Origin of the sequence: Enterobacter cloacae complex sp. ESBL7 (assembly GCF_041679625.1) — a bacterium.
Taxonomy (GTDB): Bacteria; Pseudomonadota; Gammaproteobacteria; order Enterobacterales; family Enterobacteriaceae; genus Enterobacter; species Enterobacter asburiae_B.
The window spans coordinates 1-55476 of the sequence record NZ_JBGORN010000011.1; the positions used below are offsets into that span (position 1 = coordinate 1).

The 55476-nt window shown below is 54.2% G+C and carries 62 protein-coding genes and 4 pseudogenes (1 of these 66 only partly in view); 39 read left to right on the forward strand and 27 right to left on the reverse strand.

The features are described 5' to 3' along the window. The 9 genes and pseudogenes from ACERY3_RS21875 to ACERY3_RS21915 all read right to left on the reverse strand — a co-directional run. Positions 1 to 331: DUF2913 family protein (locus ACERY3_RS21875; RefSeq protein WP_373226492.1), on the reverse strand; the 331-nt coding region annotated here is incomplete at its 3' end. A 98-nt stretch (positions 332 to 429) separates the two neighbouring features. Further along, a pseudogene (locus tag ACERY3_RS21880) lies at positions 430 to 763 on the reverse strand (glycine zipper family protein). Positions 764 to 925: 162 nt separating this feature from the next. Beyond that, positions 926 to 2428 carry an L-asparagine permease gene (gene ansP / locus ACERY3_RS21885; protein WP_373226494.1) on the reverse strand — a complete coding sequence of 501 codons (1503 nt, stop codon included), beginning with the start codon at positions 2426 to 2428 and terminating at the stop codon, positions 926 to 928. A 398-nt stretch (positions 2429 to 2826) separates the two neighbouring features. Beyond that, the gene (locus tag ACERY3_RS21890) at positions 2827 to 3132 is read right to left on the reverse strand and encodes a BON domain-containing protein (protein ID WP_373226556.1); all 306 of its coding nucleotides are present in this window, start codon (positions 3130 to 3132) and stop codon (positions 2827 to 2829) included. A gap of 89 nt (positions 3133 to 3221) precedes the next feature. Further along, positions 3222 to 3560: a DUF1283 family protein gene (locus ACERY3_RS21895; protein WP_373226495.1), complete on the reverse strand. Its 339-nt coding sequence runs from the start codon at positions 3558 to 3560 to the stop codon at positions 3222 to 3224. A gap of 747 nt (positions 3561 to 4307) precedes the next feature. Beyond that, positions 4308 to 4817, reverse strand: a complete 510-nt coding sequence (locus tag ACERY3_RS21900; RefSeq protein WP_373226496.1) for a DUF4232 domain-containing protein — start codon at positions 4815 to 4817, stop codon at positions 4308 to 4310. A gap of 22 nt (positions 4818 to 4839) precedes the next feature. Further along, positions 4840 to 5079, reverse strand: a complete 240-nt coding sequence (locus tag ACERY3_RS21905; RefSeq protein ID WP_373226498.1) for an ANR family transcriptional regulator — start codon at positions 5077 to 5079, stop codon at positions 4840 to 4842. A 161-nt stretch (positions 5080 to 5240) separates the two neighbouring features. Continuing rightward, on the reverse strand, positions 5241 to 5450 hold the full coding sequence (locus ACERY3_RS21910) for a hypothetical protein (protein ID WP_373226500.1): 210 nt from the start codon (positions 5448 to 5450) through the stop codon (positions 5241 to 5243). A 519-nt stretch (positions 5451 to 5969) separates the two neighbouring features. Next, entirely contained in the window at positions 5970 to 6797 is an 828-nt protein-coding gene (locus ACERY3_RS21915) for a LysR family transcriptional regulator (RefSeq protein WP_373226502.1), read from the reverse strand. A 52-nt stretch (positions 6798 to 6849) separates the two neighbouring features. Between ACERY3_RS21915 and ACERY3_RS21920 the strand changes: the two genes are divergently transcribed. Further along, positions 6850 to 7641 (forward strand): SDR family oxidoreductase, encoded by a 792-nt coding sequence (locus tag ACERY3_RS21920; RefSeq protein WP_373226503.1) that lies wholly within the window; start codon positions 6850 to 6852, stop codon positions 7639 to 7641. 274 nt (positions 7642 to 7915) lie between these two features. Here ACERY3_RS21920 and ACERY3_RS21925 read toward each other — a convergent pair whose 3' ends face one another. The 5 genes from ACERY3_RS21925 to ACERY3_RS21945 all read right to left on the reverse strand — a co-directional run bounded on the left by ACERY3_RS21925 (position 7916) and on the right by ACERY3_RS21945 (position 10661). Beyond that, positions 7916 to 8479: a DUF3296 domain-containing protein gene (locus ACERY3_RS21925; RefSeq protein WP_373226505.1), complete on the reverse strand. Its 564-nt coding sequence runs from the start codon at positions 8477 to 8479 to the stop codon at positions 7916 to 7918. Positions 8480 to 8566: 87 nt separating this feature from the next. Continuing rightward, positions 8567 to 8980 carry a putative zinc ribbon protein gene (locus ACERY3_RS21930; RefSeq protein ID WP_373226506.1) on the reverse strand — a complete coding sequence of 138 codons (414 nt, stop codon included), beginning with the start codon at positions 8978 to 8980 and terminating at the stop codon, positions 8567 to 8569. Continuing rightward, positions 8968 to 9390, reverse strand: coding sequence for a putative zinc ribbon protein (locus ACERY3_RS21935; RefSeq protein ID WP_373226508.1), 423 nt, complete (start codon positions 9388 to 9390; stop codon positions 8968 to 8970). Before ACERY3_RS21935 ends, ACERY3_RS21930 begins: the two co-directional genes overlap by 13 nt. 288 nt (positions 9391 to 9678) lie before the next feature. Next, positions 9679 to 9942 carry a helix-turn-helix transcriptional regulator gene (locus ACERY3_RS21940; protein ID WP_373226557.1) on the reverse strand — a complete coding sequence of 88 codons (264 nt, stop codon included), beginning with the start codon at positions 9940 to 9942 and terminating at the stop codon, positions 9679 to 9681. A 149-nt stretch (positions 9943 to 10091) separates the two neighbouring features. Then, positions 10092 to 10661 carry an inovirus Gp2 family protein gene (locus tag ACERY3_RS21945; RefSeq protein ID WP_373226510.1) on the reverse strand — a complete coding sequence of 190 codons (570 nt, stop codon included), beginning with the start codon at positions 10659 to 10661 and terminating at the stop codon, positions 10092 to 10094. A gap of 41 nt (positions 10662 to 10702) precedes the next feature. On the opposite strand from ACERY3_RS21945, the gene ACERY3_RS21950 reads away from it, so the two are divergent. After that, entirely contained in the window at positions 10703 to 12733 is a 2031-nt protein-coding gene (locus ACERY3_RS21950) for an ATP-binding protein (protein WP_373226511.1), read from the forward strand. A gap of 154 nt (positions 12734 to 12887) precedes the next feature. Here ACERY3_RS21950 and ACERY3_RS21955 read toward each other — a convergent pair whose 3' ends face one another. After that, the gene (locus ACERY3_RS21955) at positions 12888 to 13307 is read right to left on the reverse strand and encodes a hypothetical protein (protein ID WP_373226512.1); all 420 of its coding nucleotides are present in this window, start codon (positions 13305 to 13307) and stop codon (positions 12888 to 12890) included. 1504 nt (positions 13308 to 14811) lie between these two features. Between ACERY3_RS21955 and ACERY3_RS21960 the strand changes: the two genes are divergently transcribed. From ACERY3_RS21960 to aldB, 26 genes are all read left to right on the forward strand, one after another. Then, positions 14812 to 15789, forward strand: a complete 978-nt coding sequence (locus ACERY3_RS21960) for a hypothetical protein (protein WP_262771626.1) — start codon at positions 14812 to 14814, stop codon at positions 15787 to 15789. 347 nt (positions 15790 to 16136) lie between these two features. Beyond that, positions 16137 to 16433: a hypothetical protein gene (locus ACERY3_RS21965; RefSeq protein WP_373226513.1), complete on the forward strand. Its 297-nt coding sequence runs from the start codon at positions 16137 to 16139 to the stop codon at positions 16431 to 16433. 268 nt (positions 16434 to 16701) lie between these two features. Continuing rightward, entirely contained in the window at positions 16702 to 17388 is a 687-nt protein-coding gene (locus ACERY3_RS21970; RefSeq protein WP_212563224.1) for a YafY family protein, read from the forward strand. A 29-nt stretch (positions 17389 to 17417) separates the two neighbouring features. Beyond that, positions 17418 to 17912: a hypothetical protein gene (locus ACERY3_RS21975; protein ID WP_373226514.1), complete on the forward strand. Its 495-nt coding sequence runs from the start codon at positions 17418 to 17420 to the stop codon at positions 17910 to 17912. 45 nt (positions 17913 to 17957) lie between these two features. Further along, positions 17958 to 18266: a hypothetical protein gene (locus tag ACERY3_RS21980; protein ID WP_373226516.1), complete on the forward strand. Its 309-nt coding sequence runs from the start codon at positions 17958 to 17960 to the stop codon at positions 18264 to 18266. A 2-nt stretch (positions 18267 to 18268) separates the two neighbouring features. Next, positions 18269 to 18580 (forward strand): hypothetical protein, encoded by a 312-nt coding sequence (locus tag ACERY3_RS21985; protein ID WP_262771632.1) that lies wholly within the window; start codon positions 18269 to 18271, stop codon positions 18578 to 18580. Positions 18581 to 18625: 45 nt separating this feature from the next. Then, a complete protein-coding gene (locus ACERY3_RS21990) occupies positions 18626 to 19096 on the forward strand; it encodes a hypothetical protein (RefSeq protein ID WP_262771634.1) in 471 nt (156 codons plus the stop codon). A 46-nt stretch (positions 19097 to 19142) separates the two neighbouring features. Beyond that, positions 19143 to 19655 (forward strand): DUF4234 domain-containing protein, encoded by a 513-nt coding sequence (locus tag ACERY3_RS21995; RefSeq protein ID WP_262771636.1) that lies wholly within the window; start codon positions 19143 to 19145, stop codon positions 19653 to 19655. Between the two features lie 130 nt (positions 19656 to 19785). Next, positions 19786 to 19974: a hypothetical protein gene (locus ACERY3_RS22000; protein WP_373226517.1), complete on the forward strand. Its 189-nt coding sequence runs from the start codon at positions 19786 to 19788 to the stop codon at positions 19972 to 19974. Positions 19975 to 20029: 55 nt separating this feature from the next. After that, entirely contained in the window at positions 20030 to 20263 is a 234-nt protein-coding gene (locus ACERY3_RS22005; protein WP_195869513.1) for a DUF905 domain-containing protein, read from the forward strand. A gap of 110 nt (positions 20264 to 20373) precedes the next feature. Then, positions 20374 to 21192, forward strand: a complete 819-nt coding sequence (locus ACERY3_RS22010) for a DUF932 domain-containing protein (RefSeq protein ID WP_373226518.1) — start codon at positions 20374 to 20376, stop codon at positions 21190 to 21192. Next, positions 21192 to 21446, forward strand: a complete 255-nt coding sequence (locus ACERY3_RS22015; protein WP_373226519.1) for a hypothetical protein — start codon at positions 21192 to 21194, stop codon at positions 21444 to 21446. Before ACERY3_RS22010 ends, ACERY3_RS22015 begins: the two co-directional genes overlap by 1 nt. 16 nt (positions 21447 to 21462) lie before the next feature. Next, on the forward strand, positions 21463 to 21960 hold the full coding sequence (locus ACERY3_RS22020) for an antirestriction protein (protein WP_373226521.1): 498 nt from the start codon (positions 21463 to 21465) through the stop codon (positions 21958 to 21960). An 11-nt stretch (positions 21961 to 21971) separates the two neighbouring features. Beyond that, positions 21972 to 22451, forward strand: coding sequence for a DNA repair protein RadC (gene radC / locus ACERY3_RS22025; RefSeq protein ID WP_373226055.1), 480 nt, complete (start codon positions 21972 to 21974; stop codon positions 22449 to 22451). Between the two features lie 14 nt (positions 22452 to 22465). Beyond that, positions 22466 to 22687 (forward strand): DUF987 domain-containing protein, encoded by a 222-nt coding sequence (locus ACERY3_RS22030; protein ID WP_373226522.1) that lies wholly within the window; start codon positions 22466 to 22468, stop codon positions 22685 to 22687. 18 nt (positions 22688 to 22705) lie between these two features. After that, complete coding sequence (locus ACERY3_RS22035) at positions 22706 to 23074, forward strand: type IV toxin-antitoxin system YeeU family antitoxin (RefSeq protein ID WP_373226524.1); 369 nt, start codon at positions 22706 to 22708, stop codon at positions 23072 to 23074. Positions 23075 to 23079: 5 nt separating this feature from the next. Continuing rightward, the gene (locus ACERY3_RS22040; RefSeq protein WP_373226526.1) at positions 23080 to 23310 is read left to right on the forward strand and encodes a hypothetical protein; all 231 of its coding nucleotides are present in this window, start codon (positions 23080 to 23082) and stop codon (positions 23308 to 23310) included. Between the two features lie 60 nt (positions 23311 to 23370). Then, entirely contained in the window at positions 23371 to 23745 is a 375-nt protein-coding gene (locus ACERY3_RS22045; RefSeq protein WP_373226528.1) for a TA system toxin CbtA family protein, read from the forward strand. A gap of 95 nt (positions 23746 to 23840) precedes the next feature. Then, positions 23841 to 24218, forward strand: a complete 378-nt coding sequence (locus ACERY3_RS22050; RefSeq protein WP_373226530.1) for a TA system toxin CbtA family protein — start codon at positions 23841 to 23843, stop codon at positions 24216 to 24218. Further along, positions 24215 to 24706 (forward strand): DUF5983 family protein, encoded by a 492-nt coding sequence (locus ACERY3_RS22055; protein ID WP_373226532.1) that lies wholly within the window; start codon positions 24215 to 24217, stop codon positions 24704 to 24706. Before ACERY3_RS22050 ends, ACERY3_RS22055 begins: the two co-directional genes overlap by 4 nt. A 27-nt stretch (positions 24707 to 24733) precedes the next feature. Then, complete coding sequence (locus ACERY3_RS22060; protein WP_373226533.1) at positions 24734 to 25081, forward strand: DUF5983 family protein; 348 nt, start codon at positions 24734 to 24736, stop codon at positions 25079 to 25081. Positions 25082 to 25109: 28 nt separating this feature from the next. After that, entirely contained in the window at positions 25110 to 25313 is a 204-nt protein-coding gene (locus ACERY3_RS22065; protein ID WP_373226534.1) for a hypothetical protein, read from the forward strand. A gap of 80 nt (positions 25314 to 25393) precedes the next feature. Next, complete coding sequence (locus ACERY3_RS22070) at positions 25394 to 26236, forward strand: DUF4942 domain-containing protein (RefSeq protein ID WP_373226558.1); 843 nt, start codon at positions 25394 to 25396, stop codon at positions 26234 to 26236. Between the two features lie 224 nt (positions 26237 to 26460). Next, the gene (gene selA / locus ACERY3_RS22075; RefSeq protein ID WP_064673799.1) at positions 26461 to 27846 is read left to right on the forward strand and encodes an L-seryl-tRNA(Sec) selenium transferase; all 1386 of its coding nucleotides are present in this window, start codon (positions 26461 to 26463) and stop codon (positions 27844 to 27846) included. Next, positions 27843 to 29690 carry a selenocysteine-specific translation elongation factor gene (selB, locus tag ACERY3_RS22080; protein ID WP_373226536.1) on the forward strand — a complete coding sequence of 616 codons (1848 nt, stop codon included), beginning with the start codon at positions 27843 to 27845 and terminating at the stop codon, positions 29688 to 29690. Before selA ends, selB begins: the two co-directional genes overlap by 4 nt. Positions 29691 to 29775: 85 nt before the next feature. Then, entirely contained in the window at positions 29776 to 31314 is a 1539-nt protein-coding gene (gene aldB, locus ACERY3_RS22085; RefSeq protein WP_023309928.1) for an aldehyde dehydrogenase AldB, read from the forward strand. Here aldB and ACERY3_RS22090 read toward each other — a convergent pair. Then, a complete protein-coding gene (locus ACERY3_RS22090; protein WP_373226537.1) occupies positions 31311 to 32276 on the reverse strand; it encodes a LysR family transcriptional regulator in 966 nt (321 codons plus the stop codon). The genes aldB and ACERY3_RS22090 overlap by 4 nt on opposite strands. A gap of 117 nt (positions 32277 to 32393) precedes the next feature. Here ACERY3_RS22090 and ACERY3_RS22095 point away from each other — a divergent pair, with 117 nt between their 5' ends. Beyond that, positions 32394 to 33134, forward strand: a complete 741-nt coding sequence (locus ACERY3_RS22095) for a MipA/OmpV family protein (RefSeq protein WP_033147018.1) — start codon at positions 32394 to 32396, stop codon at positions 33132 to 33134. 289 nt (positions 33135 to 33423) lie between these two features. Further along, a pseudogene (locus ACERY3_RS22100) lies at positions 33424 to 33495 on the forward strand (type II toxin-antitoxin system HicB family antitoxin); the annotation flags it as partial. Between the two features lie 35 nt (positions 33496 to 33530). Here the strand turns inward: ACERY3_RS22100 and ACERY3_RS22105 are convergent. Both ACERY3_RS22105 and ACERY3_RS22110 read right to left on the reverse strand, forming a co-directional pair. After that, positions 33531 to 34607 carry a type I restriction endonuclease gene (locus ACERY3_RS22105; RefSeq protein WP_033147017.1) on the reverse strand — a complete coding sequence of 359 codons (1077 nt, stop codon included), beginning with the start codon at positions 34605 to 34607 and terminating at the stop codon, positions 33531 to 33533. Between the two features lie 173 nt (positions 34608 to 34780). Next, a pseudogene (locus ACERY3_RS22110) lies at positions 34781 to 34903 on the reverse strand (hypothetical protein); the annotation flags it as partial. A 57-nt stretch (positions 34904 to 34960) separates the two neighbouring features. On the opposite strand from ACERY3_RS22110, the pseudogene ACERY3_RS22115 reads away from it, so the two are divergent. Continuing rightward, positions 34961 to 35320: pseudogene (locus ACERY3_RS22115) on the forward strand (helix-turn-helix transcriptional regulator); the annotation flags it as partial. Positions 35321 to 35398: 78 nt separating this feature from the next. After that, positions 35399 to 35854: a 4Fe-4S dicluster domain-containing protein gene (locus ACERY3_RS22120; protein ID WP_058841874.1), complete on the forward strand. Its 456-nt coding sequence runs from the start codon at positions 35399 to 35401 to the stop codon at positions 35852 to 35854. Here the strand turns inward: ACERY3_RS22120 and ACERY3_RS22125 are convergent. The 4 genes from ACERY3_RS22125 to ACERY3_RS22140 all read right to left on the reverse strand — a co-directional run bounded on the left by ACERY3_RS22125 (position 35838) and on the right by ACERY3_RS22140 (position 42578). Beyond that, on the reverse strand, positions 35838 to 37556 hold the full coding sequence (locus ACERY3_RS22125; RefSeq protein ID WP_058841875.1) for a ShlB/FhaC/HecB family hemolysin secretion/activation protein: 1719 nt from the start codon (positions 37554 to 37556) through the stop codon (positions 35838 to 35840). The two genes, ACERY3_RS22120 and ACERY3_RS22125, sit on opposite strands and share 17 nt — an antisense overlap. A 119-nt stretch (positions 37557 to 37675) precedes the next feature. Then, the gene (locus ACERY3_RS22130) at positions 37676 to 38473 is read right to left on the reverse strand and encodes a collagen-like triple helix repeat-containing protein (RefSeq protein ID WP_223862643.1); all 798 of its coding nucleotides are present in this window, start codon (positions 38471 to 38473) and stop codon (positions 37676 to 37678) included. A 627-nt stretch (positions 38474 to 39100) separates the two neighbouring features. After that, the gene (gene avtA / locus ACERY3_RS22135) at positions 39101 to 40357 is read right to left on the reverse strand and encodes a valine--pyruvate transaminase (protein WP_033147014.1); all 1257 of its coding nucleotides are present in this window, start codon (positions 40355 to 40357) and stop codon (positions 39101 to 39103) included. Positions 40358 to 40547: 190 nt separating this feature from the next. Next, complete coding sequence (locus ACERY3_RS22140; RefSeq protein ID WP_058841877.1) at positions 40548 to 42578, reverse strand: alpha-amylase; 2031 nt, start codon at positions 42576 to 42578, stop codon at positions 40548 to 40550. 314 nt (positions 42579 to 42892) lie between these two features. Here ACERY3_RS22140 and ACERY3_RS22145 point away from each other — a divergent pair, with 314 nt between their 5' ends. After that, a complete protein-coding gene (locus tag ACERY3_RS22145; protein WP_032661838.1) occupies positions 42893 to 43717 on the forward strand; it encodes a protein bax in 825 nt (274 codons plus the stop codon). A 39-nt stretch (positions 43718 to 43756) separates the two neighbouring features. Here the strand turns inward: ACERY3_RS22145 and xylR are convergent, their stop codons facing one another. The 4 genes from xylR to xylF form a co-directional block, all read right to left on the reverse strand. Next, on the reverse strand, positions 43757 to 44935 hold the full coding sequence (gene xylR / locus ACERY3_RS22150; protein WP_058841878.1) for a D-xylose utilization transcriptional activator XylR: 1179 nt from the start codon (positions 44933 to 44935) through the stop codon (positions 43757 to 43759). 33 nt (positions 44936 to 44968) lie between these two features. After that, complete coding sequence (xylH, locus tag ACERY3_RS22155; protein ID WP_373226538.1) at positions 44969 to 46150, reverse strand: xylose ABC transporter permease XylH; 1182 nt, start codon at positions 46148 to 46150, stop codon at positions 44969 to 44971. Beyond that, entirely contained in the window at positions 46128 to 47669 is a 1542-nt protein-coding gene (locus ACERY3_RS22160; protein ID WP_373226539.1) for a xylose ABC transporter ATP-binding protein, read from the reverse strand. Before ACERY3_RS22160 ends, xylH begins: the two co-directional genes overlap by 23 nt. Positions 47670 to 47741: 72 nt before the next feature. Beyond that, positions 47742 to 48734 carry a D-xylose ABC transporter substrate-binding protein gene (gene xylF / locus ACERY3_RS22165; protein WP_032650791.1) on the reverse strand — a complete coding sequence of 331 codons (993 nt, stop codon included), beginning with the start codon at positions 48732 to 48734 and terminating at the stop codon, positions 47742 to 47744. 371 nt (positions 48735 to 49105) lie between these two features. On the opposite strand from xylF, the gene xylA reads away from it, so the two are divergent. The 4 genes from xylA to ACERY3_RS22185 all read left to right on the forward strand — a co-directional run bounded on the left by xylA (position 49106) and on the right by ACERY3_RS22185 (position 53518). After that, entirely contained in the window at positions 49106 to 50428 is a 1323-nt protein-coding gene (xylA, locus tag ACERY3_RS22170; RefSeq protein WP_087823749.1) for a xylose isomerase, read from the forward strand. A 72-nt stretch (positions 50429 to 50500) separates the two neighbouring features. Beyond that, a complete protein-coding gene (xylB, locus tag ACERY3_RS22175; RefSeq protein WP_058841880.1) occupies positions 50501 to 51955 on the forward strand; it encodes a xylulokinase in 1455 nt (484 codons plus the stop codon). 103 nt (positions 51956 to 52058) lie between these two features. Next, positions 52059 to 52598, forward strand: coding sequence for an isochorismatase family protein (locus ACERY3_RS22180; protein ID WP_058841881.1), 540 nt, complete (start codon positions 52059 to 52061; stop codon positions 52596 to 52598). Continuing rightward, positions 52598 to 53518 (forward strand): GlxA family transcriptional regulator, encoded by a 921-nt coding sequence (locus ACERY3_RS22185; protein WP_058841882.1) that lies wholly within the window; start codon positions 52598 to 52600, stop codon positions 53516 to 53518. Before ACERY3_RS22180 ends, ACERY3_RS22185 begins: the two co-directional genes overlap by 1 nt. Here ACERY3_RS22185 and ACERY3_RS22190 read toward each other — a convergent pair. Continuing rightward, a complete protein-coding gene (locus ACERY3_RS22190) occupies positions 53511 to 54506 on the reverse strand; it encodes an acyltransferase (RefSeq protein WP_058841883.1) in 996 nt (331 codons plus the stop codon). The two genes, ACERY3_RS22185 and ACERY3_RS22190, sit on opposite strands and share 8 nt — an antisense overlap. Positions 54507 to 54689: 183 nt before the next feature. On the opposite strand from ACERY3_RS22190, the gene ACERY3_RS22195 reads away from it, so the two are divergent. Together ACERY3_RS22195 and glyQ are read left to right on the forward strand one after the other, a co-directional pair. Beyond that, a complete protein-coding gene (locus ACERY3_RS22195; RefSeq protein ID WP_033147005.1) occupies positions 54690 to 54995 on the forward strand; it encodes a YsaB family lipoprotein in 306 nt (101 codons plus the stop codon). A 161-nt stretch (positions 54996 to 55156) separates the two neighbouring features. Then, positions 55157 to 55476: the start of a glycine--tRNA ligase subunit alpha gene (gene glyQ / locus ACERY3_RS22200; protein WP_003860141.1), read on the forward strand. The gene runs 592 nt beyond the window's last position; the window shows 320 of its 912 coding nt (coding positions 1-320); it begins with the start codon at positions 55157 to 55159; its stop codon lies off the right edge, out of view.

Consider the following 55476-nt stretch of genomic DNA (forward strand, 5'->3'; position numbering starts at 1 on the left):
CATGGGTCAGGCGAAATAAATCCGACTGCTGCGTCACCGGCTCCGTGCAGGACTGCCAGAGGTATTGCAGCCGCTGCTGTAAATCCGCAGCAGGACCTTTCATTCGCCCCAGACGCAACAGGCTGTCGATGTCGGGCGCAACAGAGCGCGGAAACCGACGTTGTTTCTGCACATCCGCCAACCAGCGGACCAGAAAAGTGTGAATGGCCAGCGGTGAACGTGCCTGGCCGTCCTGCTGAGCCAGCCGTAATCCCACCAGCGCACACCAGGCAAAATGCGCCAGGTCATCCAGTGATTCTTCGGGAGGTAATGCAGTGAGATTCTTTTTCATTCGGGGAATTATAGCGAGGTCACAGCTGGCGGAAAAGGTAGTGAATCATCGCTTCGGAGACCACAGTTGCCGGGCAGCACTGACCACCCGGATTTTCATCAGTGTGTGGCTTTACTCACAACACCACCGGTAACGGCTCCAGGCGCAGCACCTTTCAGCACACTGTGCCCAGTCACTGCGGCAACGCCCGCCCGGCTACAGCCCCCCCACAACACCACTCTTGTGGGCTGCTTTGCCTTTATCGCCTTTGTCCAGCATAGCCCCGGTGCCAGCCCCAACCACAGCTCCGCTTGCGGTGGATTTCAGACTTTTTCCCGTTGCCGCGCCGATAACGGAACCCGCGACGGCCCCTTTGCGGATTTTCTCTGATGCCATACCTGAGGCGCTGAATAATGCAGCAACAACAATAAACGTTCCGGTGCGTTGTTTCATTGCAGGGTTTCCATTGTGAGCAGTATTCCACTGATATCTCTGCACACGGGAGAGCGTCTGTGATAAGCCATTATCCGGAACGTCCCCACAAAAGGAAAGCAATATACCCGGTGTTGTCAACCCCCCGTCAACCCGGATGTTCAGCATCCGGGTTGCAGAAGGTCAGCGGGAGAAATCTTCCGTCAATGGTATCGTTTCTGACTGCACCTCATCGTTCGGATGTACCGGCGCGGTACGATGAACCTCATTCACGCGTTCACGCACACCAAACCAGCCCGCCACCAGCAATGCCGCCAGCAGTGGTATTGACGCGATGGTGTAGGTACCATCCGGGTAGTCAAACGCCATCAGCACCAGCACGCTGAACAAAAACAGCAACGTCAGCCAGGAGGTCACGGGGGCACCAGGCAGCTTAAAGCTGATATCCGCCGCCTTTCCCTCTTTGATTGCCTTGCGCAGGCGCAGCTGACACACCACAATAAAGGCCCAGGATGAAATAATGCCAATGGATGCCACGTTAAGGACTATTTCAAAAACCTGTGAAGGCACCAGATAGTTCAGGAACACGCCCACCACATAAACGGCAAGCGTTGCCAGAATACCCGCATACGGCACACGCTGTTTGCTCATTTTCGACATAAATTTCGGCGCTGACCCGCCCATCGACATCGAGCGCAGGACACGCCCGGTGGAATAGAGGCCCGAATTCAGACTGGAGAGCGCCGCCGTCAGGACCACCAGGTCCATAACACTGCCGACGTAAGGCACACCCAGCTTAGAGAAGAACGTCACAAACGGGCTCTGCCCCGCCTGATACGACGTCCATGGCAACAGCAGAACCAGCAGCACAATCGAACCGAAGTAGAACAGGCCGATTCGCCAGATAACACCATTAATGGCCTTCGGCACCGTTTTCGCCGGGTCCTCACATTCCCCGGCCGCAGTACCAATCAGCTCAATGGCGGCGAAAGCAAACACCACGCCCTGTACCAGCACCAGGGCAGGCATCAGGCCGTGCGGGAACAACCCACCGTTGTCGGTTATCAGATGAAACCCGGTGGAATGACCGTCAAGCGGTTTGCCGCTGCCCAGAAACACCGTTCCAACCACCAGAAACGCCACAATCGCCAGCACCTTGACCAGGGCGAACCAGAATTCCATTTCGGCAAACCACTTCACACCGACCAGATTCATGGTGCCGACTATTGCCAGCGCCCCCAGCGCAAACACCCACTGCGGCACGCCGCCAAACGCGCCCCAGTAGTGCATGTACAGCGCCACGGCAGTGATATCGACAATACCGGTCATTGCCCAGTTGATGAAATACATCCAGCCCGCCACAAAGGCGGCTTTTTCGCCGAGAAACTCGCGGGCATAGGACACAAAGCTGCCGCTGGTTGGCCTGTGCAGTACCAGTTCGCCCAGTGCACGCAGAATAAAAAACGAGAATATTCCGCAAACCAGGTACACCAGTGCCAGCGCCGGACCAGCCACCTGCAGACGAGCCCCGGCACCAAGGAACAATCCCGTACCAATTGCACCGCCAATGGCAATCATCTGTACCTGGCGGTTATTCATGGCTTTGTGATAGCCGTCATCATGAGCATTGAGCCAGCGGCGTTTTTCCGCATGATGTTCTGCTGCTGTTTTATTGTTTCCTGTCATTACATTACCTGTCTGTTTTTTTCTTTCTGGTGGAATATCTGAGCCTGAACGCTTTATTTCCCGCGAACGGTCAGTCAGTGGCCTTATACCGCGCCACATTGTTTTGCTGTTGTGGTGAGATGCGCGGCGGCGATTCAGAAGCGCCGCAAAATGGAAACGACGGCGAGTGAACGAGCTCGCCGGTATTGGTATCGCTTTTTAGCGGGAGGGTACCGGTTGTCAAAGAACGAACCCTGTACACCCGTCAGCATAAAAGGCTCAGTGGAGACTCTTCACGGGACGGGGAGGTCATCAACCGATGAGATCACAAATTTAACATTCAGGGGATAACCTGGAGGGGTGCATCCTGGAGCCGAAACATTCGTTCCGGCCCGCTTTACACTTAACACAAATCGCGTTTATCTGATTCGCATGTCATTCTCGACGGCCTGTACACCGCTGACTTTTTGCGTAACGGTCACAGCCTTGTGCACCGCATCCGGTGACGAGACAAACCCACTGAGCTGCACGCGACCTTTAAAGGTTTCGACGTTAATCTCCGTTGATTTAAGTGACTTTTCTGCCAGCAGTGCCGCTTTGACTTTCGTGGTGATCACCGTGTCGTCAATATAACCACCGGTACCTTCCTTTTTAGCGCCCGGTGCACAACCAGCCAGCAGTGCCGAAAAAATGACCGACAGGCAAAAAGTGTTAACAACTTTAATACGACCCACAGGGTTCTCTCCTTGTATGATAAATGGAGCAATAGTTCAGTAATCAGCAGCCTGAAGCAGCGCCTCGCATGCGGCTCCTGCTAGGGGGTGATAACGTGGCCGCTACTGCGATCCAGGCAACGGCGGGTATCCGGCTCCCAGTACGCATTCACGTTCGCACTTTTATCGCAACGGTCACGATCATCGAACGCCGCATCGGTTTTATCCCATTCTTTTTCAGCCCGTTTGTTCACTTTCTGGCGTAACGCGCGGGTATCATTCCACTGCTCTTTTTCCATAGCAGCCTGCTGACGGCTGAGTGCATTATCACCCGATTCAATCGTCAGCCTGCTGGTTTCAGCATGCACGGATGCTGTAAACATCACCACACCGGACAGCATGGCGGCCAGATAAATACGCTTACCGAATCTCATGTCCATCACCTCTTAATAATTGTCGGCCGTCATTACGGCAGTGTCGTCACCGGGTCAGATATGCCAGACAGGAACCTGTCACGCTCAAGAGCTCGGAGCAGAAAAGCATGACCACCACGAAGGGAGCCAACGACGCCCCTGCTGACGTATTGATATTCAGAACAGGAGACTGGCTAGGGCGGAAGTGGCGGCGGTACTTTCAGGGGTAACCCCTTTCGCTGTGTATAAGAGGATGAAAGTACCACCATTGAATCAGATACAGCGCAAACCACCCGTTATACGCTGTACCCGGTCTGAAAACCGGCATGGAAAACAGACACAGAAAAGTGTCGAAACGGTATCCCGAAATGTCAATGGCAGGCATCGTCAGTGCGCGGGGGGCTCACTGGAAATTATCGGTCCCGGTAATCAGCAGCATACCTCCAGGCACGGAAGCCACCCGGGACGACCTTACAGCTTACGGGATTTAGCGACATGGTGTTTACTCTGACGCTTTGCTTTAACGAATGACTTTCGCGACGACAGACTATGGTCTGCCTGACCACGACCGGATGCCACGCCTGCGTAAGTGCCACATTATCCAGAGGCTCAACGCTGGATATAATGCAGACCATTAAAAAGCATCCAGAGCAGACCAGCCCCGGCTTTAGTTTTGCAGCAAAGGCATTATTCACAACGTTCAGCCCCTTCTGCCGGTCCGAAAAAAACGCGATGATAGAAATGGCATCCGAAAAATGCATCGCACCGGTTCGCTTAGGGCGTACCAGTCAATGACTGCGAGTAATAGCCGATCTGCCCTTTCGCCGCGCACATCTGGTGGTCAAAGGGTAACGTCAGCGTTCCCCCGCGAAGTGACAACGAAACCGTCGCTGGCCGGATACAGTTACCGCCGTCAAACGCATCGCTGGATACCCAGCGCAGCAGTATCAACAGCTCGCGGTCTGCCGGTACAATAACCGGCGGCAGCACCGGCCCGGGGTTCATGCCCCGTACGGGGCGTCTCTCAACAGCCATCGGGTGATGCTCAGCATCGCTGAAGGTTAAAACCGGTTGTGGCTGCAGCATACAGGCCCGGGAGCCGGTGTTGCGTAACACAAGGGTCGTACCGCTTTGCGACATTCCGTCGTACTGACCGCCATGGTCATCGGTATGCACCGTAATATCTGACGATTCGCAGGACAGTATCGGCATGACGCTTGCACGGGCGACCGGCGTCAGCAGCACGGGCAGTGCGGTGATGAGTATCAGGGGAAAATATCGCATTCATGCGGCTCCGGCAGCGGCTTTAGCATTCAGGCTGTGACAGCGGAGCCTGGTGCCAGCGCTCACACAGGCTGGCCCGGGATTCATGCCAGTGCTGCTGGCGTGGATTGCGGGTGACATCTGCAGCCATCCTCCACCATCGGGCAGCTTCGCCATAGTTACCTTCTCGTTCCAGTCCTGCAGCGGTCTCTGCCCTGTCGGAGGCATTCTGCATGTCAGTGGCTCCGCCGCCCGGCAGACGTTCAATGGTGTGTGGTGTCATGATGATATTCTCTTCCTGGTGATCCTGATGGTGCTCGCGCCGGTTATCAGTGCGAACACGAACACGGGGGATCCTCACACCGGGTGACGATGACGTGCAAAAAAGATCGTTACAGGTTGTTCCCGACTACCAGAACAGAGTGTCGTGAAAGTGGGTCAAGATCATGAAAGCGGTGACTCATCGCCAAGACTACCGGAGAAGATGCTGGCGGCTCTGGTGTTCGGTGAAAGCAGATGCCAGACGGATAAGGAAACGCTATTGGTGCGGTTCAGTACTATTCGTTCAAACATGTCGTGTTTTTCGTCTGCGATGGTGACCACATCCACGCATCGACGTTGCTTCGGGACAGGGTCAGATGAGTCTTGCGACATTGACCCTGTCGTTGCTACGGTCTGGCAACCAAGCCCCTCAATAAAAAAGGTTATTGCCCTTGAGTAACATTCCGTTTCAGTGCCCAGGCTGCAACCACGATCTCACCGTACACAGTGGGACCAAAATCAGCGATGTTGACGACACCACCGGCACCACGAGCTCCAACTGCAGGCGCTCTATCCACAAGGATGACCTAATCCAGCAAGCCCGTGACCATGCTGCGGTTCTTGTCAGAACCCTTCTCGGGGAGCGCTACAGATAAACGCTGAATCCGGAAGCGAAGACCACTGCCTTACGGTATATCATCTCACATACGGACAACAAAAACTTCGGTGGATTACCGTGGTTTTGGCAGGTATCAGGGGATGTCTGGTCACTGTCGCCAACCCTCTGCCCTGGCATACCGTCAGCGCCTGAAATCTGACCTGCCAGATAGCCAAAAGTCCATGCATTAACATGGATCTGAAGAGAATTACGGTGCAGGACGCCATGCTGTTTGCGCCCCTGCACGGTCCTGATCAACATGGAGTTCGCATCAAATGCTGGATGAGTTGATCCACGGCGGGAAACGACAGCGACTGAACCGCATAACAAATCCCCGTTCGTCTTGATAGCGGGTACCCAGGAAGGGCTCTGGCCACGACCTGCGAATGTTCACGTGCCAGTGACTCCGGCACAATAGCAACCCCCAGTCCCTGCGTGACCAGTCTGAGCGCCAGAGAATACGTCCCGGCATTTGCAGCTGGTGAGTTTGCCGTAGCACCGTAAACCGGCAGCAGACGCTGGTGTGATGCCAGCTCAGGACACATGATCCAGCACAGACCATGAAGATCAGCTTCGGTCACCGTCGTTTTCGCTGCCAGCGGGTGGTCACCCGGGATAGCCAGGAGAAACGGCTCGGTATGCAATGGTAAGAATAGTTCATCTTCGCAACGCAACTCCTCGCAGCCAAAACGAATATCCCCCGTGCAGCCTGCCTCCAGTGTGACCAGCAAACAGAATTCCGGATCCCGGATGTGCTGCAGAAACGCGTTTATCTGACTGTCCGCAATGTCATGCTCGATACCGATGTTAAGAGGCTGTCGGTGCCTCTCCCGTCTGAAACTACGGGTTAGTGTATCCAGCTCAGCTACCATACGTCGGGCATGCGGGTAAAGGATCCTTGCATCCTGCGTCACCTCCACACCGCGAGGCTGGCGCAGAAATAACGGTGTCCCGAGATCGTCTTCAAGCATTTTAATAGTGGCTGACAAGGCGGGCTGAGTGAGGCAAAGCCGACGGGCTGCGCCAGTAATATTTCGTTCCTCAAACACAGCGATGAAAGCATGAAGTTGACGATAATCCATAATATTTAATGATATCTGTGAGAAGAAAAAACCATTTTAAAGCCTGAAATGGATGAATTACAGTCCATCCGTCGTTTTAGCTATCATTTTTAATTATGTGGAGTTCAGCATGCAATATGAAAAGAAACCCCTGATTGTTATCACCGGCGCCAGCTCCGGTATTGGCCTTGCTACTGCCAAAATGCTGTCGGCGGAAGGGCATCCCCTCCTGCTGGTCGCCCGTCGTAGTGAGCCAATGAAAGCGCTCAACCTGCCAGATACGCTCTGTAAACCAGTGGACGTTACTGACAGAACAGCATTTATTCAGGCGGTAAGGGAAGCTGAGGCGCGTTTCGGTCCGGTGGATGCACTGATTAATAATGCCGGGGTGATGTTGCTTGGCAATATGACCACACAACATCCCGAAGAATGGGAGCACATGCTCGATATCAACGTCAAAGGCGTGCTGAACGGTGTGCATGCCGTGGCGGCAGGTATGGTGGGCCGTAAACGTGGCACGATTATCAATATCAGCTCAGTGGCAGGACGTAAAACGTTTCCGAACCATGTTGCTTATGTAGGGACGAAATTTGCTGTACACGGTATTTCCGAGAACCTGCGTGAAGAACTGGCCCCACACGGCGTCAGGGTTATCACCATCGCGCCGGGTGCCGTGGAAACAGCGCTGCTGAGTCATACTACTGACGAAGAAATCAAGTCTGGTTATCAGGCATGGAAACAGGATATGGGCGGTGTTGTGCTTTCTGCTGAGGATGTGGCTAATACCATTCGCTTTGCTTACCTGCAGCCTCAAAACGTCTGTATCCGCGAAATTGTGCTGGCAGCGACCAGACAGCAGGCTTAACGGACTACGTTTCTATCCCGATGAAAACAGAGCACACCACAAACAAGTAACATCTCATTAACAAAATAACAAGGGGCAGTTGTAGAAACTGCCCTTCAGACCTAATGGACTGATGTGGCAATGAAATCAGCGGTAGCCTGATAAACCTGTGAAGTTTGCTGCGCCACCAGAAGATGGCGGTTCAAGAACAGCTAGCCAGACCCGCCATGATTACTGCCCCCAGTCGTTCATGATCCAAGGGATGTCACAGGGTCTGCTGCGAAGCTGATAGCTGCTAATGGCACGTTACACCCGATCTGGCCGTTGCTACTGGCGCTACCATTGCCTGTACCTGTGCTGTCAACTGGTTAAATGGCGTAGTGAAGGCTCCGCGAACAGCGCGGTTGATAATCATCGGCGTCATGCTGGTGATGCCATCGTGATCGACGCCGGTCACCGTTTGCCATGCTTCGGCAATAGCGACGCTGATAGCCTGCAACGCGTTTTCAATAAGTTGCGCATTACGTGCTGCTCCCAGCGTATCGAGATTCATCAGCAGCACCATTTTGCATTCTGGCGCACTGACCGACTCCCACAACCATCGCAGGATAGTGGGCGGTGAATGTCGTCGCTCCTGCTGGCGTTCCCGTGAATATTCGCCAGTGCACTGCCAGACTTCGGTGTGAAAACGCAGAATCAACGCGTGGTAATCGGTCATGGTTTCACGGTACGGCAACACCAGCGTAAAGCTGAAGGCCACCAGCCGTGGGTAATGGTCAACGGCCTGCTGCAGAAATGTACGGGCGCTGACGGCATCGGTATGGTTAACTCCGGTTGTTTTAGTAAGACAATATTTCACAAGTGATGTTCTCTTATAGGTCAATCAGGGGAGAACGCAGCCGGAGCAGCGTCATTGAATGCAGCGGTGCCGGGGTATGTGTTTGTTTCAGCCCGTGCTGCAGCAGTAATTCATCTGCCAGACCGACTCTTCGATGCTGTAAATGCCGGTTTTACACCTGGGGCAATATTTCTGACCACGGTAGTGCTCACCGCACCATGCGCAGTACCACGCCAGCGACAGCACCAGCCCATCCAGCCCACCGATAAGGCGGCGCAGTGTGTTGCGTCGGATGTTGGCTTTGACCTCCGGGTCGAGGTGGGCACAGTTCATCAGCACGTTTTCAGCCACCGTCCGCTGGTCATGTTCGAACCAGGGCTTCTCACCGTAAGTGGTCTGCACGCACAGCACACAGCCGCAGGACGCGCAGGTCCATACACAGCCGTGCGATTTCGCCGCATCGTCCGCTGTCACAAAGCGGCCTGAGGCATCGTTCGCGAGGTAGCATTTCAGCATGCGCATGCCGTGGCCTCCTGTGTGCTGGCGGCCATATCAGCTCGCTCCTGACTGTATTCACAGGTCCGGCAGGCCAGACAGTAACGCTCACCGTGGTAATCGCTGCCGCACTCCGAACAGTGCCAGTCGGCGTGGAAAACCAGTGGACGAGCTTCCGGTACATACCATTGCAGTTGCTGGACATGGCGGGTTTCTTTTAGTGCCGGGTTGACATACGGACAGTGCTGCCGCCCGTTCTCCGTCAGCGCATCTTGCCGGTGTTCAAACCACGGGCGTCCGGTCTGGTATTCAGGGTGGTACTGCAGGGCGCTGTCGCAGAGGTGGCAGGTATAGCGGTCATACGGCGCGGTCTGCGCGGTTCTGGCTCCCATGAGGCGGCCATTGCCATCGAGGGCCATAAAGGATTTTGCATACATCGTGGTATTCCTTACCGCCAGACGACACGCAGGCGTCAGCCGTCCCGGAACGGGCAGCGTGGCAGGGGCGAATGGCGGGTCAGTGAAGCGTTAACAGGTTGAATCTGTGGGGAGCGGTCTGCGTCGGGATAATCGCAGGCTTTCAGTCATTCATGGTGTTACCGGTGCGCTGACGCGAGAAGGGTCGGTAACAGTAAGCACAGGGTTTCTCGCCACAGTACCGCCGGTGGCAGTCCGGGCACGTCCAGCGAACAGGGTGGTTCTCTGGCTTTTTACGGCGTCGTTGCGTCATGCTGCTTTCTCACTCCATATCCAGGTGCCACGTGAAGCCGCAATGCGCTGCTGCATCCAGATTTCCACGTCGCTTTTGTACCAGCGGGAACTACGCCCTAATTTAATCGGTTTCGGGAATTTGCCGTCACTCATCAGCTGGTAGAACCACTTGTCAGTCATGCCGGTATACGTCGTGATGAAAGCCATATCGATAAGCGGGTCTTCTGCTGATAGCAATACAGTGGGGCTGGTGTGAGTGTTATTCGTCGTCTGTGTCATCATGGTGTTTATCTCCCTGGTATCCTCGTCATGGTTATCGGGAGGCGTCCGGTCCGGGCGTTATGTGGTGTACCGGAACTTCCTCAGAGGATAAGGTGCTGCTGTTAAAAATTACCCGGGCCGTATCGCCAGGCCTGCGGAATGGACGTTCAGCCCCGGCTGCAACCGAAGTTACGCTCACCGTCGCCGGTCACTTTGGTTTCGCGTTTGGCAAGATAGGCGGCCTGCGCCAGTGCCTGTTGAAGCTCGGTGGTATTGCCACGCGTCAGCCAGGACACAGGGCTCTTCGGGAAGCGGGCCAGAACGGCGTGAACTTCAGCATCCACCTTCAGGGCGCTGCACCAGGCCTGTTTAATCATGCCAGCGAGCGTTTCCGGGGCGTTGTAATCCCCCGGCCCACACCATGTATCGCGGTTCAGCAACAGCACCGCGTGGTAGTGCTTCTTCCCTTTGATTTCACCAAACTCCCGCGCCCAGATAAAACGCAGCGTGGTCGGCCAGACGCGTTTGCCCTCGCGACGTTGACGCGTAAAGTACGCATCAATACGGGACTTCAGGGCATCGGTAAAACGGGAGATAACCGCAGCATCGGTGGCCGCTGGCGTATCCGGCAGACGGAGGTCAACACGCAGGGCCAATACACGAGTACAGGCGTTCAGGGCACAGTTGAAGGTATCAGCGATGCGTTGTTGCCAGTAAGGGTCGTATGTGTAACTCATTGAAATGGACTCCGGTGGGTTAGTGTTCATAACCATTACCGGTGGCGTTAAAAAATACTTTTCGGGAAGCCTGCCATCACAGTGCCGGACCAGATTGCCGTGTACAACATGAAAAAATCGTCACCCTTCACGGTGCCGTTCGCTTAAATCAGGTGATAAATCAAACAGCCGTCAATGAAAATGTTCACCTTCCCGGTAAAATAGCGGGCAGTTCAACTGAGCTGTTTCAGCAAAAGGCAAAAGACATGCGACTGAAAAGTGTGGCTGTTAAAAATTTTCGCTGTTATGCACAAGAAGTCAGCGTTGAGTTTGATGACCTGACAACCTTTGTCGGACGCAATGACATTGGCAAATCGACAATCCTTGAAGCGATGGAGATCTTCTTCAACAACAGCGTGGTATCGATCGAAAAAGGCGATGCCTGTATTCACAGCGGACAGGACAATGTGGAGATCACCTGCGAGTTTATTGATCTTCCCCCTTCCCTTACGCTCGATTCTGGCGCGGAAACCACGCTTCAGGAAGAGTTTCTGCTGACGGGAACCGGCTCACTGAAAATCCGTAAGATCTTTAACTGCAGTAATAAAAAACCGACTGCCGAGATTTTCGTGATTGCAAACCATCCTGCTGCAGCGGGTTTTCATAATCTCCTGGAACTTAAGGAAAAAGAACTTCAGGCCAGGGTGAAAGAACTGGGGCTTGACGTTTCGCTTAAGGGAAATCCCGGAATGCGAAAAGCCATATGGGCCGCCTCAGCAGATCTGCAACTGACGGAAACGCAGCTTCCCGTCAGCAAAGCCAAAGAGGACACTAAACGTATCTGGGAGCAAATCGAGAGCTGGTTGCCCATGTTTGCCCTCTTCCAGAGCGACAGAAGCAGCCGGGATTCCGACGATGAAGTACAAAGCCCGATGAAAGCCGCCATTACGGCTGCACTGGCGGAAGTCCAGGACGACATTGCCAGGATCCAGTTGAGAGTACAGCAAAAGGCAGAAGAGATTGCCCGAAACACACATGAAGCGCTGAAGACCATTGAACCAGGTCTGGCAAGCGAACTAACCCCTGAATTTACGCCTCCCACGCAGGCAAAGTGGCAGGGGCTGTTCTCCGTTGGTCTCAACACGGACGGGGGGATTCCATTGAATAAACGTGGCAGCGGCGTCCGTCGTCTGGTGCTCGTGAGCTTTTTTAAGGCCGAAGCGGAACGACGCCTGAAATCCAGCAATCGTCGCAGTATCATCTACGCCATTGAAGAACCCGAAACCTCACAGCATCCTAATTACCAGCGGATACTGATTGAGTCGTTTAAATCTCTGTCTCTGGAAACCGGCTGCCAGGTCATACTGACGACGCACAGCCCCGGTTTTGCCTCAGAGCTACCCGTTGACAGCATCCGCTTTGTATCCCGTGATGCCGCTACCGGGCAGCCGACCATCCAGGCCGGTGCTGACATTTTCGGCATCGTCACTGATACACTGGGGGTAACACCAGACAACCGGGTCAGACTGCTGTTCTGTGTAGAGGGTCCGACGGATGTCGCCGCCTTTAAAGCTCTCAGCAAAGCGTTACATGCAGAAGACAACACTCTTCCTGACCTGGAGAGTGATGAACGTGTGGCGTTTATCGTACTGGGTGGGGGAACGCTCAAGCACTGGGTGAATGAAAATTATCTACGCGCCCTGAACCGCAGGGAAATTCATATCTACGATCGTGATGTTCCTGCTTATGCTGAAGCGGTGGATGCCGTCAACGCCCGGGGTAACGGATGCTGGGCAACTCAGACGCTGAAACATGAAGTCGAAAGTTATCTTCATCCCGATGCCATTCACGACGCCTTTGGGGTAATGATCGCGGTCACCGACCATCCTGTCAGCGGTAAGGCTACCCCTAAAGTGTTTGCAGAAGCCTATTCGCTGGCTCAGGGCTTTGACGGTGTGATGAAAGATAATCCTGCCAAGGCTCGTCTGGCAGAACGAGCGTTCCCTTTGATGACTGCCGCCCGGATCCACGAACGCGATCCTGAGGGTGAAGTCCTCAGTTGGATGCGCAGGATACGTGACATGATCCAGTGACGAAGGCCAGCCCGGCTCATACCGAAACGCCTCTTTGAAGGTTAGCTGGCAACGATAACCCGGAGAGGTACATTGCATCATCGTGACCCCCGGGACAAACAGCGAGCCTCCAGAAACGTTGGATGATTATCTGGCTACTGTATAGCAGTATCCGTCATCCACAGCTATTTTCATCCTTATGGATTTCCGGCTTCCGGTACAGACTCCCCTGACCGGACGCTGCACGCGCCCACAGTTCTTCATCGCTGAGCGTGGTTTCAATCAGTTCAACTGGTACACCGCAGTCATCAATAACGGCCACCCGGTAATCATCGATGGGTTCATAAGGCCCCAGGATAACCGTCTCGCCCGCAATCGCCTCAGCCAAACTACTGACCTTAAACGCCACATGCGGCACGGTTTTTAGCAATGGATGGAGCGGAGAGTCATCAGTAAAGCGATGCCACTGCACCCGAAACTTTCCCGGATTATCGGCGGTATACATTCCCGCGCTGGCACTGAACTTGCCTGCGGTATCCCCGTCCTGCACCGGCATACCAAAATGGTGAAACTCGTAACGTACGCCTGCTTTCATCGTTAACGTCTGCCTCCGTAGGGTTAAACACCCGATACATTACCCAATCTACCGATAACAATGCAGCAACGGATATTAACTTTCCAATCAGCCAACGGGCAGTTTAAATCCTCTTCTAAAATGCACTGTAACGCATCAGGAGCGACGTATTAATACTATCCGCAGATTTCCACTACCGTGATATTCAATGCGGTTATACAGGCTTACAGGAAGCCATGGAGGTATAAGGCACAACAGCGTTCAATGACTTATTAAATAGCTTGCGATTATTACCAGGATAATCACCCCACTCCCTTTCACCATAATCTGGTTATTCTGTTTACGATACACCCCTGGTAATTACCACCGGTACAGAGAATTGCCCTCCTGCAGGTGCTATCAATACTCAGGCATACGTATATCAAAAAATGCTTTCAGAGATAATCATCCACTTTAGCCTCTGTCACTGGCAGGTGTCGTAAGGATTAATATCAAGCAACCAGAGAAATACCCATAAAACCACGACAGGTTAGTTAGCTAACTGAACATTTAACGCTCATCCCCAGTATCGTTGCGATACTGCAATTCAATTAAACTCCAGAGCTACAGTTAAGAACGAAAATATTTATCTAATGGCGAGCCGTTGATAATCACCCCATCACTTATCAGGTATGGACATTCACCTTAAACATTACTGCCCTGTCGTTACGATTATTAGATTACTGGCATCAATCGCCTCCACTTTTATCCAGATAAACATTACCCAATGGCTACTCATGTAATTACCCATTGCTTAATGTCAGTTTCTCAATGAACACTGAGCATTCCAGAGTCACTACATTGATTGAATGTCTCAATGAATACCATCCAATAGCACTATCCCTTTAGTGATTACCTTCAGGTGATAATACTCCTATAACATCCCCTTCTTTAATATATTAATACCAATCCAACACATTCAGCACAGAGAAAACATTAAAGATAGCCACGCCGGACAGTGCTTATCTACAATTAACCCCTGTGTAAGTTACTCTGGAATTATCATTCTCAGTTAAGTGTGAAAACAGAATCAATAAAATCAGACGAACTCAACAGGGCGAATACTCATATCACCGTTAACCATAGAGGGCCGTATGCCTGTTTCTGAGCAATGAAATGAAAATATCAATGGGCAACCATACCTGATGCAAGAAATGTCTCCTGAAGCGAACCAGGCATCATGACGGGGATGAGAACAAGAGTGTGCAGGAGGGCAAGCGGAAGGGTAAGATAAGCCAGTTGAGATGCAATAACATATATGAAAAGCCGAGAAACACGATAACAGAAAGGATAAAAACAATAAAAACAACGACAGTAAAACCATGATAAAGCCGTGCTAAAACCAGAATCAAACCGCAATCTTACTTCACGATGACTACCAGATGTGTTTTTAAGTGACGATAAAACCATCATCATGCTACTGTATCGCTACGACAATCACTACAACAATCATTACCATGTAGTTTAGCTTATGGAGCGTTTGATAATGGCAATACATTACAATGATGGCAGGAAAACACCCGTTAAAAGTCGTGACATACGGATCTGCAATTTTTATCTTGGCTGGTTAGGAATAAACAAAAACATCAGAGCAGAAGGGGTTAACCGTCAGGAAGCAGGCAGCTGCCATCAGGCAGTTAATCATCTCATCAATGAGTACTATCCTGATAAAGAACAGCAAGAAAGGCTCCTGGCAGACATGCATACCGCCTGCGACGAGAATATCTTACCTGCAGAAAAATTTGACTGGCTTGAACACGACGAACGGGCCGCATTCTGGATGTGGGGTTATCTCTGTGAAGCGAGTGACTATCAGATTGGCATTTCTCGATCAAGAGATATAGGGGATGCTTCTTTCGGTCAGAACTGGTATCAGTTCCTTCAGCTCAGTAAATCCCCGGCAAGCCACCGGGAAAGAATGCAACTTCTCTTCAATTTTTTTGACTGGATAATTACCCCTGCTCCACCGGTTAATCGCCTCAAGAGCCAGGTAATGGACAGGCTCAAAGACCAGTGGAAAAATATTTACAGCAAACCCGTCCCGCTGAAATGGTTACCTGATGAGGAAGAGGCAGTACTATGGGCATGGAACAGTCTTAAATCGCTACAGGATGAAAAAAATAAACCCACAGGCGGGCTCTCACTGAGTCTGTCAACGCCGGGACTGAGCACCTGGTTTACGCCACTGAGTCATTCTGAGCGTAATTTAGCGCTACGTGCCGCGCTGGATTTATGGGACGATGCGCCGGATACAAAACGGCTATTTCTGCTGAATTTGAATAAGGCCTGGAACCAGCAAAAATTACGTCAGTCCCGTACTGATAAAAAAGCACTTAACACATACCTGAAGAACGAAACTAAAATTCGACTGGATTTTATGGCTGAACGCAGCGGGGTTCGTATCAGTGATATGCTGGAAACAATAATTAATGAGTATTACCGGAAAACCTGTGGCAGTGAATGAGGACTCTGCACTGAACAAAGAGTGAATGGTAATAATCACACGGCCAGAAACTGCATTCAAAAAAATTTCAGACCTATATTACTCAAGTGAGAATGGCAGCAGAAATGTTGCCGTTTTGTTATTTCACTCACGGAGGTTAATGTGTCCGATAAGAAAAAATGGGGTTCTGATGCCCTGTTACCGTCGTTATGCCTTCTCCCGGATCAACGGTCCCGCAAAATACCCGTGTGTATGCTTCTCCCGCTAAATCACTGCTCTGCTTCCTGTTCCGGTACCCGGGTCTCTCTTATACACGGTCCGCCAGCTCATGAAGGCGGCTAATTATTGCCAGTAACCAGGAGAAGGAAATGCATTGTCCGAATTGCGGTTCGCAAAACATACAGCTGCGCCATGTGGGTAAAAAGACAGGTGGGGTGACCGGGGCCATTGCCGGGGGGCTCGCTGGTTTGGAAGGAGCGACGGCAGGTGCGATGATTGGCTCCGTCGTGCCTGTGGTCGGCACGCTGGCCGGAGGACTCATTGGTTTTCTGTCAGGTGCCTGTGCTGGCGCGGTGGCGGGAGCGGTTGCCGGTGAAAAGCTGGACGGGACGATATTTGATGAATATGGCTGTACGCGCTGTGAGCATACCTTCAATGCGCCTTAACGCTCAGCGGTATCAGCCATAATTACCACCGGGCCCTGTGGTCCGGTGTTTTCTGAGCCTGTTTTCCCCTTCCTCCCCTGGAGCTATGATGACAGGGAGTGTCCGTGTGCGGCCTTTTCTTGACTGAACAATACTAACCCTTTGTTAATCCTCACCTAAAATTTTCATACTTTCTTCCTGCCAACGCTCAGGGTGGTCATAACGTGTCCACCCACTCCTGCATAATAACCCCATGAAATATCGACCTGTTTTTTCACATGGAGCGCCCATGCCACGCGCAGATGAAGAGACCCGCTATGACCGGATGGCCGTCAGACTGTCGGTCATCATCAGCCGCTTAATGACCGGAGAAACGCTGAACCTGCAGGCGCTGTCCGGGGAGTTTGGCGTTTCTGAGCGCACCCTGCGCCGCGATTTTTATCAGCGACTGGTCCACCTCGATATTATCGGGGAGAACGGTACGTACCGGCTCAGCGAAAACGCCACGCGTGATTACTCTCCGGGGGCATTGTCCTTTGCCCGCAGCACCGGCATCGCCCGCATCATTCCGTCGCAGAGCCGACAACTGATGCACCTGCTGATGAATGAAACCGGCACCTCGCCCTGTTTTATCTGGCACGACTCACCGCCATCATGGGCGCATGCTGACAGTTTCCACCGTCTGGCCGAAGCCATTCATCACCATCAGGTTGTCAGTCTGCTGGTTGGTGGTGTCCGTCACGACACCCTGGAGCCTTACCGTCTGATTTACCGGCACCAGCACTGGTATCTGGTTGCCTGCCAGGACGGAAGCCTGCGGGTATTCCGGCTGGAGGAAATCATCTCGGTCTCGCTGTCGGTACAGACCTTTCGTCGCCGGAGCGACATCTGTTCGCTTATCACCGAAGAGAGCTTTATCAGCGCACTTCCCCATTTTCGCTTTATCAGCGATGTCATTCGCACGTTTCAGGAATGACGGACTTACACCACCACAAGGAAAGCCGAATGAGAGCACTTACTGTCACCCTGTTTGCCACATTTTGTACCCTGCCGGTTGCGCATGCAGACACACCTGACGCCCTGCGCGACGCCCATTATCAGCGTTGCGTAAAGCCGGTCTTTTATGCGCAGACCCTGAACCACAAAAAGGAGGTCGAAATCTGCATCGTCACCCCGTCGGTGGCATATTCATTCGGCAGGACCGGCGCGGAACATAAGGAGATGGACATCACTGTTCCGGCTCAGGCAACGCGCTACGCGTACCAGAGCAACCAGGTTATCAGCCTGCAGGAATTTACCGTCCGCAACGGCGATACCACTTACCAGGTATCAGCCGGAAGCAACGATGAAGGCAAACCCTTTGCCGCGCTCGATGTATACCGGTGCAGTCCCGATACCGGAAAGCATCTGGCGACCATTACGCTTGACCCGGACACCGTGGTTAACGACATCAGCCACGGATTGCAGGATGAAGGCATACCCCAACAGGATGGCCTTTAACCCGTTTTATCAAACTAAAACCTCTGTTTATTCAAGGATATAGCAATGAACACTTCCCTTGCTGGCGATTCACACCGTTCGGCACGTTATTTTTCCGCGATCTGCCTGGTGTTATCGACAGTGGTACTCAGTGGCTGCGGTGATGCGAAATCCAAAGCCGAAAGCGAGTTTATCCGGGGCTGTAAATCCGGTGGTGGCACGACCGCCCTTTGCGGATGTATCTGGGACGACCTCAAAACGAAATATACCCACGGGGAACTGGAGAAAATGAACCAGCAGTACGGTTATGTTCCTCCGCGCTTCATGGACAACATGCTGAGTGGCGCTCAGCAGTGCAGAAAAAAGGAAATCTGAACATGGCTCTTGTCATTAAATATTTCGCGATTGCCTTCACCATCGCGCTTGTGGTCGTGCTGTTTAACGTGTTCGGGAGTACCGGCGAGATACGCAGTTTTGGTCAGGGAATGGGATATCTGTTCTGGATGACCCTGGGGCCCGGAGCCGGTATGACGGTCGGTGCTGCTCTTCGACAATGGCTGATGCCGGACGCGGTATACACCCGCGAAGGAATGACCGGATTACTCAAGGCCCGCCTGTTCTGGCTTGTGGGGCCACAGTGTATCGGCTGGCTGGCCGGGCTTATCGCCGTGGGTAAACAACTCATGTAACACAGCTGGCACTCAACAACAATTTGACTCAGAAGGAAAAACACCATGCGATTCATGCACGCCATCCTGCCAGCAGGATTACTGACCTTTGCCATCACGGCACACGCGGTTCCCAATATGTGGAGCAGTGGCTTCGATATGGGCGTCACCGAGTACATCATCACCAGCCCGGAAAACACCATGCTGAATCTCAACTGCACCGGCAATCCTGACGACCAGAACATCCTGCAGCATCACGTCATGCTCACCCTGCCTGACGGCAGCGGTGCCGATTCACAGGATGAGAAAACCGCCATCACCGTCGTCACGGATGACCAGCCGTTCCCGTTGCCGTCCTCTCTGGGCTGGCGTAACGGCGACAACGCCTGGCTCTCGTTCATTGATGCCATCAGAAAGGCAACGTCGTTTGAGATTTACGTCAACGACAAAAAGGTGGGGCATTTTTCCCCTTCAGCCGGAAACGTCCATAAGGTTCTGGCTGCTATGCCCGAATGCACGACACTCACCGCCGGGTAACCCATCGCCCCCTGTTTACAGCAAAATCAATCAAGGACAATACGATATGACCGACATCTCGACACTCAGCCAACGACTGGAAACACCCACCCTGCATTTTGTTCTGCTCAGCATCGTCACCTTCGGTGTCTGGCCGCTGCTCTGGCTGTACAAAAAGCAGCAGATTATCAGCGAGGCCACCGGGTATCCGGTTTGCGGCAACCTGTTTATCATCTGGCTCGCCGTCTTTTTTGGGCTCGGACGACAGTTCGGCGTGATGGCCTCACCGGACCTCGCGGGCTACGACACGGGCAGCGATGCACTGCTGGCCTTAAGCGGCATTCTGTCGCTGGCCTGCGGCGTGATGTACATCGTCTGGGCCTTTAAGGCCAGAGCCGCACTGCGACACTATGCGCTGAACACCTTCCGCTTTGACCTGAAAATGAACGCGTTCTACACCGTTATCTTCAACGTTTTCTACATCACGTACTGCATCAACGACATGCCGCAGGCGCTGGCAAAACACCGGATTATTCACGGTCAGGCCCCCGTGCCGCCAGAATCTCCGTCATCGCAGTAACGCCATCCCTCCTCTTATTTACCCGGCAGGGGCATCAGTGAATGCCCCTCATCCATCCGGGCTCCCCTCCGAGATTTGACCCAATGACATTACTGAAAATTGTGCTCAACTCCCTGCGTCAGGTGCTGACATGGTGCTGACATGGTGCGCCAGTAGCCGGGCACAGCAGTTTGTGGAAGACCACTTCCGCAAAGAAGGTTACGACGAAGACAGCATCTATATTGCCAGACAGACGGCAGCCCTGCTGGCAGGTGCCTTAATCGCAGCGCTGATGGAGCAGATACTGCAGCTTATCGCCACACCTGGAGCCTCCCGTTGATGCCCTGCTCACTGAGCGGGGCATTTTGTTTTATGCCATTCATCAGGAGATGACGATGCACAACACCGACGATACCCCACTACCGTCCGGTCCGTTTACCCGCAGGCAGGCGGTTGCTGTGGTAGCGGCATACCATAACGTCGCCATAGAAGATGACCAGGGGACGCATTTTCGGCTGGTCATTCGCGACCACGAGGGACAATTACTCTGGCGGGCGTGGAATTTTGAAGCCGGTGCCGGGGAATGGCTTAACCGTTATCTGCTCAGCCACGGTATCCCCGGTGACTGACTCACCACGGGCCTCGCCCAAATACCAACCACACCAACAGGCCATGTTCCCTCCGGGGCGCATGGCCTTTTTGTTTATGCCGTTAAATCAACCAACGAAGGAAATTAACCATGCGTTTAGCCAGCAGCTTCGGACGTATAAACCAGATACGCCGCGACAGACCGTTAACCCGTGAAGAACTGATGCAGGTCGTTCCCAGCGTCTTCAGTGAAGAGCGCCACGAGTCCAGAAGCGAAAAATACGCTTACATCCCCACCATTACCCTGCTCGACAATCTTCAGCGTGAAGGCTTTGAACCCTTCTTCGCCTGCCAGTCACGCGTTCGTGACCAGACCCGACGAGAGCACACCAAACACCTGTTACGTCTGCGTCGGGCCGGGCAGATCAATGGCCAGCAGGTACCGGAGATCATTTTGCTCAACTCGCATGATGGCTCCAGCTCATACCAGATGCTGCCTGGGCTGTTCAGAGCCATCTGCACCAACGGGCTCGTCTGCGGACTGTCGTTCGGTGAAATTCGCGTACCGCATCGTGGCGATGTGGCCGGGAAGGTGATTGATGGTGCTTATAAAGTGCTCAGCGTTTTTGACCGGGTGGAAGAGAAACGCGATGCAATGCAGTCGTTACGCCTGCCGCCACCGGCACAACATGCCCTGGCGAACGCTGCACTGGCGTACCGCTTTGGCGAAGAGCACCAGCCGGTAACCGCTGCGCAGATACTGACGCCACGCCGGTATGAGGACCGTCAGGACGACCTGTGGACCGTTTATAACCGCATTCAGGAATCGTTGCTGAAAGGTGGCCTGCCGGGGCGCACCGCACAGGGTAAACGTACCCGCACCCGTGCGGTTAACGGGATTGATGGCGACGTTAAGCTCAACAGGGCGCTCTGGGTGATGGCCGAAGAGCTGCAGCAGGCTCTGAGCTGATGCAGCATGTTACAGACGATGCCCGTCAGGCGGACGTTTATCCGCTTTCCCTGAATGAGGCTCCGGGCTGCCGCTCCATCTCTGATGACGACCTGTGCGCCTGGTGCACACATCTTCTCTACCGCCCCGGAGAACTCAGCCTCTGCCAGTTAAGCCTCGCCGACACTATATGGCCCGCCTGTTGTGATGAGAACGGCGATGCGCAGTCCTGCCCGTCGTTCCAGCTAAACCAGTCTCCCCCATCCGAGAAATAAACAAGGAAAAACGACTATGACCGACATTATCAACCTTAACGACACCCTCCCGTTACAACCCCAACCTGCCGGTGCCGGTGCCGGTGCCGGTTCCGCACCCGCACTGACCGCAAGCCTCGTACCCGACGAGCAGCGCATCGGCTTCTGGCCGCAGCACTTCGGACGCATACCGCAGTGGATAATTCTTGAACCCACTATCTTCGCCTGGATGGACCGCTTCTGCGCTGACTACAACGGCGGTATCTGGAATTTTTACACGCTGAGTAACGGTGGTGCCTTTATGGCCCCGGAAGCTGACGACAATACTGGTGAACAATGGTCGCTGTTCAACACCATGAACGGTAACGGCGGTGAGCTCAGCAGCGAGGCCGCCGGGATTGCCGTCTGTCTGATGACTTACAGCCACCACGCCATGCGCACCGAAAGCGACGCCATGACGGAGCACTATTATCGTCTGCGGGACTATGCGCTGAATCACCCGGAATGCAGCGCTATCATGCACATCATCGACTGAGGTCAGCCGCTATGGAACACCAGTTACCGTTGTTTGCCCGTGAATTAGCCCCAGCCGACCAGCAGACCATCCGGACAGCACTGACCCTGCTGGAATGCCAGCTACGTGAACCCGGCGCGTCATTTACGTCCAGCAATGCCGTCCGCGACTGGCTGCGCCTGCATCTCGCGCCTCTGGAGAGAGAAGCGCTCTCCGTTTTGTGGCTCGACAACCAGCATCGCCTGATAGACCACGACACCCTGTTTATGGGCACCATCAACAGTATCACCGTGCATCCACGCGAGGTCGTAAAGGCCGGCCTGAAGCACAATGCCGCCGCCGCAATACTTTCACACAACCATCCGTCCGGAGAGGCAGAGCCCAGCCATGCTGACAGACAAATCACTGCCCGTCTGAAGCAGGCGCTGGAGCTGGTCGACATCCGCCTGCTGGACCATCTGGTGGTGGGCGGGATGGAGACCATCTCGTTTGCAGAGCGAGGCTGGCTTTAAGAAGGAAAATATCGATGAAGATTATCAGCAAGCGCCAGGCAATGACGATTTACCGTCAGCATCCGCAGTCCCGGTTGTTTCGCTTCTGCACCGGGCGGTATCAGTGGTCCGGCAGTGTCTGCCACTATGCCGGGCGGGAGGTGCAGGATATCCGCGGTGTGCTCGCAGTGTTCGCTGAACGTCGTCAGGACCGCGATGGCCCTTATGTGACCCTGCGTTGCGTCACGCTCAACTGACGGTTAAGGAACACGAATATGTCGAATAACACACCACCCGTAAACCACAACATCTCAGAGCCTTGGTGGGGGCTTAAGCGCGATGTCATCCCGTGCTTTGGTGCACGCCTGGTGCAGGAGGGCAACCGGCTGCATTATCTGGCGGACCGCGCCAGCATCACCGGGCGGTTCAGCGAGGCGGATTTACGCCATCTCGACCAGGCGTTTCCTTTATTGCTTAAGCAGCTTGAGCTGAAGCTGCCCCTCGGCGAACTAAACCCACGCCGCCCGCACGGCGTCACGCTTTACGCAAAAGGGCTGACCTGTGAGGCCGACTCCCTCGGTTCGCACGGGTACATCTATATCGCGATTTACCCGACGCCACCTGAAGCACAATCTGGAGGCTAATAGCCATGCCACACGCCTGTAAAATCAGCGAGGTCATTGAACTGTTGCAACAGCATCAACACGATGATTTCGTATTATGTTCGCTATGGTACGAAGACGATGTGCGCAACGTGGATGCGTCTGCCACAGATAAAGAAGCTCAGGCGGCCTTACGCCATGCCGCCAGTAACCACGACGCGGAACAGGGCATTAACCAGGACACGCTGGCAGCCGCGCTGGATACCATCCGGCAGTGACGTACCACGTTAAATCCCCTCTCACCAACACCTTTCTTTTATTTAACAGAGATAACCTTAATGAGAATTTATCCTGTCTCCGCAAAACGGGCCGCAGAGATTGAACGTTTAACCCATAAATCACCGATTACCGTGTGGCAGCGCCTCCTGAAGTACCTGCTGGAGCGTCACTACGGCCTTACCCTCAACGACACGCCGTTTGGTGATGATGGTGCCATTCAGGAATGCATTGATGCCGGTGATGCTCTGGTTGACGCCCTGAACGAGGTAGCTGAAGACTGCGACCTGGAGCGTATTGATAATCGGGGAGAATCACTCCTGCCCGTCTCGCCATTACTCACGCCAGCAGATATCCGGAGCGCCCAAAACGCGGTGGGTCTGGAAGGCAGCAACAACACCCTGATTATCAGCGGACAGTCGTCAGCCAGAAGCTGACTCTCCGCCATCACACCGTCGTCTGGTACAGGCGATACCACCAGCGGAGCCGTTTTCGTAACGGCTGGCGCGACCTTATTAATGGAGTAAACCCAATGCAAACCCAGGCACTACCCTCAATGCGGGAGGCTTATCCGCGTCCATCACCGGTGGAGATCTGGCAGACCCTGCTGATCCATCTGCTGGACCGTCACTACTGCCTGACGCTCAACGATACGCCGTTTGGCAACGACGGCGTGATCCTGGACCACATCAACGCCGGGAGCTCACTGTGCGACGCGGTGAACTTTATCGTGGAGAAGTACGACCTGGTGCGTACCGATCGCCATGGTTTTAGCGCGGAAGCACAGTCACCGCTTATCAGCAGTATCGATATTCTCCGGGCTCGGAAAGCCACCGGGCTGATGACCCGCAGCGGGTACAAAGTGGTGACCGACATCACCAGCGGCAAATACAACGGGGAGGTACAATGAAGCTGTCCGTTAACGTGGAAGCCGACGCCATCAACGTTCTGGCCCTCAATATGGGCCGGATCGTTGTTGATATTGATGGCATTGAACTCTCTGAACTGATCGCCGCAGTAAACCAGAATGGCTGCACGCTGCAGATCGCCGATGAACCGGGTAAGGTCATCGTTGAATCATCACTGCCCCCCTATATGTCATTACCGGGGATCTGCTGCAGTACCGCGCACATCACGGCAGAAGACAACTCACTGCTGTATGCACTGTCGCATCAGGAGCAGGATTTTGGCGAGTCTGAATGGATTCATTTTTCAGGCTCCGGCTACCTGATCCGCCTGGAGGCGTGGTCATTTCCCGTATTGCGGCTAAAACGCCTGGGTCTGTCAAAAGCCTGCCGCCGGTTAGTCGTGACGCTCATCCGTCGCTACGCCGTTGGTATTATTCACCTTGACGCCTTTGGTGAACTGCTGCCCGATTTTGAAACCTTTGACTGGTAACTCACACTCAGCAGGACAACCCAAACCATGACATTAACCACTACCACCAGCTCGTCGGGGGGACTGGCGCCTCTGGCCCCTTCGGTATGTCTGCCGGGCATATGCTGCAGTACCGCGCATATTACCCGGGAAGACAGCCTGATACTGGCACAGGCAACAAAACGTGGTCACTGCGACTGGATACACGATACCGGCTACGGCTATCTGCTCAGGCTCAATGCCCGGCATCACCCGGCGCTGCGTCTTAAAGCGATTGGGCTCTCAGGAGCCTGTCGCCGTCTGGTCATCACGCTGATGCAACGCTACGGCACCCACATCCTGCACCTGGATGCGGATGGCGATCTCCTGCCGGGATTCGCCATGTTTGACTGGTAACCCCACCTCAAAAACATGAAGAAAACTTATGCTGACATTAACCACCGAAGCCGCTCTCAACATTCTGATTGGCTGGCTGCAGGACAATATTGATTGCGGTACGGAGATCATCTTCGACAACGACGAAGACAACACCGACTCAGCAGCCCTGTTGCCTCGAATTGAACAGGCATTACAGGACGTTCGCGCACTCCGCCATCTGCAGCTTCTGCAACAGACCAGAACAAATTAGCCACCGAACCATACTCAACGCACGCGCATAAGCGCCAGTCCTCACCGGCTGGCGCTTTGCTTTATATAAGGAAAGAAATGATGTCAGAACTGACTCTCACCGAACCCGAAGTGGTCACCGGCCACACCGACGTGATTTGCTCCACCAGCATTGAACGCATCGTCACCGGACGTAATACCGCGATTGCACAGATTGAAGCGCTGATACAGCAGCTTGACGATATTTCTGTACTAACCGACAGTATTGGCGGGGGCAAAGCGAATGAATGGGGAATGCGGCAATACCATTACGACTGCTGGCTGATGGAGAAACCCGAAACCGCGATGAAGGCGATCACCCGCAATATTGATCGTGGTATATGGCGAGAGCTGATGCAACGGTCCGGAATGCTGAGCCTGATGGATGCTCAGGCCCGTGATGAGTGGCACAACAGCCTGGAAAAGGAGGATATTCCGGCGGTCAGTGAAGAGAATATCCTCAGTACCTTTGAGCAATTGCATCTGAATAAAGGTGAGGTGTTTGAGCGGGGTGTAATCAATGTATTTAAAGGGCTATCCTGGAATTATAAGACCAACAGCCCCTGTAAGTTTGGCGCGAAAATCATCGTTAGCGGGCTGGTCAAATATGACCGGTGGGGATTTGGGCTTAACTGGGGCTGGCAGCGTGACCGCCTGGCTGACCTTGAACGCATGCTGATGCTTCTGGATGGCAAGCCTGTCCCCGATAACCGCGCTGACGTTACCCGTCGGCTGAGCGATCATATCCATGCTAACCGGCACGGTACCCGCTATGAAGATGAGATGTTTGCGATCAAATACTTCCAGAAGGGAACAGCCCATATCACCTTTAAGCGGCCAGAGCTGGTCGATAAACTGAATGACATCATCGCCTGGCACTACCCGGGGGCGCTGGCAGAGAGCTAAGAACATTAGTCTTATGATCCATTTCATTGAGTTAATGGGAATGGGGAATATACTTGAGGCCCAAAGGTCAATATGGGGCTCAACCAAGCAACGATGTCTTGGGGGCCTTAGTGGTGGCTTTTAAATTGATTGTTTAAATATATTTATTTTGAATCAATAGGTTGAACTTACATTTCCCATCTCCCGTCGGGAGGGGGGAAGATATTTACTCGCCAGGCGCTTTCATGACTACTCATCATTCGCTGTACAGCCAGATCCCCGCTACCGACCGTCTCCTTCGCGAGCCCCGCATTCATGCTGCCGTTGAGCGTTTTGGCCATACCGCGACGGTGGAGATGTTACGCCTGCTTCAGGACGAAGCCCGATGCGCTATTCAGGCAGAAAACGCCTTGCCCGACTGGTGCGCGGCGTGGGAGCAGGAAGTTGAGCACCGGCTGGATGAGAAAGCGCAAAGCGCGTTACGCCCGGTGATTAACCTGACCGGTACCGTGCTGCATACCAACCTGGGCCGCGCGCAGCAGGCGGAAGAGGCGGTTGCGGCGGTTGTGCAAGCCATGCGGGCGCCCGTGACGCTGGAGTACGATCTGGACGGCGCCGGACGCGGGCATCGTGACCGGGCGCTGGCGGACCTGCTGTGCCAGCTGACCGGCGCGGAAGATGCCTGCATTGTGAATAACAACGCCGCAGCGGTGCTGCTGATGCTGGCGGCCACCGCCAGCGGCAAAGAGGTGGTGGTTTCCCGCGGCGAGCTGGTGGAGATTGGCGGGGCGTTTCGTATTCCGGACGTGATGCGCCAGGCGGGCTGCACGCTACATGAAGTGGGCACCACTAACCGTACCCATGCGAAAGATTATCGCGCGGCGGTGAATGAAAATACCGCCCTGCTGATGAAGGTCCACACCAGCAATTACCATATTGAAGGCTTCACCAAAACGGTTGAAGAGGCAGAGCTGGCGGCGATTGGCCGCGAACTGAATATTCCGGTGATTGCCGATCTCGGCAGCGGCTCGCTGGTGGATCTGAGCCTTTACGGGCTGCCGAGAGAGCCGATGCCGCAAGAGATGATTGCCGCAGGCGTTAGCCTGGTCAGCTTTTCCGGCGACAAGCTGCTGGGCGGGCCGCAGGCCGGGATTATCGTCGGCAAGCGCGAGCTGATTGCGAAGCTGCAGCAGCATCCGCTCAAGCGCGCCCTGCGAGCCGATAAAATGACGCTTGCCGCGCTGGAGGCGACGCTGCGGCTCTATCTCCATCCGGAGAAACTGGCCGACCGCCTGCCCACGCTGCGTCTGTTAACCCGTGATGCCGCCTCGATTCGCGCCCAGGCCGAATTACTGCTGCCGCGCATTGCCCCGCACTACCCCGATTTTGACGTTCGCATTGAACCCTGCCAGTCGCAGATTGGCAGCGGTTCGCTGCCGGTGGACAGGCTGCCGAGTGAAGCGCTCACGTTCACCCCGCGTGACGGGCGCGGCAGCCACCTTGAAGCCCTGTCGGCGCGCTGGCGTGGCCTGCCCGCGCCGGTTATCGGGCGGATTTACGATGGCCGAATGTGGCTGGATCTGCGCTGCCTTGAAGATGAAGAGCGATTTCTGGAGATGTTGTTGAAATGATTATTGCCACCGCCGGTCATGTCGACCACGGAAAAACCACGTTGCTGCAGGCGATTACCGGCATAAACGCCGACCGCCTGCCGGAAGAGAAAAAGCGCGGCATGACCATCGATCTGGGCTATGCCTACTGGCCCCAGCCTGACGGTCGCGTACTGGGTTTTATTGATGTTCCGGGGCATGAAAAGTTTCTGTCCAACATGCTGGCGGGCGTGGGGGGTATCGATCATGCCCTGCTGGTGGTGGCCTGCGATGATGGCGTCATGGCGCAAACTCGTGAGCATCTGGCGATTCTGCAGCTGACCGGTAACCCGCAGCTGACCGTGGCGCTGACCAAAGCCGACCGCGTGGATGACGCACGCGTCAGCGAGGTGCGCGAAACGGTACAGGCGACCTTGCAAGAGTATGGTTTTGCCGATGCACCGCTTTTTGTCACCGTGGCGACAGAAGGGCGCGGTATCGATGAACTTCGCCACCACTTACAGCAGCTTTCGTCGCGTGACCACGCCAGCCATCACCGCTTCCGTCTGGCAATTGACCGGGCGTTTACCGTCAAAGGCGCGGGGCTGGTGGTGACCGGGACGGCGCTGAGCGGTGAAGTGAACGTAGGTGATACGCTCTGGCTGACGGGCGTTAACAAACCGATGCGCGTGCGCGGCTTACATGCGCAAAACCAGCCCGCGGAGCGTGCTCATGCCGGGCAGCGGATCGCGCTGAACATTACCGGGGATGCGGAAAAAGAGCAGCTTAACCGCGGCGACTGGCTGCTGGCCGATGCCCCTCCTGAGCCGTCTGAACGCGTCATTGTCTCCCTGCAGACAAACGTGCCCCTGACCCAATGGCAGCCGCTGCATATTCACCACGCGGCCAGCCATATCACCGGGCGCGTGTCGCTGCTGGAAAACGATCTTGCCGAACTGGTATTCGATTCACCGCTCTGGCTTGCAGACAACGATCGTCTGGTTCTGCGTGATATTTCCGCGCGGGAAACGCTGGCCGGGGCACGGGTGGTCGCGCTGAATCCGCCGCGACGCGGCAAGCGTAAGCCTGAATATCTGCAGTGGCTGGCTGCTCTGGCGCAGGCCAGCGATGATAACGCCGCGCTGCGGGTGCATCTTGAGCGCGGTGCGGTGAGCCTGCGTGATTTTGCATGGGCACGCCAGCTGAGCGAGGAAGGGTTACGCCTGCTGGCCCAGCAGCCGGGCTTTATTCAGGCTGGAAACAGTCTGCTAAACGCCCCTGTTGCTGCACGCTGGCAGCGTAAGATACTGAGCACGCTCGCAACGTACCATGAACAGCATCAGGATGAGCCTGGCCCGGGCCGTGAGCGTCTGCGGCGCATGGCGTTGCCGATGGAAGACGATGCGCTGGTGCTACTGCTGATTGAAAACATGCGCGAAAGCGGGGCGATCAAAAGCCACCACGGCTGGCTGCATCTTCCGGATCACAAGGCCGGGTTCACCGCTGAGCAAGAGGCAGTATGGCAAAAAGTGGCCTCGCTGTTTGGCGATGAGCCGTGGTGGGTTCGCGATCTGGCCCGCGAAACGAATACCGACGAGCAGGTGATGCGTCAGGTATTGCGCCATGCGGCGCAGCAGGGGCTGATAGTCGCGATCGTGAAAGATCGTTATTACCGTAACGATCGTATTGTGGCCTTTGCGAACCTGATCCGCGAGCTGGATCAGGAGCGGGGTTCTACCTGCGCAGCCGATTTCCGCGATCGGCTGAACGTGGGCCGCAAGCTGGCGATTCAGATCCTGGAGTATTTCAACCGCATCGGCTTCACCCGCCGTCGCGGTAACGATCATTTATTGCGCGATTCGTTATTATTTCCTGAAACTCCGTGACCCCCGTCGTAAAGCCGTTACCGGTTGGCGAGAAAATCGCCAGCCGGAACTACCCTTGATGTACACCAACAGCAAGGAGACGGTCATGACAAACAATCCTCCCTCATCGCGTATCCAGCCCGGCGAGTATGGTTTTCCCCTCAAGCTGAAGCCTCGTTATGACAACTTTATTGGCGGCGACTGGGTAGCTCCCGTCGACGGCGAATACTATTCCAACCTGACCCCCGTAACCGGCCAGCCGCTGTGCGAAATAGCCAGCTCCGGCAAGCGCGATATCGATCTGGCGCTGGATGCGGCGCACAAAGCGAAAGATAAATGGGGCCATACCTCCGTTCAGGACCGCGCGGCTATTTTGTTCAAAATCGCCGACCGGATGGAGCAGAATCTGGAGCTGCTGGCGACGGCGGAAACCTGGGATAACGGCAAGCCGATCCGGGAAACGATGGCGGCAGACGTGCCGCTGGCCATCGACCACTTCCGCTATTTTGCCTCCTGCATTCGCGCTCAGGAGGGCGGAATAAGCGAGGTAGATAGCGACACCGTGGCGTATCACTTCCACGAACCGCTGGGCGTCGTCGGGCAAATCATTCCATGGAACTTCCCGCTGCTGATGGCGAGCTGGAAAATGGCGCCCGCGCTGGCGGCCGGGAACTGCATTGTGCTGAAACCGGCGCGTCTGACCCCGCTCTCGGTGCTGCTGCTGATGGAAATCGTTGGCGATCTTCTGCCGCCGGGTGTGATTAACGTGGTCAACGGTGCGGGCGGTGAGATAGGGGAATATCTGGCTACCTCGAAACGGATCGCTAAAGTGGCGTTTACCGGGTCGACGGAAGTGGGCCAGCAGATTATGCAGTACGCCACGCAGAACATCATTCCGGTAACCCTGGAGCTGGGCGGGAAATCCCCGAACATCTTCTTCGCGGACGTGATGGAGGAAGAGGATGCCTTCTTCGATAAAGCCCTGGAAGGGTTTGCGCTGTTTGCGTTTAACCAGGGCGAAGTCTGCACCTGCCCAAGCCGTGCGCTGGTGCAGGAGTCCATCTATGAGCGCTTTATGGAGCGGGCCATTCGCCGCGTCGAGTCTATCCGCAGCGGTAACCCGCTCGATAACGTCACGCAGATGGGGGCGCAGGTCTCGCACGGACAGCTGGAAACCATCCTCAACTACATCGATATCGGCAAGAAAGAGGGGGCGGATATTCTGACCGGCGGTCGCCGTAAGGTGCTCGGCGGGGATCTGCAGGAAGGGTATTACCTGGAGCCGACGATCCTGTTCGGTCAGAACAACATGCGCGTCTTCCAGGAGGAAATTTTCGGACCGGTGCTGGCCGTAACCACCTTCAAAACGATGGAGGAGGCGCTGGAGATTGCCAACGACACGCCGTATGGCCTGGGAGCCGGCGTCTGGAGCCGCAACGGTAATCTGGCCTATAAAATGGGCAGAGGTATTCAGGCCGGGCGCGTCTGGACCAACTGCTACCACGCCTATCCGGCGCACGCGGCATTTGGCGGTTATAAGCAATCGGGCATCGGGCGTGAAACCCATAAGATGATGCTGGAGCATTATCAGCAGACGAAATGTTTGCTGGTCAGCTACTCCGATAAACCGCTGGGGCTGTTCTAATCGCCCAGCTCAGGCCGTCCATGGGCGGCCTGAGCAATTTGCTGGCGCAGGCAGTTCAGAACGCCATCCAGAACGTATTGCACGCGCCAGGGCTGGTATTCGCGTTTGCGGAAAATGGCCGTCAGATCGAGCCACCACTCTTCCTGATGCGGGAAGCAGGGAACCAGCATCCCTTGCGTTAATTCTTTTTTCAGACTCTCTTTTGGCGCAAAAACAATCCCAAGATTATTTCTTGCCAGCTCCAGGGCCGTCTGCGTATTGTCGCAAATATAATTACCGGTCACCCGGTAGTCATGCACGCTATCACTGCCGTGCACGCGGAAACGCCAGATGTTTGCATCATCGATCAGCATGGAATCAATGAGAATACAGGAATGATTAATTAAACCTTCAGGTCCCGTTAAGGGGTGTTTATTTAAATACTCCAGGGTAGCGAATGCCGTAACAGAATATTTTGTTAACACGCTGGCAACCAGACTTTCGTCTTTCGGCGGCGCATAGGTAATTAAAATGTCGCAGTCATCCGGAAAAGAAACGCCTTCTGAATATTCATTCCGATCCAGGTTATAGGTTTTCAGGGAGATGCGGATGTCACCGATATCTTCTATCTGATGGATCACGTGGCGCGCGAGATAGGTTACGATACCTGTAGGGGCATAGATCGTGACCTTTCCGCGCTTTTCATGCTTATAATCAGCAATAAAATTAACGAGTTGACGGTTCTTATCCAGCGTGGCATCAATGTACGGGAGTAACGCTTCCCCAAACTGGGTCAGGGCCAGCTGGCGCGTGGTGCGCTCAAAAACCTTGAGCCCAACCCGCGTTTCAAAATCAGACAGATATTTACTGACGTTGGCCTGCGCCATGCCCAGCAGGGCGGCGGCATCACCAATGCTGTGGGTGGCTGCGATGACGGATATAATTTTTAACTCGCGCGGCTTTAGCTGTAATTTATTCATCATGCACACCCATCTATATGATTTTGTATATAATATTATATAAACCGCAGCGTTGCATTGGCAAATTTGTAACCATTATTATGCGCCTCGCTTGTTTGGCATTTTAATGGATTACATGTAATGACTATTAAATACAATTTACTCATCGCTGCCACGTTATTTGCAACATCCTCAGCAATGGCCGGTGACTTTTCACTAGGAGCGGGGGCTGTATTTAATGAGTCTCCTTACAAAGGCTATAACGAAAATACTACCGCAGTACCGTTAATTAGCTACGAAGGCGATAGCTTTTATGTTCGCCAGACCACGGGCGGATGGATCCTGTGGAAAGACGCAAAAAATGAACTCAGCCTGACCGCATCGTGGATGCCGCTGCATTTCGATCCTGATGACAACGACGACCATCAGATGAAAAAGCTTGATGAGCGTAAAGCCTCTGCCTTCCTCGGCGGCGCGTACTACCGCCACGAAAGCTGGGGTTCGCTGAAAGTGGCGGTCTCGGGCGATGCCACGGATGAAAGCGGCGGTATGATCGGCGAGGTTTCATACTTCCGTCCAATCAGGATGGAACGCCTGACCCTGACGCCCTCTGTCGGTATTTTCTATAGCGACGAAAGCTATAACGACTACTACTATGGCGTATCCGGCAGCGAGTCTCGCCGCTCAGGTCTGGATGAATACACCGCCGGTGACAGCTGGACGCCATACGTTGGCCTGGCGGCCAAATATCAGTTAACCCAGAAGCTGTACCTGAACGCCAGCGCGGTCTACACCGTATTACCTGACGACGTGAAGAACAGCCCGATGATCGACCGCGACGACAGCTTCGCGCTGATGACCGGCCTGACCTGGCGTTTCTGATGCGCTAAAGCCGGGTGGCAGCTTCGCCTTACCCGGCCTACATGGACTGCCATCGCAGTTTTACGTAGGCCCGTGCAAGCGAAGCGCCTCCGGGCATATTTGAGAGTACCGATCTCCCGTTTTCCCTTCCCGTTATGGCTTCCTCATTAATATTCCTGATACGCTAATGCGATCTGCGCCATCAATAAAGGTGTGCATCATGTGTATCATTCTTAAAGAAAATTAAACCTGGCACTCTCGCCCGGATTTGGCGAAAGGCGGGAATTAAGCACGGATATCAGAAGTCGTTATGTTTTATCCGGCTTACATTCATTCTGACTTCGACGGTAGCGCCAGCGGCTTTTTCCCTGACGTTCCAGGCTGAGGCAGCACGTCGCGTGCTGCCTGGGTAAAAAATTAATTATATAGAGCTGCTGTCGCTTTCAGGATATCAGCAAATGAATAGATATCATCGACTGTCGTTATAGGATGACGCGTTTCGTTTTTTTCTATGTCGAAAAGTCCGATGTATTTTTGCGTACGATTAAAATGCAATCGGCAAAGGGGTTTGCGGTTGTTGTCATCTACAAGAATACCAAAGTAACTTTTGGTATCTCTGTGAGTTATACGGGGTGCCTCCAGTACTGCTCTGGTGATTGCTTTAACAATATGATATCCCTCGAGCTCCTCTAGCGTTGTAACCACATCACTTTCATCTTTATGTTCGTCTTCCTCAATCTGTGATGACTCATTTGGAGTATCGATGATCGCTGGGGTTATGCCCGTAATAGCTGACTTAAGTCGCTCATTAACCTGATCATTTATGTACTGGCTTGCAGCTTTTTTGGTCAAGTTAAAAAAAGACTCTCTGACTTTTTGAGTCAGAATCCCATCATAAACTCGGGATGCAAAAAATTTCACAAAGTCATCTTCAGGATTATTTAGCTGAGAATGCAGGATTTTTTTGATTTGGCTGACATATTTTAATTCACCAGCAGCATTGATAATTGATTCTAAATCAAACGAAGACTTAGTTAATTTTTTTAGCTCAGGTATTATATTTTCGTCAATATCAAGAAGATCTACTTCCAAAAATGGTTTTTCATCCATTTTATTGGGAGCATCCAGATCTGTAAAAAATTTATAATTTTGTCCATTGGTGAGGATTGAAATTCTGGCGTTTGTTACATGAAAATACCTGAATAACTGCGAAGCATGATTTATATTTAATGGTTCGCCAATTTTCTTACATTCAATAAGTATCTGAACGTCATTATTTTTCATTATAGCATAATCGATTTTCTCGCCCTTTTTTGTACCAACATCACAGACAAATTCAGGTGTTACCTCTGAAGGATCAAAAACATCATAACCCAGAACGTTATGAATGAATGGCATTACAAATGCAGTTTTTGTTGCTTCTTCAGTATTAATTACATCAAGTTGTTGTTTTATTTTATTTGATAAGGCATTTAATCTTTCTGTGAATTCCATGGGATGTCCTTATTTTTAGCTGTGTGTCTTTATGGAATAACACTAAAATGCATGTCAGACAATGGTATACCTGAGCTGAACTGCTGCAAAAAAACAATACCGAGGGTTAGATCACATTGTCTTTCAGTCGATGATAATCCGTGAACTCGGCATCACTGAGCTTGATAAAAATATTATATATCCATAAAGGTGACATTATTCTTGTTTATGTTTATCCACCAAATCCGCATCTCTGCTACTCCCCTATTTGCCCAACTGAACCGGGGTATAAAGGTTAGCGTGCAGTGCTGGCGCTGGAGATGATTTTATAGCAGGTGTCGCTCTCTTCAGGGAATGGAGACAGCGTGGATCAGGCCGGTGCGGCGATGGCGTGGAAGGCGAAGCAGCTTATTCGCACGCAGTTTCATTTACCGCTTTCGACGTCGCAGCTGGCAAAAGCGTTGCACTGCAATGCCGATTACCTGGGGCGCGTATTTCGCCGGACTTTCCATTTAACCCTGACGGAGGCGATACATCGCCAGCGCGCCAGGGCAGCGGAAAAGCTGTTGCTGGATGGCTCTGCGTCGCTTACCGAAGTGGCAAACCGCTGTGGTTTTAATGACGTGGGCTATTTTCGGCAAATATTTTCAAAGCATACGGGCTTAACACCTGCCGTCTGGAAACGACGGTACTGTAAAGAGCATATTAATTCCGGCAGAGCGCCTCCTATTTGACCCATAACACCTTCGCTGAATCGGGCAGTATGTAAGATGTGTGCAGTACCGGTTTTTAATGCACGCGAGGCGTACCACATGAACCGATTTATCATGGCGGATGCGGAAAAATGCATTGGGTGCCGCACCTGCGAAGTGGCCTGCGCGGTGTCGCATCAGGGCGCCGTCTCCGCTAATGCCTTTTCGCCCCGCCTTCGGGTGGTTAAGGGGAGTTCATACACTACGGCTGTGGGTTGCCATCAGTGCGAGGACGCGCCGTGTGCTAACGTCTGTCCAACCCATGCCATCAGCCGTACGGCGGGAGCCTGGCTCGTTGAGCAGACGCGCTGCATTGGGTGTAAAAGCTGTGTGGTGGCATGTCCGTTTGGGGCGATGCAGGTGCGCCTGGAGGGAAATAAGGCGCAGGCGCTGAAATGTGATTTATGCCTGCATCGCGAAGGCGGACCGGCCTGCGTGGAGGCCTGTCCAACCCACGCGTTGCGCTGCGTTGATCCTGTCAGGATTCGGGCTGAAAAGCTTACTGCATTTTATTGAAATTCCACGTGAACGTCAGACTGTAGCGCCAGTCCCTGTTGCGACTGTCTGTCGGAACATCCCCGACGGGTCGTGCCGCCTCCACCGTGACGCTATAGTGGCGCGTATCGCCTATCATCACCCCGGCAGCCACTGACCCGAGCCGTTGATGAGGCAAACCGGACGTGTTAAACCAGGTTTGCGCGGTATCGGCCAGGATATAGGGTTGGATGGTGGCAAGCCAGGTGCTCTCTTTTCGCATCTTGATATAGCGCAGTTCTACCTGCCCGCCGTAGCCGTAATCACCGCTTGCTTCACTGTCCTGATATCCACGGCCAAAGCGCTGGGCACCGAAGCTAACGCGTTCGGGCTCTGGCAACGTGTTATTTGACCAGTCTCCCTCCCAGGATGTTGATAGCCGCCATTTATCGGCAAACAGCCAGGCAGCGTCCAGATAGCTTTTTGTGAGCGTAAAATTAATATCGGGTTTAGGCGCTGAGACGATATCGGCACCCATCGCATCAATACCCTGTCGTACGTTGAGTCTGCCGCTGATGCTGGCGGTTGTGAATTGATGTGCACCATTGATACCCACTTCCAGCGCCGGATAACGTGCGTGTTGGTTGACGGAGTCCAGACTGTAGGTTTTGCCCTGCAGTCTGGCCTGCAGGGCATAGTCATCCTGGCGGTCGGTATAATCAAAACCGCTGGTCAGATTAATTTGTGATTTTTGCGTCAGCAGCAATGGATAGCCAAACGTCACGCCGCCGTTGTATTGCGTGGTTTTTTGCTTCGAATCGACCTGAATATTATTGGGCAAAGTGAGCAGGGGGGAAAAATCCCGCGGATTTTCACGGTAATAGCTGCCTTTGATCTGCATCGTCAGCCCTTCATCGTTTAAAAACTGCTGCCAGTTCAGACCCACATAGTTTTTTCGCGTGTTGCTATCTAACGGTATAAGCGTAGCCACGCCAAGCTGATCGCCATAGCTTGTCAGGTTGCTGAGCGTTCCGTTCAGCATCATTACATCTTGCCCTTTACGGGTGTCGATCGTGGAGGCGATATTCCAGCTCCGCTCCTCATTACCGGTTATCTGCATCGCCGCCGCGCCATAGATATTGGTTGGCAGCTGCGCGTTGGCCGTGACCGGAACGTTCGGGGTGCGGGTCATCAGCTGGCTATAGCGATCGAACGTATCCTGAGACAGCGGTTTTTCCGCCATGATTTTTTCTGACAAGCGTTTAAGGCGCGCGGCGATATTGGGGTTGTTACTGGTTATGTCGCTGTGCGCCACGTACCCTTCGACCAGGACAATTTTAATATTTCCCTGCTGGAAATTATTATCGGGCAGCCAGGCATAGGAGAGCGGAAAACCGTCGGCCTTGTAGCGCGCCGTAATATCATTTACCAGCCCCGTAAGCGTTTTTAGCGGCACGGTTTTTCCGGCGTAAGGCCTGAAAGGTTTAAGTAATTCCTGCAAGGGATAACGCGTGCCGCCAATAAACTGAATGTGATGAATGGTAATGGGCGTTTCAGGCGTCAGCGTTGACTGCGGTTTTTCTATTTTGACTTTCGGCTGTGGGACGGTCTCAGTCTGTTCTGGGGCAACGTTACGAGAAACTTGCGCCGGGTTATCAGGGTTAATAATAGAGGGCAGTGTATCGGCGCGGGCCATGCTCAACACAACCAGCCCCGTCAGCGAAAAAAGGAAATGGTTTTTCATCGCGCTATCCCTGTTCATCATTCCCGGTTAGGGGGAGTGTCGCTGTACGAAGCGCCCCTGAAGCAGGGGCGCAGAAAGGCAATAACCGTTTTACTGTTTTGGCGTCAGTAGACCGGTGGTTAACGTGTTGTTGTGCTGGCGGTAACGCCCGACGTCAGGGTATTGAGGGTTGTATTGACCGTCGCACCCAGGCTGTTGTTCGTGGCCGCCACATTTGCATTAGCTGTGAGAGAGCCTGATCCTCCTCCGGTCGTCGAGGTGGCGGGTTTCACTAGCGTACCGGTATCCGTCACCGTCTGGCCGACGTTTTGAACGACCTGACCTACGCCGCTAAGCCCGCTATTACTGCTGCTAACGTTGGTACCTACGCCGCTCACGGTGTTTCCTACCTGCGTTAGCAGGCCGTTGACCGGAGTACCCAGACCTGTTGTGGTGCCCACGCTTTGCGTCACGCCTTGTACTCCGCCCAGCGTCTTGTTCACCACAGTCGTGGTATCGGTTGTTACCTGAGCTACCGCAGGGCTACTGACCGTGTTGGTTAAACCTGTGCCGGTGTTACTGACTAACTGCCCGGTACTGTTTACCACGCTGCCCGTCAGGCCTGTTACGCCGCTAACCGGTGTTCCCGATGTCGAACTTGCCAGGCCCGTGCCTACCGTAGAGACGGTATTGCCCAATGAGGTGACCGACGTGGTCACGCCCTGAACCGTCGTACCAACACCGTTCGCGTTGCCCGGATCGCCAATGCCGGAGGTGACGCCCGTTCCCACGGTAGAAACGGCGCTGCCAACACCGCTGACGGTGGTTGAAACGGTTGATGTGACAGGATTATTTGTCGGGATCTGGCTTCCCAGGCTGTCCACCGTAGAGCCGACGCTGGTCACCGTTTTACCGGCATCACCCAGCACAGTATTCACGCCTGCAGTGGTTGTGCCGCCACTGCCCGTTCCGGTTCCTCCGCTGCCGTTACCTCCGGTTCCCGTTCCTGAGCCTGAGCCCGAGCCCGAGCCTGTCCCTGAACCTGAGCCAGATCCGTTACTGCCTGAACCACCATTATTAGCCGTTGTGCCACTTCCATCACCCGAGCCGGTATTACTTCCGGTTGCAGGGTTATTTTTGGCTGTTGAGTGAGATCCGCCACCGCTTCCACTGCAGGCAGAAAGAGAGAACGCGAGCAGTACCGCAGCAGCAATTACGCTGATGCGACTAGCATTATTAGGTAGCATAAAAATACTCCACGCAATAGAACGCCGAGCGGCGTATTAGTGAGTATATGCAGTATTTTAAAAATGCACACGGACGCGCTTCGAGGATATTTTCTTACCAGCGTTGTTTGTTTTAAGTCTTATATAACAATGAGTTAATTAAGCTGTTATTTAACATCTACTTAATTATTTTTGAATTACTATAGTGCCATTAAAACAACAGGAATTATCCTAAATAATCCCTTTAAATAATAGGGAAATAAAGCAGAAGGATATATCCTTTATAAAATATATAGATCACGATAAAAATAAGGCTCTTCATCCGAAGAGCCTTAATATTTAACAATTGCCTTCGCGCCAGGCTTTTTCAATTTCTTCGGCGAGAATTTTAACACCCGCTTCGATTTTTTCCGGATCGGGTACGTAGTTCATGCGCATGCACTGGTGCGTATGCGGCCACGGCTTATCCAGTCCCGGGAAGAAATAATCGCCCGGTACCATCAGAACGCCGCGCTTTTTCAGGCGCTGGTAGAGCAGTTCGGTGGTGACAGGCAAATCCTTAAACCACAGCCACAAGAAAATTGCTCCTTCTGGTTTGTGGATCAGGCAGCGTTCTTCCGGCAAATAGCGGCGAAGTATCGCAATCGTCTCCTGAACGCGCTGGTAATAGAATGGCTTGATCACGTCATTCGACAGACGCAGCAGGTCGTTGCGCTTAATCATTTCACACATCATCGCCGGGCCAATGCCGCCCGGTGAAAGGCTGATAATGCCGTTCATATTGGTAATGGCGGTGATGATTTTCTCGTTGGCGATGATGATGCCGCAGCGGCTGCCCGGCAGACCCAGCTTAGAGAGGCTCATGCACAGGACAATGTTCGGGTTCCACAGCGGACGTGCTTCGCTGAAGATAATGCCCGGGAACGGCACGCCGTAGGCGTTATCGATCACCAGCGGAATGCCGTGCTGATTCGCCAGCGCATCCAGTTTCATCAGTTCGTCGTCGGTGATCACGTTGCCCGTTGGGTTAGTCGGGCGCGATACGCAGATCATGCCCGTCTCTTCACCAATATGCAGGTGTTCAAAATCGACGTGATATTTGAACTGGCCTTCCGGCAGCAGCTCGATGTTCGGGCGCGCAGAGACGAACAGATCCTCTTCCAGGCCGGAATCAGCGTAGCCGATATACTCCGGTGCCAGCGGGAACAGCACTTTTTTGGTGGTGCCGTCGGCGCGACGCCCTGCGAACAGGTTAAACAAGTAGAAAAACGCGCTCTGACTGCCGTTTGTTAGTGCAATATTCTGTGGTTCGATATCCCAACCCAGCTCGTCACGCAGCATTTCGGCGAGGAGTGCCAGCAGTTCGGTTTTACCCTGCGGGCCGTCGTAATTGCAAAGCGCATCGGTTGCTTTGCCGCTTTCCAGCATCTGAGCGAGCAGCGTCTGGAAATAGGTATTCATCTCCGGGATTTGAGCCGGGTTTCCGCCGCCGAGCATGATTGCGCCCGGTGTGCGCAGCCCGTCGTTGAGATCCTCCATCAGGCGAGTAATGCCTGAATGGCGGGTAAATTTGTCGCCGAAAAGTGAAAACGTCATAGCAGGTGATCTGTCGAGCTTATTTTGAAAGTGGGTAACCATAACGCTAGCACCGTGCTGGTGCAAATCGGGTGATGTGGTCGGATTTGTTGTTTTATAGGGCGGAAGTGTATTTGTGTAGTGAATAGTTCTGGTGGGTTTCCCCTCACCCTAACCCTCTCCCACAGGGAGAGGGAACTGGAGTGTGCCGTTATTGATTACCTGCCCATACCACCATCACCTTATCGCCCTTGTGCTCGCGCACGAAGCCATACCCCTCGTTCAGCGACAGCGTGGTTTGTTTGCCTTCACCAATCGCCGGATGGCGGGCGCGGAACTGACCCAGCGTTTGCCAGTGGGCGACGGTTAGGGCCTGCTTGCCCGTGACGTCCTGCCAGTTCATATCTGACCGGGTGCCCTGTAATGGATCAGAACCCGTCGGACCGAACGGACGCTCGGATTCATCACCGTAATAGATTTGTACGCTGCCGGGTGCCAGCAGAAGCAGCTCCGCCGCGCGCTGGCCCCCTTCGCGGAACAGACGCGTATCGTGTGATGAGAGATAGCTCAGCACGTTGAAGCTTTGCAGCTTCTCCGCCATCTGCTGCCAGGTGAGATCCATATCGGCCAGACAATCCACCGCTTTTGCCGCCTGCTCCTGATAGTCAAAGTTGATCATCGCATCAAAACCGTGGCGGTAATAATCGCTTTGCATCACCCCGTGGCCCCAGGATTCCCCAGTCATCCAGAACGGTGCGTTGTCGGGCTTTTTGTCCGGGTTCGCCCCTTTCCAGGCGGCCAGCGCCTGGCTTGCCTGGTCTTTCAGCCGTTGCCAGGCCGCAAGCTCAACGTGTTTAGCCGTATCCACCCGGAAACCGTCGATGCCGTAGTCACGTACCCACTGGCTGAGCCAGTGGGTCAGATAATCTCGCGGGGTATATCCCGGGATGGCCTTCGCGTGGGTGTCGGGCTTGTGTTGGTAAAAGTTAGGCAATCCGGAAGGCGTCGTGGATTCCGTTTTCAGATCCGGCAGAAATGCCAGCGACATGGTCAAATCGTCGAAGCCGGGGTTGTCGTAATCGCCGATGTCCGTGCGGATCCATTTTTTGCCCCACCATTTCTCCCATGCGGCTTTGTCGCTAAAGTTGATGTAGTCGTTAAAGCTGTGCCAGCTTTGGCCCGCGCCCGGCTTCCAGTCCGTCCAGCGTTCTCCCAGCGTCTTTTTCAGCTCATCACCCTGAAGGTACAGGGCGCCAAACTGAAATTCCTGCATGTCTGCCAGCGTGGCATAGCCAACGTGGTTCATGACGATATCGAACAGAACGCGGATCCCGCGCTTGTGCGCTTCGTCGACAAGATGGCGTAAATCATCTTCGGTGCCCATGTTGGCGTCGAGCTTTGTCCAGTCCTGGGTGTAGTAGCCGTGATAGGCGTAATGCGGGAAATCCCCTTTTGTGCCACCGCCTACCCAGCCGTGGATCTGCTCAAGCGGGGAGCTTATCCAGAGCGCATTCACTCCCAGCCGCTGTAAATAATCGAGCTTGCCGGCAAGTCCTTTGAGATCCCCGCCGTGGAAGGTGCCAATCTCCTGCATACCGTCTTTATGACGACCGTAGCTGTTGTCGTTGCCCGGGTCACCATTCACATAACGGTCGGTCAGCACAAAATAGACAGTAGCGTTTTGCCAGCTAAACGGCGCAGGCTTGTCGGTTTCGGCGCGCTCAAGCAGCAGCAGGCCGTTACTGCTGGCGGCTGGCTGCAGGGTGATTTTTCCGTTCTGCACCGTCGCCGTCTGTTTACTGTAGTAGTCGCGCACGACGGAGCCCTCCGGGAAGGTATCGCCGACGTCCAGCGTCAGAGGTTTACCGTCCCACTTCGGACACTGGCGGATGACGTTTGCAACCGGCTGTTCTGCGGCACTCTGAATCGTCAGCAGCAGGGTGGGCGTGCCGGAGCGGGTATCAATCCGCATCTGATAGTCACCGTCGCGGAAAAGACGCCACTGCGGCGGCGTGCCGTCACAGGGCTTGAGCGACAGCATCTCATTGAGTTTTATCGCGTCCGCAGGCTGCCAGCACGTCTTGTCAAAACTCAGCGTCAGAGGACGCGTACCCTTCGCAAGCTTTGCCTGGCTGGTGAAGACCCCGGTGCCTTCGGCGCTAAATGCGCTAAACCCCGGCGATGACCAGTCGGCATGCGCCAGTGCGGGTAACATCAGAAAGGCTAATGCGGTACGTTTCATTCCTTTTTCCTGTCGCGGCATTTTTGACCAGTGTGCCATCAGGCGAGGGGCAAAAACTCATCCCCTGTCGCTTTCTGCCGGGAGGAAGAGTGAGGATGAGTGATCTCGCGCAAAATTAGGCAGTTATCTGCGATAGCGCACACAGTTTTTGTGGAATGATGTTTTTATGAGCAAGTTTCAGGTGACATAGTTTCGGAATTGGACTATTTCTATACGTGCTCTTGAAGTCTATTTTTGATATGATTTGAGATTCCGCTCTCAAATTTGTGAAAAAAATAAGGTGTTGGGATGATTACATCCGACCAGGAGACCTAATGATATCGACTCCCATTCGACGATATGGGGCTGCGATACTCATGTTACTCACCACGGCATTTTCGGGTGAGGTGCTTGCGAAGACGCACACGGATACAACGAGTAAGAAAGCCCACGTAATAAAGACGACAAGTAGTAAGGTTAGCAGTAAACAAGAGTATTCTCGCAATAGTGCAAAGAGTAGTTCACTTCCTGATTTGCGAAAATACCCTTCCGGAACACCAAGGAAAAAAGCGTTTCTCCGGACGGTAATGCCTTACATCACGAGTCAAAATGCCGCGATTACTGCGGATCGTAACTGGCTGATTTCCAAACAGTACGATAGCCGCTGGTCGCCGTCAGAGCGCGCGCGTCTGAAAGATATCACGAAGCGCTACAAGCTGAGCTGGAACGGTAACACCCGTCGTGTGCCGTGGAATGCTCTCCTTGAGCGTGTGGATATCATCCCGGGCAGCATGGTTGCGACCATGGCTGCTGCCGAAAGCGGCTGGGGTACTTCTAAGCTTGCGCGTAGCAACAATAACCTTTTCGGCATGAAATGTGTGAAAGGTCGTTGTAATAATGCCCCTGGCAAGGTGAAAGGCTATTCGCAGTTTGAATCTGTGAAAGATTCCGTCAGCGCCTACGTGGTGAATCTGAACACGCACCCGGCCTACTCATCGTTCCGTAAATCACGCGCTCAGCTGCGTAAAGCGGACCAGGAAGTGACGGCCAGTACGATGATCCACAAGCTGAAAGGTTATTCGACAAAGGGACAGAGCTATAACAACTATCTGTTCGCCATGTACCAGGATAACCAGCGCTTAATCGCCGCCCATATGTAATCTCGAAAAAACGCCTTCCACTGGAAGGCGTTTTCTTTTCTATATCAACACCTCGCTGTGGCGATCCCGATACTCCTTCGGCGTGGTGTCATACTCCTTGCGAAACACGGAATAGAAATATTGCAGAGACGGGTAACCGCACATCTGCGAGATTTCGTTGATAGACAGCGACGTGGAAATGAGCAGGCTGCGTGCTTTCTCCAGCTTTTCAGCATGGATGACGGCATGAATGGTTTCGCCCACCTCTTCTTTAAAACGCTTCTCCAGATTCGAACGCGAAATGCCCACCGAATCCAGCACCTGATCGACCTTTATCCCTTTGCAGGCGTGGTTGCGAATGTAGTGCATGGCCTGAATGACGGCCGGGTCGCTTAAGGAGCGATAATCGGTTGAGCGACGTTCCACGACGCGGACAGGAGGCACGAGCAAACGCTGAAGCGGCAGAGATTCTTTATCGAGCAGACGATGCAGCAGCTTCGCCGCCTGATAGCCCATCTGACGCGTGCCCTGAGCAACGGAGGAGAGCGCCACGCGAGACAGATAGCGGGTCAGTTCTTCGTTATCAATGCCAATCACGCACAGCTTTTCGGGCACAGGAATGTGTAAATGTTCGCAGACCTGCAGCACGTGCCGCGCGCGAGCGTCCGTCACGGCGATAATACCGGTTTGCGGCGGCAGCGTTTGCAGCCAGTCCGCCAGGCGGTTTTGCGCGTGCTGCCAGTTTTCTGGCGCGGTCTCCAGCCCCTGATAGACCACGCCACGGTATTTCTCCTGCGCGACCAGCTGGCAAAACGCGTGCTCGCGTTCTACGGCCCAGCGCTTGCCGCTGGTGGCTGGTAACCCATAAAACGCGAAGCGATGGACGCCTTTCTCTTTTAAATGAAGAAAGGCGGCCTCGACCAGGGCATGGTTATCGGTGGCAATGTAGTGGACCGGCGGATAGTGTTCGGGCGAATGGTAGGAGCCGCCGACGCCCACTATCGGGACGTCGACGTCGGTCAGCAGCTGCTCAATGATGGGATCGTCATAGTCGGCGATGACGCCATCGCCCAGCCAGTCTTTGATGTTCTCCAGACGGGTGCGAAAATCTTCTTCAATAAAAATATCCCATTCGGATTGCGACGCCTGCAAATATTCACCAACGCCTTCCACCACCTGACGGTCGTAGGCTTTATTGGCATTGAATAACAACGTAATGCGGTGACGCTTTTCAAACATGGCTCACTTCCCAATTAAGTCACAATACGGTTATCAGGCCCGTCGCTTGGTGGCCGAGTCCATCCAGACTGCCAGTAAAAGAATGGCCCCCTTGACGATATACTGCCAAAACGTCGGGACGTCCATCATACTCATCCCGTTATCCAACGACGCCATGATAAATGCCCCCATGACCGCGCCCGCCACGCTCCCGATACCCCCTGCGAGGCTGGTACCGCCAATGATGCAGGCGGCGATAGCATCCAGCTCGGCGATGTTACCGGCGGAGGGAGAACCGGCGCCCAGACGCGAGCTGAGGATCAACCCGGCGATAGCGACCATCAGGCCGTTAATGGCGAAAACTGCCAGCTTGGTACGTTCGACATTGATACCTGAGAGGCGGGCAGCTTCAAGGTTGCCGCCTATGGCATAAATACGGCGGCCAAACGCGGTGCGCGTCGCCATAAACATACCGGCCAGAAGTAAAAGCGCCAGCAGCAGGACGGGGGTCGGAACGCCGCGATAGTCGTTTAAAAGCCAGATGGCGCCCAGCACAATAACCGCCGTGAGCGCCTGACGCCCCACTACCGACGTTGACGCTGGAGAAGCCAGCCCCAGCGCCTGACGGCGCATGCGTCCACGCCACTGCCACGCGACAAACCCCAGCAACCCCACCACACCGAGGGTAAAGCCCACGGTATCCGAGAGGTAACTCTGGCCAATCTGCGACATGGCTGCACTGGTCGGGGAGACGGTGGTGCCGTTAGTGATGCCGATTAAGATCCCGCGAAAGGCCAGCATCCCCGCCAGGGTGACAATGAACGATGGCACCTTACGGTAGGCAACCCACCAGCCGTTCCAGGCTCCCAGTACCAGACCCAGCACCAGCGTGACCGCCACGGTCAGCGGCAGCGGCCAGCCGAGCCAGACGTCAAAAATCGCCGCCACGCCGCCGAGGAGACCCATCATCGACCCGACCGACAGGTCGATCTCCGCGGAGATAATCACGAACACCATGCCCACCGCCAGAATGCCGGTGATGGCGGTCTGGCGGAGCAGGTTAGAGACGTTACGCGCGCTTAAGTACGAGCCATCGGTCATCCAGGTAAAGAACAGCATGATGACGATAATGGCCGCGATCATCACGAAAACCTGCAGGTTAAGCGCCTTTAGTCCCGCGAACGCACCGGGCGTCGGAACAGCGACTTTGATATCAGACGGATTGCTTTTCGACATGACGTTCGCTCCTTAAAGCGGCTTCCATCACCTGCTCCTGCGTCAGGTTCTGGTTAATCAGGTTGGCTTTCAGTTTTCCCTCGTGCATGACCAGCACGCGGTCGCTCAGGCCGAGCACTTCGGGTAACTCAGACGAAATGACAATGACGGCAATCCCTTGCTGTACAAGCTGATTAATCAGTTTGTAGATTTCATATTTGGCACCGATATCAATCCCGCGCGTTGGCTCATCAAGAATTAATATGCGTGGATTGAGAAGCAGGCAGCGCGCCAGAATCGCCTTCTGCTGGTTTCCCCCGCTCAGACGGCCAATCGCCAGTTCCGGCGAGGAGGTTTTGACCTTCAGCCGGGCAAGCGACTGGAGGATGCACTGCTGCTCGGCGGCGTCGTCCAGGCTTCTCAGCGCGCCGGAGAACCGATCGAGTGCCGCAAGCGTAATGTTTTTACCCACCGCCATCACCGGTACGATGCCGTCTTTCTTACGATCTTCCGGCACCATGGCAATGCCGTGGGCAATCGCCTGCTGGCAGTTGTCGATTTTCACCGGCTGGCCGTCGATATAAACCGTGCCCTCCCAGCGCCCCGGCCACACGCCAAACAGGCACTGTACGGCTTCGGTGCGCCCGGCACCGACGAGGCCGGCAATCCCAAGAATTTCGCCACTTTGAAGGGAAAACGAGACGTTATTGACGCGCTTGATGTGGCGGTTAACGGGGTGCCACGCGGTCAGGTTTTCCACGCGCAGCACTTCATCGCCCTTAGCGTGAGGCTCATTCGGGTAGAGCGCCGTCAGCTCGCGGCCCACCATCATGGTGATGATGTCATCTTCACTCATCCCCGCGGCTTCACGCGTGCCGATGTGCTGCCCGTCGCGGATCACGCAGATGGTGTCCGAAATGGCTTTGACCTCGTTCAGCTTGTGCGAAATGTAGATACAGGCGATGCCGTGGTTTTGCAGATCGCGGATGATGTTGAGCAGAACCGCGGTTTCCTGTTCGGTAAGCGAGGCCGTTGGCTCATCAAGGATCAGCAGCCTGACCTGTTTATTTAGCGCCTTCGCTATTTCGACCAGCTGCTGTTGACCCAGGCCCAGATCCCCTACGCGGGTATCCGGTGAAATGTTGAGGCTCACCTGCGCCAGCAGCTTTTCGCAGCGGAGCGTCATGGTGTCGTAATCCAGCACGCCGCGGTGGGAAATTTCGGCCCCGAGGAAGATGTTCTCCAGCACGGTGAGATGCTTCACCAGCGCCAGCTCCTGGTGGATGATGGCGATGCCTTTGCGTTCGGTATCGCGGATGTGTGTCGCCTGAATCACTTCGCCAGCAAAGACGATTTCGCCTTCGTAGCTGCCGTGTGGGTAGATCCCGCACAGCACTTTCATCAGCGTCGACTTGCCCGAGCCGTTCTCGCCGCACAGTGAAACCACTTCGCCGGCGTTCAACCGGAGGCTAACGTTGTCGACGGCTTTCACCGTGCCGAAGCGCTTGGTGATGCTTTTCATTTCAAGTAAATAGGGCATAACCGCTCCACATAACCCGAGGGAAGAACAGTACAACGTGATGCGCCCCCGCAGAGCAGGGGCCGCGCCGGATTACAGTTCGCTCTTCTTGTGGAAACCGTCTTTAACCACGGTGGCGTCAATGTTCTCTTTATTGACTTCAATCGGCGTGAGCAGGCGAGCCGGAACGTCTTTCAGGCCGTTATTCAGCGTTGCGTCTGCTTTAGGTTGTTTGCCATTACCCAGCTCCACGGCGATTTCCGCCGCCGTATTGGCCAGCTGGGTAATCGGTTTGTAGACCGTCATGGTTTGGGTGCCTGCGATAATGCGTTTTACGCCAGCGAGATCGGCATCCTGTCCTGAAATGGCGACTTTTCCGGCCAGCCCCTGTGCGCTCAGGGCCTGGATAGCACCGCCTGCAGTGGCATCGTTGGAGGCCACAACCGCATCAATTTTGTTGTTGTTGGCCGTCAGCGCGTTTTCCATAATTTTCAGCGCGTTTTCTGGCAGCCAGCCGTCGGCCCACTGATCGCCAACCACTTTAATTTTACCGTTGTCGATGTACGGTTTAAGGACTTTCATTTGCCCTTCGCGGAACAGTTTGGCGTTGTTATCTACCGGAGAGCCGCCCATCAGGAAATAATTGCCCTGAGGCACTTTGTCGATCAGGCTTTGCGCCTGTAATTCCCCGACTTTTTCATTGTCGAAAGAAATATAATAATCAATATCCGCATTATTAATCATGCGGTCATAGGCCAGGACTTTTATGCCTTCCTGTTTGGCTTCTTTCACCACGTTACTTAATACCTGGCCGTTATAGGGGATAATGACCAGAACATCGACGCCACGGTTGATCATATTCTCGATCTGCGACATTTGTGTTTCTTCGTTGCCGTTAGCCGACTGAACAAACACGCTTGCGCCGAGAGATTCTGCTTTCTTCACAAAAATATCGCGATCTTTTTGCCAGCGTTCCAGGCGCAGGTCGTCAATCGCCATGCCAATTTTGACCTCTTTGGCATGTCCTGCAAAGCTTGCAAGGAGAAGCGTAGTGCAGAGCGTTAGAGTTAGGTTCTTTATCTTCATAATTATTAGGCCTTTTTGTAGGGGTATGTGTTGCTGAGATAAAAGAAACATTCACTACTGAGACGGAGCAAATTTTTAACGCGGAAAGGCGGGCTGGCAATTACAGATTTTTATCTTCTCATTATGATATTTGGTTTATTTCTGAATTTATGACCGCGATCGGATTTTAAAATACGTAACGTCTTAATTACATTTGATTCTGGAATACGCGCCGAAAAATAGTTTGTCTGCGCATTATTTTGCGAGCCAGCGCACAGTTGTGCATTCTCTCAATAGCAGTGTGAAATAACGTAATTGAGCAACCCAAAATGTCTATTCACTATTACTCCTGTATCAACGACTCGCCGCATACCCTGATTATGGAGCTCAATATGCAAGCTTATTTCGACCAACTCGATCGTGTTCGTTACGAAGGCCCAAAAACGACCAATCCTTTAGCATTTCGTCACTACAACCCGGATGAGCTGGTGCTGGGTAAGCGCATGGAAGATCATCTGCGCTTTGCCGCCTGTTACTGGCATACCTTCTGCTGGAACGGCGCCGATATGTTCGGCGTGGGTTCCTTTGACCGCCCGTGGCAGCAGCCGGGTGAGGCCATTGAGCTGGCAAAGCGCAAAGCCGATGTCGCATTTGAGTTCTTCCACAAGCTGAACGTACCGTACTACTGCTTCCATGACGTGGACGTGTCGCCGGAAGGCGCGTCGCTGAAAGAGTATCTGAACAATTTTGCGCAGATGGTGGATGTACTGGCGGCGAAACAGCAGCAAAGCGGCGTGAAGCTGCTCTGGGGCACGGCAAACTGCTTCACCAACCCACGCTACGGCGCGGGCGCGGCAACCAATCCGGATCCGGAAGTGTTTAGCTGGGCAGCCACGCAGGTGGTGACGGCAATGAACGCTACGCATCAGTTGGGTGGCGAGAACTATGTCCTGTGGGGTGGCCGTGAAGGTTATGAAACGCTGCTGAACACCGACCTGCGTCAGGAGCGCGAGCAGATTGGCCGCTTTATGCAGATGGTTGTCGACCATAAGCACAAAATCGGCTTCCGCGGCACGCTGCTGATTGAGCCGAAACCGCAGGAACCGACCAAGCATCAGTATGACTACGACGTGGCGACGGTGTATGGCTTCCTGAAGCAGTTCGGTCTGGAAAAAGAGATCAAAGTGAACATTGAAGCCAACCACGCCACGCTGGCGGGCCACTCTTTCCATCACGAGATCGCGTCTGCGATTGCGCTGGGCATTTTCGGCTCTGTCGATGCGAACCGTGGCGATGCACAGCTGGGCTGGGACACCGATCAGTTCCCGAACAGCGTGGAAGAGAATGCGCTGGTGATGTACGAAATCGTCAAAGCGGGCGGTTTCACCACCGGCGGCCTGAACTTTGACGCCAAGGTGCGTCGTCAGAGCACCGACAAATACGATCTGTTCTACGGCCACATTGGCGCGATGGACACCATGGCGCTGGCGCTGAAAGTGGCGGCTCGTATGATTGAAGACGGCGAGCTGGATAAACGCGTAGCGAAGCGTTACAGCGGCTGGAACAGTGAGCTGGGCCAGCAAATCCTGAAAGGTCAGTTATCGCTGGCGGAAATTGCGAAGTACGCTGAACAACAGCAGCTGGCGCCGCAGCACCAGAGCGGGCACCAGGAACTGCTGGAAAATCTCGTAAACCACTATCTGTTTGATAAGTGATTGAGCTGAAGATGCACGTAGGCCCGGTAAGCGTTAGCGCCACCGGGCATTTCTGTTAAAGGAGTCACCGTAATGTATATCGGGATCGATCTTGGCACATCGGGTGTGAAAGCCATCCTGTTGAGCGAGCAGGGCGACGTGTTAGCAACGCAGACGGAAACGCTGCAGGTTTCACGTCCGCATCCGCTGTGGTCGGAACAGGATCCGGAGCAGTGGTGGCAGGCGACGGATCGCGCAATGAAAGCCTTAGGTGAGCAGCACAGCCTTCGTGACGTGAAAGCGCTGGGAATTGCCGGACAAATGCACGGCGCTACGCTGCTCGACAGCCAGCATCGCGTGCTGCGTCCAGCGATCCTCTGGAACGATGGTCGCTGCGCGGAAGAGTGCGCGCTTCTTGAGGAACGCGTACCCAATTCCCGCGAGATTACCGGCAACCTGATGATGCCCGGCTTTACTGCGCCCAAATTGCTGTGGGTGCAGCGCCACGAACCGGATATTTTCCGTCAGGTGGCGAAGGTCCTGCTGCCGAAAGACTATCTGCGTTTTCGCATGACGGGCGATTTCGCCAGCGACATGTCCGATGCCGCGGGCACCATGTGGCTCGACGTGGCGAAGCGCGACTGGAGCGAGGCGATGCTGGATGCCTGCCATCTGACCCGGGAACATATGCCCGCGCTGTACGAAGGCTGTGAGGTGACAGGCGCACTGCTGCCAGCCGTTGCTGAACGCTGGAATATGCCTGCCGTACCGGTGGTGGCCGGGGGCGGCGATAACGCGGCGGGCGCTGTCGGTGTCGGCATGGTTGAGGCGGGGCAGGCGATGCTGTCGCTGGGAACGTCCGGCGTCTATTTTGCCGTCAGCGACGGGTATCGCAGTAATCCAGAAAGCGCCGTGCACAGTTTCTGTCATGCCCTTCCCGGGAAATGGCATTTGATGTCGGTGATGCTCAGCGCGGCATCCTGCCTGGACTGGGCGGCAAAACTCACCGGCATGGCCGACGTTCCGGCGCTCATTTCCGCAGCCCAGCAGGCGGATGACGCTGCGGGTACCGTCTGGTTTTTACCGTATCTTTCCGGCGAGCGTACCCCGCACAACAACCCGGAAGCGAAAGGGGTGTTCTTTGGCTTAACCCATCAACATGGCCCGGCAGAACTGGCGCGTGCGGTTCTGGAAGGCGTGGGCTATGCGCTGGCCGACGGGATGGACGTGGTGCACGACTGCGGCCTGAAACCGACGAGCGTCACCCTGATTGGCGGCGGTGCGCGAAGCCCTTACTGGCGACAGATGCTGTCTGATATCAGCGGGTTGCAGCTGGATTTCCGCACCGGAGGGGATGTCGGGCCCGCGCTCGGTGCCGCGCGTCTGGCGCAGATAGCCATTCATCCGGAACAACCGCTTTCGCAACTGTTGCCGCAGCTTACGCTTGAACAGGCGCATTTGCCTGACGCGGCGCGCCATGCGCGGTACGCGGAGAGGCGCGACGTGTTCCGCAAAATCTACCAGCAGCTGCTGCCGCTGATGTCTTAAAACCGCTTGTCCGGGAGAGGCACGAGGATGTCCTTTTTTGGTCTGTGCGTGCCTTCATTTCCTTGCCAGTATGGTGTCACACCCACTGGCGAGGAGAACCATCATGTCACGCATTGCATTAATCAACATCGATACTCAGCAGTCATTCCATCACCGCAATTACTGGCAGGAGGACGAAATTCCTGCCTTTCAGCAGGCGATGCTGGGGCTGATTGAAGGCTGTCAGGCGCACAATATTCCGGTCGTTGATATTTTTCACGTGGATGAAGACGGTCCTTTCACCCTCGAAAGCGGCTATGTCAAACCGATGGCCTTTTTACGTCATCAGCCGGATGTGGTTTTCCAGAAACACGTCCATAATGCCTTCACGGATACCGGGCTTGACCGCTGGCTGCGCGAGCGTGATATCAACCAGCTGATTATCTGCGGCGTTCGCACTGAACAATGCTGTGAAACCACCGCCCGGGTGGCATCCGATCTGGGTTATGCTGTGACCTTTGTTAGTGAGGCAACGCTGACGTTTCCCATGACGTACAAGGGGATAACCCTTAGCGCAGCGGAAATTCGCCATCGTACCGAGACGGTACTTTCCGGGCGTTTTGCCGAGATTAAAACGGTAGCGGAGACGCTGGAGTCACTGTAATGCGCATCGACGTCTGGTTCGTGATGTTGCCCGGGGTGCTGTCATTAGACATGACCGGCCCGGCAGAAACCTTTGTGCTGGCAGGCGACGCGTTTCGCCTGCATTACATTGGCCCGCAGCCTGACGTTCAGACGTCGATTGGCCTGACGATGAGCGGCATTCAGCCGCTGCCGGAGCGTCTGCCGGAAGGTAGTCTGCTGGTGCTGCCGGGTGTGAGCGACTCCCGCAGTCAGTTCTCAACGCCACAGGCGCAGCAGATCCAGCACTGGCTGATGCGTCTGCAGCCGCAGATCCAGCGCCAGGAAATCACCGTGATGTGCGTCTGCTCAGGGGCCTTACTGGCGGCGAAATCGGGCCTGCTGAACAACCGACAGTGCACGACCCATCATGACGTTATTAGCCGTTTACGCACCGCGGCCCCCACGGCGACGATTAAAGAAAACCGCATCTTTGTGCAGGATGAGAATATCTGGACCAGCGCGGGGATCACGTCAGGCATCGATCTGGCGCTGCACATGATTAACCGCCTGTGCGGCCCCGAAAAGGCGCTGACCGTAGCGCGTGAAATGGTGGTCTGGTTCCGCCGTTCCGGTGACGATCCCCAGCTCTCTCCGTGGCTACGCTATCGCAATCATCTTCACCCGGCGATTCATCGGGCGCAGGATGCGCTCACCGCCGACCCGCAAAAAACGTGGAGCTTGCCTGACATTGCCGCACTGGCGCACGTCAGCCCGCGTCATCTCACCCGGCTTTTTCAGTCACATTTAGGGATTAGCGTTCGCGATTATCTGGAACAGCTGCGTCTGGCGGTGGCGGAGCAGTGGCTGATACAGGGGCGCGGCGTTGAGCAGGCTTCACTGGCGGCAGGGTTTTCCTCCCCGCGCCAGTACCATCGCGCCCGGCAGCGAAGCATTAGCTGACGAAGCGGCGAACGTCTATTTTTTGCAGCAGCATCGACAGCAGCAGGCTGATCGCCAGCGTGGCGGCAAAAATCCAGACCATATCCAGCACCGGCCAGCTTTTTAGCTCAACGCCTCTCGTGCGCAGCGCGTGGATCACCAGCGCGTGAAAACCGTAAATCCCGAGAGAGTGCCGCGAGATAATACTCAGCACGGGAAGGGCGCGCGTGTTCAGGGTATTTTTGGCAAGCGTGAGCAGCGAAACGGCACAGATAAAGACCATCGGCCCGCAATAGAGATACCAGGTATCGGCAAAATTGCCGCGCCACTGCAATTCGTGCAGCGTCCCGCGTGAAATCACTGCCACGCCAGCGATAAACAGCGCCCCGCAGAGCCAGTTCAGCCCGCGTTTTTGCGTGTCCATCATCCCGATGGCGCGCCCCAGCATGCCGTAAAGCACGTAGTAAAAAGTATCGCCGTTGATATAGAGATTGACCGGCAGCCACTCAAATCCGTCGATTTTCTGTGAGAGCGTATTCGGGTTGGCGACAATGCCGATAACCACCATCAGGGCCAGAAGCATTTTACCGCTGACGTGTTTTACCTGGATGAGCGGGGAGACCAGATAGATAACGATAATGGCGAAGAAGAACCACAGGTGGTAGAACACCGGTTTTTGCAGTACGTATTTCAGCGATAGCCCGGCGTTAATGGAGGTGAACAGCGTGATATAGAGCAGGGCAACGGCGCTGTAGAACCCCAGGCAGGCCGCGATGCGGATGAAGTGCCGCGGCTGCGCGCTACGCTCGCCAAAAAAGAGAAAGCCGGAAATCATAAAGAACAGCGGCACGCTGACGCGTGACGCAGAGTTGAGAATATTGGCGATATCCCAGTTAACGGGGCTGATGCTGTGGGCATTCGTGACGTACCAGGTCGTCGTGTGGATCATGACCACCATCAGACACGCTATTCCTCGCAGGTTATCAATCCAGTTAATTTTTGACTGCATCAGTTCCTCGTATTCCCTGTAAATTGAGTGTGACTGCCATTGTCCAAAAGTCTTCGCTTGGAAAATTCTGAGTTTTATTCAGCAGGCTTGTAGGGAGGCCGCGAGATTCGCAGAATGCCGGACCGTAATCTATAAAAGCTTTGATACTAAAAATAACAGCCACTGACCAGGGCGGTAATAAAAATGATGATGAAGCGTGTGGCGTCACTCTTTCTGCTGTTGAGCCTGGCGGGATGCAGCGCGCCGCAAGAAGCACCTGTGCAGAAAGCGCAGCAGGGTAAAATGAGCCCGGAACGTTCACTGAATATGGAAGCGCTCTGTAAAGATCGGGCCGCTCGCCGCTATAACTCGGACGTACAGAAAATTGATGTCACCGGGTTTGAGCGTTTTCAGGGAAGCTATGAGCTGCGGGGACATACGTCGCGCAAAGAGGGCTTTGTCTGCTCGTTTGATGCGGACGGTCAGTTTTTACATCTCTCCATGCGCTAGCCTGCTCGTATAATCAACAGCCAGACGCCGTCAGCGTTCTGGCCGGAAGGCTTATTTCCCCAATTTTCCCTAAACAACCCCGTTTCGTACTGTATATCTTGCAGCCAGCGGGTATACTGGTCCCTTCCATTTAAAACCACACGTATCCAGCACGAAATACTATGCAAAAGTTTGATACCAAGACCTTCCAGGGCCTGATCCTGACCTTACAGGATTACTGGGCTCGTCAGGGCTGTACCATTGTTCAACCTTTGGACATGGAAGTCGGCGCCGGCACTTCACACCCGATGACCAGCCTGCGCGCGTTGGGGCCAGAGCCAATGGCGACCGCGTATGTGCAGCCTTCCCGTCGTCCGACCGATGGTCGTTACGGTGAGAACCCGAACCGTCTGCAGCATTACTATCAGTTCCAGGTGGTGATTAAGCCATCACCAGACAACATTCAGGAACTGTACCTCGGGTCGCTGAAAGAGCTGGGTAT

What these genes read in the sequence shown, in the direction of transcription:
- ACERY3_RS21960 (WP_262771626.1), top strand. Translation starts at nt 14,812, where the DNA reads ATGGCAATACATTACAATGATGGCAGGAAAACACCCGTTAAAAGTCGT.
- selB (WP_373226536.1), top strand. Translation starts at nt 27,843, where the DNA reads ATGATTATTGCCACCGCCGGTCATGTCGACCACGGAAAAACCACGTTG.
- xylA (WP_087823749.1), top strand. Translation starts at nt 49,106, where the DNA reads ATGCAAGCTTATTTCGACCAACTCGATCGTGTTCGTTACGAAGGCCCA.
- ACERY3_RS21965 (WP_373226513.1), top strand. Translation starts at nt 16,137, where the DNA reads ATGCATTGTCCGAATTGCGGTTCGCAAAACATACAGCTGCGCCATGTG.
- ACERY3_RS21930 (WP_373226506.1), bottom strand. Translation starts at nt 8,980, where the DNA reads ATGCGCATGCTGAAATGCTACCTCGCGAACGATGCCTCAGGCCGCTTT.
- ACERY3_RS22195 (WP_033147005.1), top strand. Translation starts at nt 54,690, where the DNA reads ATGATGATGAAGCGTGTGGCGTCACTCTTTCTGCTGTTGAGCCTGGCG.
- ACERY3_RS21905 (WP_373226498.1), bottom strand. Translation starts at nt 5,079, where the DNA reads ATGACACCACACACCATTGAACGTCTGCCGGGCGGCGGAGCCACTGAC.
- selA (WP_064673799.1), top strand. Translation starts at nt 26,461, where the DNA reads ATGACTACTCATCATTCGCTGTACAGCCAGATCCCCGCTACCGACCGT.
- ACERY3_RS21945 (WP_373226510.1), bottom strand. Translation starts at nt 10,661, where the DNA reads ATGAGTTACACATACGACCCTTACTGGCAACAACGCATCGCTGATACC.
- xylR (WP_058841878.1), bottom strand. Translation starts at nt 44,935, where the DNA reads ATGTTTGAAAAGCGTCACCGCATTACGTTGTTATTCAATGCCAATAAA.
- ACERY3_RS22190 (WP_058841883.1), bottom strand. Translation starts at nt 54,506, where the DNA reads ATGCAGTCAAAAATTAACTGGATTGATAACCTGCGAGGAATAGCGTGT.
- ACERY3_RS22060 (WP_373226533.1), top strand. Translation starts at nt 24,734, where the DNA reads ATGACATTAACCACTACCACCAGCTCGTCGGGGGGACTGGCGCCTCTG.
- ansP (WP_373226494.1), bottom strand. Translation starts at nt 2,428, where the DNA reads ATGACAGGAAACAATAAAACAGCAGCAGAACATCATGCGGAAAAACGC.
- ACERY3_RS22015 (WP_373226519.1), top strand. Translation starts at nt 21,192, where the DNA reads ATGCAGCATGTTACAGACGATGCCCGTCAGGCGGACGTTTATCCGCTT.
- ACERY3_RS22070 (WP_373226558.1), top strand. Translation starts at nt 25,394, where the DNA reads ATGTCAGAACTGACTCTCACCGAACCCGAAGTGGTCACCGGCCACACC.
- ACERY3_RS22020 (WP_373226521.1), top strand. Translation starts at nt 21,463, where the DNA reads ATGACCGACATTATCAACCTTAACGACACCCTCCCGTTACAACCCCAA.
- ACERY3_RS21935 (WP_373226508.1), bottom strand. Translation starts at nt 9,390, where the DNA reads ATGTATGCAAAATCCTTTATGGCCCTCGATGGCAATGGCCGCCTCATG.
- ACERY3_RS22000 (WP_373226517.1), top strand. Translation starts at nt 19,786, where the DNA reads ATGGTGCTGACATGGTGCGCCAGTAGCCGGGCACAGCAGTTTGTGGAA.
- ACERY3_RS21910 (WP_373226500.1), bottom strand. Translation starts at nt 5,450, where the DNA reads ATGTCGCAAGACTCATCTGACCCTGTCCCGAAGCAACGTCGATGCGTG.
- ACERY3_RS21955 (WP_373226512.1), bottom strand. Translation starts at nt 13,307, where the DNA reads ATGAAAGCAGGCGTACGTTACGAGTTTCACCATTTTGGTATGCCGGTG.
- ACERY3_RS21985 (WP_262771632.1), top strand. Translation starts at nt 18,269, where the DNA reads ATGGCTCTTGTCATTAAATATTTCGCGATTGCCTTCACCATCGCGCTT.
- ACERY3_RS22160 (WP_373226539.1), bottom strand. Translation starts at nt 47,669, where the DNA reads ATGCCCTATTTACTTGAAATGAAAAGCATCACCAAGCGCTTCGGCACG.
- radC (WP_373226055.1), top strand. Translation starts at nt 21,972, where the DNA reads ATGGAACACCAGTTACCGTTGTTTGCCCGTGAATTAGCCCCAGCCGAC.
- ACERY3_RS22055 (WP_373226532.1), top strand. Translation starts at nt 24,215, where the DNA reads ATGAAGCTGTCCGTTAACGTGGAAGCCGACGCCATCAACGTTCTGGCC.
- ACERY3_RS22125 (WP_058841875.1), bottom strand. Translation starts at nt 37,556, where the DNA reads ATGAAAAACCATTTCCTTTTTTCGCTGACGGGGCTGGTTGTGTTGAGC.
- ACERY3_RS22140 (WP_058841877.1), bottom strand. Translation starts at nt 42,578, where the DNA reads ATGAAACGTACCGCATTAGCCTTTCTGATGTTACCCGCACTGGCGCAT.
- ACERY3_RS22185 (WP_058841882.1), top strand. Translation starts at nt 52,598, where the DNA reads ATGCGCATCGACGTCTGGTTCGTGATGTTGCCCGGGGTGCTGTCATTA.
- ACERY3_RS21975 (WP_373226514.1), top strand. Translation starts at nt 17,418, where the DNA reads ATGAGAGCACTTACTGTCACCCTGTTTGCCACATTTTGTACCCTGCCG.
- ACERY3_RS22005 (WP_195869513.1), top strand. Translation starts at nt 20,030, where the DNA reads ATGCACAACACCGACGATACCCCACTACCGTCCGGTCCGTTTACCCGC.
- ACERY3_RS21920 (WP_373226503.1), top strand. Translation starts at nt 6,850, where the DNA reads ATGAATTACAGTCCATCCGTCGTTTTAGCTATCATTTTTAATTATGTG.
- ACERY3_RS21915 (WP_373226502.1), bottom strand. Translation starts at nt 6,797, where the DNA reads ATGGATTATCGTCAACTTCATGCTTTCATCGCTGTGTTTGAGGAACGA.
- aldB (WP_023309928.1), top strand. Translation starts at nt 29,776, where the DNA reads ATGACAAACAATCCTCCCTCATCGCGTATCCAGCCCGGCGAGTATGGT.
- avtA (WP_033147014.1), bottom strand. Translation starts at nt 40,357, where the DNA reads ATGACGTTTTCACTTTTCGGCGACAAATTTACCCGCCATTCAGGCATT.
- ACERY3_RS22120 (WP_058841874.1), top strand. Translation starts at nt 35,399, where the DNA reads ATGAACCGATTTATCATGGCGGATGCGGAAAAATGCATTGGGTGCCGC.
- ACERY3_RS22040 (WP_373226526.1), top strand. Translation starts at nt 23,080, where the DNA reads ATGCCACACGCCTGTAAAATCAGCGAGGTCATTGAACTGTTGCAACAG.
- xylF (WP_032650791.1), bottom strand. Translation starts at nt 48,734, where the DNA reads ATGAAGATAAAGAACCTAACTCTAACGCTCTGCACTACGCTTCTCCTT.
- ACERY3_RS22145 (WP_032661838.1), top strand. Translation starts at nt 42,893, where the DNA reads ATGATATCGACTCCCATTCGACGATATGGGGCTGCGATACTCATGTTA.
- ACERY3_RS21900 (WP_373226496.1), bottom strand. Translation starts at nt 4,817, where the DNA reads ATGCGATATTTTCCCCTGATACTCATCACCGCACTGCCCGTGCTGCTG.
- ACERY3_RS21990 (WP_262771634.1), top strand. Translation starts at nt 18,626, where the DNA reads ATGCGATTCATGCACGCCATCCTGCCAGCAGGATTACTGACCTTTGCC.
- ACERY3_RS21980 (WP_373226516.1), top strand. Translation starts at nt 17,958, where the DNA reads ATGAACACTTCCCTTGCTGGCGATTCACACCGTTCGGCACGTTATTTT.
- xylH (WP_373226538.1), bottom strand. Translation starts at nt 46,150, where the DNA reads ATGTCGAAAAGCAATCCGTCTGATATCAAAGTCGCTGTTCCGACGCCC.
- ACERY3_RS21895 (WP_373226495.1), bottom strand. Translation starts at nt 3,560, where the DNA reads ATGGACATGAGATTCGGTAAGCGTATTTATCTGGCCGCCATGCTGTCC.
- ACERY3_RS22045 (WP_373226528.1), top strand. Translation starts at nt 23,371, where the DNA reads ATGAGAATTTATCCTGTCTCCGCAAAACGGGCCGCAGAGATTGAACGT.
- ACERY3_RS21970 (WP_212563224.1), top strand. Translation starts at nt 16,702, where the DNA reads ATGCCACGCGCAGATGAAGAGACCCGCTATGACCGGATGGCCGTCAGA.
- ACERY3_RS22090 (WP_373226537.1), bottom strand. Translation starts at nt 32,276, where the DNA reads ATGATGAATAAATTACAGCTAAAGCCGCGCGAGTTAAAAATTATATCC.
- xylB (WP_058841880.1), top strand. Translation starts at nt 50,501, where the DNA reads ATGTATATCGGGATCGATCTTGGCACATCGGGTGTGAAAGCCATCCTG.
- ACERY3_RS22180 (WP_058841881.1), top strand. Translation starts at nt 52,059, where the DNA reads ATGTCACGCATTGCATTAATCAACATCGATACTCAGCAGTCATTCCAT.
- ACERY3_RS22105 (WP_033147017.1), bottom strand. Translation starts at nt 34,607, where the DNA reads ATGGAATTCACAGAAAGATTAAATGCCTTATCAAATAAAATAAAACAA.
- ACERY3_RS22050 (WP_373226530.1), top strand. Translation starts at nt 23,841, where the DNA reads ATGCAAACCCAGGCACTACCCTCAATGCGGGAGGCTTATCCGCGTCCA.
- ACERY3_RS22035 (WP_373226524.1), top strand. Translation starts at nt 22,706, where the DNA reads ATGTCGAATAACACACCACCCGTAAACCACAACATCTCAGAGCCTTGG.
- ACERY3_RS21940 (WP_373226557.1), bottom strand. Translation starts at nt 9,942, where the DNA reads ATGACACAGACGACGAATAACACTCACACCAGCCCCACTGTATTGCTA.
- ACERY3_RS21995 (WP_262771636.1), top strand. Translation starts at nt 19,143, where the DNA reads ATGACCGACATCTCGACACTCAGCCAACGACTGGAAACACCCACCCTG.
- ACERY3_RS22010 (WP_373226518.1), top strand. Translation starts at nt 20,374, where the DNA reads ATGCGTTTAGCCAGCAGCTTCGGACGTATAAACCAGATACGCCGCGAC.
- ACERY3_RS22065 (WP_373226534.1), top strand. Translation starts at nt 25,110, where the DNA reads ATGCTGACATTAACCACCGAAGCCGCTCTCAACATTCTGATTGGCTGG.
- ACERY3_RS22095 (WP_033147018.1), top strand. Translation starts at nt 32,394, where the DNA reads ATGACTATTAAATACAATTTACTCATCGCTGCCACGTTATTTGCAACA.
- ACERY3_RS22030 (WP_373226522.1), top strand. Translation starts at nt 22,466, where the DNA reads ATGAAGATTATCAGCAAGCGCCAGGCAATGACGATTTACCGTCAGCAT.